Genomic DNA, 54,118 nt, shown 5'->3' with positions numbered 1-54,118 from the left:
TTGCGGGCAATCCAGCCGCTGACCACCGGCTCCGACGTCTTCCACATGTTGAAGGCCGGGTCGAGGGTGCGGGCGACGCCTTCGACAACGACCATGGTCTTCTGCAGCAGCACCAGTTCGGATCGCGTCGCCATGTCGAACAGGTCGGTCACCTCGAACAGCAGCGTCAACAGCTTGGCCATCGAGATGGTCTCGGCCGGCTGGCCGTGGATCGGTTCGCCGATCGCCCGGATCGCCTGGGCGAAAGCCGCGACATTGTGCTGGCGCGGCACGTACCCGGCCTCGAAATGCACTTCGGCGACGCGCTGGTAATCGCGCGTGATGAAGCCGTAGAGTATTTCGGCGAGGAACCGGCGCTCCTTCCTGCCGAGCCGGCCGGCAATGCCGAGATCGACGGCGACGATGGTGCCGTCGGCTTCGATAAACAGGTTGCCCGGATGCATGTCGGCGTGGAAGAAACCGTCACGCAGCGTGTGGCGCAGAAACGACTGAACGAGGTTGGCAGCAATCGCCTTCAGGTCGTGGCCGGCGGCGGCTAGGCCGGCAATGTCGTTCATCTTGATACCGTCGACCCATTCCATGGTCAGCACGTCACGACCGGTGCGCTCCCAGTCGACCGACGGCACACGGAAGCCGGGATCGTCCTTGGTATTCTCGCCGAGCTCCGAAAAAGCCGCCGCCTCCAGCCTCAGGTCCATTTCGATTTTGGTCGTCTGGGCCAGTGTCTCGGTCACCTCGACCGGCCGCAGCCGGCGCGACGACGGGATGTATTTTTCCTGCAGCCGGGCGGCGAGAAAATAACTCTCGAGATCGCGAAAGAAGCGGCGGCGCACGCCCGGCCGGATGACCTTCACCGCCACCCGGGTAACGACGCCGTTCTGCAGGATTTCAGCGGTATGGACCTGGGCGATCGAGGCGGCGGCGACGGCCTCGCCAAAACTGACATAGAGCTCGTCGACCTTGCGTCCGAGCGAGGCCTCTATCGCGGCGACAGCCTCGGCCTTCGGAAACGTCTGCATCTTGTCCTGCAGCATGGCAAGATCAAGCGCGATATCGTTTCCGACGACATCCGGCCGTGTCGCCAGGAACTGGCCGAGCTTGACGTAAGACGGGCCGAGCCGCACGACCGCCTTGGCCAGCCTGTCGCCACGCTCATAGGCAAGCGCGCGACGGCGGGTGAACAGCCGGGCCATGCGCCAGCCGAATTTCGGCAAGCCGAAGAGCTCGTCACCGGGCAAAGCCGCGATGACACCCTCGCGGACCAGCACCCAGCCGGCCCGTACGAGCCTGAAACCAGCGCCGATGCTGCTCATGGCTGGCTTTGCCCCGCCGATTTGCTAGACCGGCGAAGAGCACATTGAGTAAGAAAGATACGGGCCAGCCTCAAAGCTTCCAGCCCGAATGGAGCGCGGCGATGCCGCCGGAGTAGTTGCGGAATGAGACGCGCTCGAAGCCGGCGCGCGAAATCATCGTCGCGAAATTCTGCTGATTGGGAAATTTGCGGATCGATTCGACCAGATAGGAATATGGCTCGCCATCGCCGGTCACCACCTTGCCGATCCGCGGGATGGCGTTGAACGACCATGCTTCGTAGACCTTGTCGAGCAGCGGCATCTCGACCTCGGAGAATTCAAGGCAGAGAAAGCGCCCGCCGGGCTTCAGCACGCGATAGGCTTCGGCGAGCGCCACATCGATGCGCGGCACGTTGCGGATGCCGAAAGCGATGGTGTAGGCATCGAAAGTAGCGTCGGCAAAAGGCAGTTCCTCGGCATTGGCTTCGACGAAATCGGTATTTGCCGACAGGCCCTTTTTCTCGGCCCGGTCGCGGCCGACGGCGAGCATCGAGCCGTTGATGTCGAGAACCGTTGCATGAGCGTGCCTGCCGCTCGCCTCGACGATGCGGAAGGCGACGTCGCCGGTGCCGCCGGCAACGTCGAGAACGCTCCAGCCCGGCCGCTTCGGTGGATTGAGCCAGACGACCATGGCGTCCTTCCACAACCGATGCAACCCGGCCGACATCAGGTCGTTCATCAGGTCGTAGCGGTTCGCCACCTTGTGGAAAACATCATTGACCAGGGACTGCTTGTCGCCTGGTCCTACCCGCTTGAAACCATAGGAGGTTTCCATGCCGCCCGCAGCAGTGGTTCTTTCAACCGACATCGTTTTGATCCGCCATAAAATCGGCGGGACCATAGCCGATCGATGGTGCGGGCGCTATTGTTTAAGGCGCGGTGTTCGGCCGCGCTTCGAAGCAGGTTCCGGAAAAGCGTCACACGGTTCCGACAGGAACTTGCGTCATAAGAAAAAAGCCTGACGGGATAATTGAATGCCTTTGAAAGCAGAACTGCACTGCCACATCGAAGGGGCAGCGGCGCCTGAACTCGTCCTCCGCCAGGCTGAGAAATACGGCAAGGATGCCTCGCCCTACATCCAGGACGGCTCCTTCGTGTGGCACGACTTCACCTCTTTCCTCGCCGCGTACGACTTCTCGTCGGACCTGTTCCGCACTGAAGAAGACTATGCGCGGCTGGCCGATCACTACCTGACCAGCCTCGCCCGCGACGGCGCCATCTATTCCGAGGTTTTCACCTCGCCCGACCATGCCAGCAAGGCCGGGCTGTCGCCGAAGGCCTATACCGACGCGCTCGGTGAAGGCATGGCCCGCGCCAAGGCGAAGACCGGCATCGAAGGCCGCATGATCGTCACCGGCGTGCGCAATTTCGGTGTCGAATCGATCGAGCGGGCGGCACGTTTCGCCGCCCGCTGCGGACATCCGCTGGTCACCGGTTTCGGCGTCGCCGGCGACGAGCGGATAGGTGATCTGGAAGATTATGTCAGGGCCTTCGAGATCGCCCGCGAGGCCGGCCTCGGCATCACCGTGCATGCCGGCGAATTGATGGGCTGGGAGAGCGTCGAGGCGGCACTCGACCACATCCGCCCGTCTCGCATCGGCCATGGCGTGCGCGCCATCGAGAACCCCGATCTTGTGCGGCGCATCGCCGACGAAGGCGTCGTGCTCGAATGCTGCCCCGGCTCCAACATCGCGCTGAAAATCTTTGACAGTTTCGCCGACCATCCCTTTCCCGCCTTGAAGGCGGCGGGCTGCAAGGTGACGCTCAACTCCGATGACCCGCCCTATTTCTGGACCTCGCTGAAACGCGAATACGACATCGCCGCCGAGCATTTTGCGATGGACGACAAGGCGCTCACCGCCGTCACCAGGACGGCTATCGAGGCAGCCTTCGTCGACAGGAAGACCAGGGCGGCGCTGCTCGGCAGGCTCGGCGCCAAGGGCAGGTGAATGGTGAATGGCTCACCCGGCGCTTCGGTCCGTCAACCGCGAGCTTTGCCGCGCAACCAAGGACTCGCAAACCAGTTCACTATTCACTATTCACCATTCACCATTTACTTGCGCAGTTGGAGAACACCATGAAGGGCGTCACCGTCGTCGACCATCCGCTTGTCCAGCACAAGCTGACCATCATGCGCAAGAAAGAGACTTCGACGGCCGGCTTCCGGCGGCTGCTGCGCGAGATCTCGCTGCTGCTCGGCTACGAGGTCACCCGCAACCTGGAATTGACGACGACGACGATCGAGACGCCGATCGAGACGATGGAGGCGCCGACGCTGGAGGGCAAGAAACTGGTCTTCGCCTCGGTGTTGCGCGCCGGCAACGGCTTGCTCGAAGGCCTGCTCGATCTGGTGCCGGCGGCGCGTGTCGCCCATATCGGCCTCTACCGCGACCATGAGACGCTGGAAGCGGTCGAGTATTTCTTCAAGGCGCCGGGCGACCTCGCCGACCGGCTGGTGATCGTCGTCGACCCGATGCTGGCGACCGCCAATTCGGCGATCGCGGCGATCGACAAGCTGAAAGGCCGCGGTGCCACCAACATCCGCTTCCTCTGCCTGTTGGCGGCACCAGAGGGCCTCGAGCGGTTCACCCATGCGCATCCCGATGTTCCCGTCTTCACCGCCTCGATCGACCGCCAGCTCAACGAGAAGGGCTACATCATGCCCGGCCTTGGCGATGCCGGCGACCGCATGTACGGCACCAAATAGATCCGTTTACCGATTGTTTACGCAAACGGCTGGTTTCCGCAGTCGTTAAAGCGGCAAACACCATGTCGGACTAAGGATCGGCAACCACAAAGGCCGGTCCATGCTGCGCAAGCTTCTCATCCTTGGCGTGTTTGCCGGAACGTCGGCATCGCTGCCGATCGTATATCAGTCCAATTCACAGGTTATCGAGCGGCTGTTGAAATCCGCCATCGGAGCTAGGCAGGCCGACACCCAAACCGACCTGAATCTCGCCGCCGTTCGGGACAGGCCGGCGACGCCGCAGCCGCTCGGCCACAAGGTCGTCGTCACCGCGGACGCGCGCGGGCATTTCATGTCGGTCTTCAAGTTGAACGGCCGACAGATCGACGGCATGATCGATACCGGCGCGACGCTCGTCGCCATCAACAGTTCGACCGCGCGCAGGATCGGCATCTCGCTCAATCCGACGGACTTCAGCCATCAGGTCAACACCGCCAACGGTGCGATCAACGCCGCCGTGGTGACGATTGATCGCCTGCAGATCGGCAGGATCACCGTCGAGGGCGTCGAGGCCGTCGTGCTCGACGATAGGGCGCTGCACACCAACCTGATCGGCATGAGCTTTCTGCAGCGGCTCGAAAAATACCAGGTCGAAGACGGCACGCTGCTGCTGGTCCAGTAGGCCGTGATCCTGAACCGCAGGTCCACGCCAGCGAAAAGGGCACCGGTCGTCGGACAAGATCAAGGTCCAAAGAAAGATAGAGCCGATCCGATACCATCGGAATGGGCTCTATCCGCGCGGCAGGATCCGCCGGATGACGGTTTTCTCCGTGGCCGGTTTGGAAGGGCCGATCATATAGGCCGAAAGCACGACGGCCGCGGCCGCTTCGGCATCCCCGGTATTGCGGGCATGGACTAGCGCCAGCGCTTCGCCGGCCCGCACTTCGGCGCCGATCGGCAACAGTCTGGTGATGCCGACGGCGTGATCGATCCTGTCGTCGGGCCGCGTCCGCCCGCCGCCAAGCCCGACCACGGCAAGCCCGATCTCGCGCGTCGCGATGCCGGAGACAAAGCCGTTCGCGCTCGCCTTGACCGCGAATTCCGTTGCCGCTTTCGGCAGATATTTTTCCGGATTGTCGACAAAGTCGGCGGGACCACCCAGTGCCGCCACCATGCGCGCGAAGATGGAAGCAGCGCGGCCGCCGGCCAGCGTCTCGGCGGCGCGGCGCAGGCCGTCCTGGTTGGACGACACCAGGCCTGCCGATTGCAGCATCTCGGCGGCCAGCGCCAGCGTCAAGTCCTCCAGCCGCCGGTCGCGAAAGCGGCCGGTGAGAAAATCGACGGCGTTGCGCACCTCGACCGCATTGCCGGCGGCGGAGGCCAGCGGCTCGTTCATGCCGGTGACCAGCGCCGATGCCTTCAGGCCGGCGCCATTGGCGACCTCGACCAGGCTGTTGGCCAGCGCGGTTGCGTCGCGCGATTTCTCCATGAAGGCGCCGTTGCCGACCTTGACGTCGAGCACCAGCGAACCAAGGCCGGCCGCCAGCTTCTTCGACAGGATCGAGGCGGTGATCAGCGGCACCGATTCGACCGTTCCCGTCACATCGCGGATCGCGTAGAGCCTGGCGTCGGCGGGTGCGAGGTCTGCGGTCTGGCCGATGATGGCGCAGCCGGTTTCGAGCACGGTCTTGCGGAAGCGCGCAACATCCGGCTGGCTGACATAGCCGGGGATCGCATCCATCTTGTCCAGCGTGCCGCCGGTATGGCCCAGACCCCTGCCGGAAATCATCGGCACATAGGCGCCGCAGGCAGCGACGATCGGTGCCAGCATCAAGGAGACATTGTCGCCGACGCCGCCCGTCGAATGCTTGTCGGTGACCGGGCCGGGCAGATCCGACCAGTCGAGCACATCGCCGGAATCGCGCATCGCCATAGTCAGCGCAACCGCCTCGTCGCGGCTCATGCCGTTGAAGAATACCGCCATGGCGAGGGCGCCGACCTGCGCGTCGGTAACGGTGCCGGCGGTCAGGCCCTCGATGAAGAACGCGATCTCCTCAGCCGACAGCTTCTGCCCGTCGCGCTTGCGGCGGATGATTTCCTGGGGAAGCATCAGGCGTCGACCCTGTGCTCCGGAAGCCCGTCTTGAAAAACACGCTGCAGGATGGTCGCCAGCCGCGCACCGCCGACCGGCGCCATGTCCTTGGTCTCCTGGTGCGACAGCTCGGCTCCGGTCATGCCAGCGGCAAGGTTGGTCACGACCGAACAGGCGGCGACGCGCAGCCCGAGGAAGCGCGCGAGAATGACCTCCGGCACCGTCGACATGCCGACCGCGTTGGCGCCCATGACGCGCGCCATGCGGATCTCGGCGGGCGTCTCGAAGCATGGGCCGGAGAACCACATATAGACGCCCTTGTGCAGCATGGTACCGGTCGCCTTCGCCGCCCGCTCGATGGCGGAGCGGAGATCGGCGTCATAGGCTTCGGTCAGGCCGACAAAACGGCGGTCGCTCGGTTCGCCGATCAGCGGGTTGGACCCCGAGAAATTGATGTGGTCGGTGATCAGCATCACCGAGCCCGGCCCCATCCCGGGATCGACCGAACCGGCGGCGTTGGTGAGGATCAGCCTGGAGATGCCGAGGCCGGCGAGCACTTCCAGCGCCGGCCGCATCGCCGCTGCGTTGCCGTGCTCGTAATAGTGTGCGCGGCCGGACAGCATCAGCACCGGCGTGCCGGCAAAGAGCCCCGCCACCACCTCGCCGGCATGGCCGCTGACGCCGCTTCGGGGAAACCCCGGCAAGTCGGCGTAGGAGATGCGCACCGCATCCTCGACCTGGTCGACGAGCCCGCCAAGCCCTGACCCCAGCACCAAGGCGGTGGTCGGCGCCAGCCCATCCAGCCTTTCGACGAGGTGATCGAGCGCTTCCTTCATTTCAGCACATCGCCTTCAAACCCGTATGGCAACAACTCGCCCATGGTCACGGTCTCGACCACGCCGCTGTCATCGCAGAGATAGAACTTCGTCTCCGGCCGGCAGAATTCGGCCAGCCGCTGCCGGCAGCCGCCGCAGGGCGAGCATTTTGCCACGCGTTCGGCGATCACGGCGATTTCCGTGATCTTGCCGCCGCCACCCATGACGTAGTGGCCGAGCGCGGTGGTTTCGGCGCACCAGCCCTCAGGATAGGACGCGATCTCGACATTGGCGCCGGTGAAGACACGGCCGTCCTCGGTGCGCAGCGCCGCGCCGACCGGAAATTTCGAATAGGGCGCATAGGCCTTGGCCATGGCGGCTTTCGCCGCTTCGAACAGATCATGAGCCATGATAGATCAGCGTTCCTTGACATAAGGCACGCCGCCGGCGCGCGGCGGGATTGCCTTGCCGATGAAGCCGGCAAGCAGGATGACGGTCAGCACATAGGGCAGCGCCTGCATGAATTGCACCGGCACCTTGCCGATCAGCGGCAGCGGCGTGCCTTGCAGGCGGATCGACGCGGCGTCGAGGAAGCCGAACAGCAGGCAGGCGAACATGGCGTTGACCGGTTTCCATTTGGCGAAGATCAGCGCGGCCAGCGCGATATAGCCCTTGCCGGCGGTCATGTCCTTCACGAAGCCGCCATTCTGCACCATCGACAGATAGGCGCCGGCAATGCCGGTGAGCACGCCGGTGCAAATCAGCGCCCGGTAGCGCAGCCAGGCGACCGAGATGCCGGCGGTGTCGACGGCCGCCGGGTTCTCGCCGACAGCGCGCAGGCGGAGCCCGAAGCGGGTGCGAAACAGCACCCACCAGGTGAACGGCACGGCCAGGAAGGCGAGATAGACCAGCACGGAGTGGCCGGAGATGAGTTCCGAATAGATCGGCCCGAGAATCGGAACGCCCCTGAGCGCATCCGCGCCCGGCCAGATGATTGCTTCGAAGCGCTCGCCGGCAGCCAGCGCCGGTGTGCGCCCGCCTTGCTGGAACCAGGCCTGGCCGAGCATGATCGTCGATCCGGCGGCAATGAAATTGATCGCGACGCCGGAAACGATCTGGTTGCCGCGATGGGTGATCGAGGCAAAGCCGTGGATCAGCGCGAAGGCAACCGAGATGAGGATGGCCATGCCGAGGCCGATATAGGCCGAGTGGAAGACCGAGGCGGCGGCCGCACCGGCGAAGGCGCCGACAAGCATCTTGCCCTCGAGCCCGATGTCGAAGACGCCGGCCCGCTCCGAATAGAGGCCGGCGAGGCAGGCGAGCAGCAAGGGGACCGAAAGGCGGATGGTCGAGTCCAGGACTTGTACGATGGCGTTGAAGAAATCCATCTCAGGCGCCCTTCCCTTTGACCGCTTCCATGCCGACCGATTTCGGGCTGAGCGAGGCGAACAACGCCTGGACATAGGGCCGGAACATATGCTCGAGCGCGCCGGCGAACAGGATGACGAGGCCCTGGATGATGACGATCATGTCGCGGCTGATCGCCGGCATCTCGAAGGCGAGCTCGGCGCCGCCCTGGTAGAGCATGCCGAACAGGATCGCCGCCAGCACGATGCCGACCGGGTGCAAGCGACCCATCAGCGCCACCGCGATGCCGACGAAACCGGCGCCCGAAACGAATTCGAGCGCAACATTGTGCTGGTCGCCCATCGTCGGGTTGAGCGCCATCATGCCGGCCAGCGCGCCCGAGATCATCATCGCAATGATGATGATGCGTATCTCCGAAATCCCGGCATAACGCGCCGCTTTCGGGCTGTGGCCATAGGTGCGCATCTCATAGCCGAGCCTCGTGCGCCAGATCAGCACCCACACCAGAAAGGCCATGGCTAGCGCCAGCAGGGAACTGACGTTGAATGGCGCCGAACGGATTTTGGCGCCGAACAATTCGATGACCCAGTTGAGCTTCGGCAATTGCGCGCCTTCGAGGAAGGTGCGCGTCTGCGGCGCCATCGAGCCGGGCGGCTTCAGCATCCCCACCAGCGCATAGACCATGACGCTGGCGGCGATGAAGTTGAACATGATGGTGGTTATGACGATGTGCGAGCCGCGCCTGGCCTGCAGATAGGCCGGGATCAGCGCCCACAGCGCGCCCATCGCCGCGGCGGCGATAATGGCGATCGGGAAGGTCAGCCACCAGGGCAGCACGCTGTCGAAGGCCAGGCAAACGATGCCGATACCGAGACCGGCGATATAGCCCTGGCCCTCGCCACCGATGTTGAACAGGCCGCAATGCGCCGCAACCGCCACCGAAAGCCCGCTGAAGATGAAGGTGGTGGCATAGAAAAGCGTGAACGCGATGCCTTGGCCGCGACCGAAGGCGCCCTCGACCAGGATGACAGCCGCGCGCAACGGGTTCTCACCGACCAATATGACGACGAAGCCGGCAACGACGAAGGCGACGAACAGATTGATCAGCGGGATCAGCACGTAGTCGGCCCAGGCCGGCAGCTTGGCATAGGGAGTGCTCACTCGGCGGCCTCAGCTATTTTTCTGGATTGATACTGCGCCAAAGTCTCCCCGGTATCTCCAATCTTCCAAGAAAATCTGCCATTGTCGCTACGGCCCAGGATAATAGCGGACGCAGCACTGGGACTTCGGAACGCAACGTCTCTCGTGAAAATCAAGATATCCCTGCGACTTGGGTGGGGAACCAATGAACCGTCCCCAATCAGCGAATTTCGTAGTGCGTTGTAACCACTCAAATGCCTTGCGAGAGAATCCATCGCATTAGCTCTCGCATACGAATCCCGAAGAACTAGATACTCACCACCACTCATAAGCGCCGTAGCATCGACTCCCGTCTTCGGATCAACCAGTCGAAGCTGTGTGATGTCGTTGGCCGTGTTGGCCCCGCTATTTTTGATTCCAGAATTGTCTACCAAAAAATCTTCTAAGGTTGGCTTGGCCACTATCGCCGACGGGCGCCCCTTGAGAAAATCGTAGCCAAGCACCGGAAGCACGAGCTCTATCTGAGAAATAAAGAATTCCATATCAGCAATGTCAGACTCTGGAAGGCTCCCAGAAGGCGGTGTGTTGCTGTTCAGTAAAATGGACCTCCCGGATTCGCCAGATATAGAGCTCAATCTATTTTCTAGATACCTGGCGTGGGCTTTAGTCAGATTTGCGTCTTTGCTTGTAAATATGCAAAATCTCTCGAAGAAATCCTCTTCCTTTGACGCTGCGTGCTGCTCAATCCGCCTTCCGACATCGTCACTTTCCCCGATATATACAGACCGTTTTTCCGAAGACGTAGCCACTTCACCCAACAAGAAATAAATGCCTGTCTTTTGAGACTCAGGCCGCTTTCGAATGCGTCCTATCTCACTGCGTGGCGCAAGGAGCGCATGCCCAGTCCAATTCATTATTTCAGCAGTTACTATTCCGGACGGAGAGCCGTCGACCAGGAACATCCTCACGGTTCGCCCAACGGTGCTCATTCCGCCGCCTCGCGCTGCTCGACGCCGGCCATCAGCAGGCCGAGCTCGCCCTCGGTCGCGTCGGGGCCGCGTTCGCCGACGATGCGGCCGGCAAACATCACCAGGATGCGGTCGGACAGCGAGCGGATCTCGTCGAGTTCGACCGAAACCACCAGCACCGCCTTGCCCTGGTCGCGCATGGCGATGAGGCGCTTGTGGATGAATTCGATGGCGCCGACATCGACGCCGCGCGTCGGCTGGCCGACGATCAACACGCCGGGATCTTGTTCCATTTCCCGCGCCAGCACGATCTTCTGCTGGTTGCCGCCGGAGAAATTGGCGGTCTTGAGGCGGCAGTCCGCCGGGCGGATGTCATATTTGACGATCTTGTCCCGGGCATCGTCACGGATGGCGTCGATGTCGAGAAACGGCCCCTTCAGATAGCGCTCATCGTCCTGGTAGCCGAGGATCGAATTCTCGTTCTCCTCGAAGGCCAGCACCAGCCCGACGTGATGGCGGTCCTCCGGCACATGGGCAAGGCCGCGCTCGCGCAGCTCGCCAGGGTCGGCGGCGCCGGTGAGGTCGATCGGCTTGCCGTCGAGCATGACCGAGCCCGAAACGGCATGCCTGATGCCGGAAATCGCCTCGAGCAATTCGGACTGCCCGTTGCCGGCGACGCCCGCAATGCCGACGATCTCGCCGGCATGGACGTCGAAGGAGACGTCGTCGACCATGGTGACGCCGCGGGAATCCTTGACCGTCAGGTTCTTGACCGCGAGCTTGACGCCGCCGGCCTTCGCCTCGCCCTTCTCGACGCGCAGCAGCACGCGCCGGCCGACCATCAGCTCCGCCAGTTCCTCGACCGTGGTCTTCCTGGTTTCGCGTGTCGCCACCATCGTGCCCTGGCGCATCACCGAGACGGTGTCGGTGATCGCCATGATCTCGCGCAGCTTGTGGGTGATCAGCACGATCGTCTTGCCCTGCTCCTTCAGCTGCCTGAGGATGCGGAACAGATGGTCGGCCTCGGCCGGCGTCAGCACACCCGTCGGCTCGTCGAGGATCAGGATTTCGGCGCCGCGATAGAGCGCCTTGAGGATTTCGACGCGTTGCTGCAGGCCGACCGGCAACTCCTCGATGACGGCGTCGGGATCGACTTCGAGCCCGTATTCGCGCTCGAGCCGTTCCAGCTCGGAACGCGCCTTGGCGATGCTCTTCTTCAGCAGTGCATCGCTTTCGGCGCCGAGAATGACGTTTTCCAGGACCGAGAAATTGTCGACCAGCATGAAATGCTGATGCACCATGCCGATGCCGAGCGCGATCGCATCATTCGGTGTCTTGATCGATGCCGGCTGGCCGCCGACACGGATTTCGCCGGAATCGGCCTGGTAGAAACCATAGAGGATCGACATCAGCGTCGACTTGCCGGCGCCGTTCTCACCGACGATGCCATGGATGGTGCCGCGCATAATCTCCAGATTGATGTCGCGGTTGGCGCGCACGGCGCCAAAGCTCTTGTCGATGCCGATCAGCTCGATTGCGGCTTGCGCCATGCAGCCTGTTCCCACTGTTATTTTTTTACCGCTTGGTCAAACGCCTAGCATGACGCCCAGTCTGTGCCAATTGGGTCTATGCCAATTGGCCGGAGCAGGGTTCACTCTCGACAAATCCCGCCATGCTTGTCAATTTCCAACGTGGCCGCAGCCTGCACAATCGCCTGATCGAGGATTTGATGACCATGCCCGCCGACATGCCCGACCACCGGCTGACGACGCTGGAAATCCGCGCCGCCGAGCAGGAGAAGACCATCGAGGAACTGTCAGGCCAGATCGCCGAGCAGTGGAAAGTGATCGAGCGCATGCAGCGCAAGCTTGATGCGCTGGCCGAGCGCTTCCTGGCGCTGGAGGAACAGGCCGCACCCGACGTGCCGGTGACCAAGCCGCCGCACTGGTGAGCGGCTGACAACGCAAAACCGCCGGGCTTTCACCCGGCGGCTCGTCAGTCTGCAATGTCGATCAGTCAATACGGGCAGGCATTGTCCGACATGTAGTCGTGCACCTTGATGGTGCCGGCGATGATGTCGGCCTTGGCCTTTTCGACCGCTGCCTTCATCGCGTCGTCGACAAGCGCCTTGTTGTTGTCGTCCATGGCGTAGTCGACGCCGCCTTCCTTGAGGCCGAGATCGTTGACGCCCGCCGTGAACTTGCCGTTCTTGGCATCCATGAAGGTGTTGTAGACGGCAACGTCGACGCGCTTGACCATGGAGGTCAACACCTTGCCGGGCTGCAGGCCGTTCTGGTTGGAATCGACGCCGATGCCGAGCTTGCCGGCGTCGGCCGCTGCCTGCAGCACGCCGACACCGGTGCCGCCTGCCGCTGCGTAGATTACGTCGGCGCCCTGGTCGATCTGCGTCTTGGCGATCTCGCCGCCCTTGGCCGGATCGTTCCAGGCTGCCGGCGTATCGCCGGTCATGTTCTGGATGACGTCGGTGGCGCCGGCCGCCTTGGCGCCGCCGACATAGCCGCAACCGAACCTGCGGATCAGCGGAATATCCATGCCGCCGACGAAGCCGACCTTCTTGGTCTTGGAAGCCATCGCCGCCATCACGCCGACGAGGTACGAGCCTTCCTGCTCCTTATAGACCAGGGAGCGGACATTGGGCTTGTCGACGACCATATCGATGATGGCGAATTTGGTGTCGGGGAACTCGGTGGCGATCTTGTCAAGCGCGTCGGCCCAGGAGAAGCCAGCCATGACGATCGGATTGCGGCCGTCCTCGGCGAAGCGGCGCAGCGCCTGCTCGCGCTGGGTGGCATTGCTGACCTCGAATTCCACATAGGGGATGCCGGTCTCGGTCTTGAACTTTTCGGCGCCGTTGAAGGATGCCTCGTTGAACGACTTGTCGAACTTGCCGCCGAGATCATAGAGGATCGCGGGTTGAATATCCGCGGCGAAGGCCGGGAGAACCATTGCAGCTGCGGCCATAAGGCCGAGAACGATACGTTTCATGTGATCCACACCCCTGTCGGTTATTTGTCCATTATGCACCGCATGCCGGCCCGGTTCTCCGGCAGGCATGCAGCGTCAGGCAGGAGTGTCTTCCTCCCGCTTCGGGTCAATCTGGCACGGCCCGAAACAAAATTCACGTGGAATTTTGACCCTTTGGAAAAGCATGGCGCCGCATCGCGGCGCCACAGCATATTCCTTGCGTCAGGGGCATAAATCAGGCGGAGACGGCGGCCGGAATGGCGCAGGAGACGCCGGTTCCCCGCAGGCCGCAATAGCCGTAGGGGTTCTTCGCCAGATATTGCTGGTGGTCTTCCTCGGCGAAGTAGAATTCCGGCGCCGATGCGATCTCGGTGGTGATCTTGCCGCGTCCGGCACCGCGCAGCGAAGCCTCGTAGGCATCGCGCGAGGCGAGCGCCGCCTGGTACTGCGCGTCGTTGAACGTATAGATCGCCGAGCGGTAGGTGGTGCCGACATCATTGCCCTGGCGCATGCCTTGCGTCGGGTCGTGGCTTTCCCAGAACAGCTTCAAAAGCTCGGCATAGGACACGATTTTGGGATCGTAGACGACGAGCACGACTTCGGCATGGCCGGTGAGCCCGGTGCAGGTTTCCTGGTAGGTCGGGTTGGGTGTGACGCCGCCGGCATATCCGGCCGCCGTGACCCAGACGCCCTCGACCTGCCAGAACAGGCGCTCGGCGCCCCAGAAGCAACCCAGCCCGAACATCGCCGTTTCCATCCCTTCGGGATAAGGGCCCTTGAGCGGCCGGTTCGAGACAAAGTGCTTCGATGCGGTCGGGATCGGCCGGTCGCGGCCGGGCAGCGCCTCGGAGGGCTTCGGCAGGTTGAGCTTCTTGTTCAGCATGTCGCTGAGAAACATAGTGCGGTTTCCTTTTCTTCTTGGTTGAGCCTCTCCGGTACGGGAACACCGGGTCAGGCTGGAAATGTCAGGTTGCGGCGAACCGCCCGCTGGGGCGCTGCCGCCTGTAACCGATGGCATAAAGAATGAACGCCAGCATTGCGAACACGGCGAAGCCGGGCTGGCTGAGCACCCAGGCGATGGCACCGTCCCACAGCAGCGGATTGACCTTGTCGCGGACGAAGCTTTCGAAGGCGCTGCGCGTATCCGGCGAAACCGCGAGCCAGCTGGTATTGAGCGGAGTCATCACCAGCGCCGAAGCCGCCACCGACCGGGTCGCATCGAGCACGGCCATGATGACCGAAATCGAAAGCGCGACCATTGCGGCAAGACGAAAGACGAAGCGGAACATCCGGACCCTTCCTCCCCAGGAGTTTATCAGAATGTCGTGTCGGACTGTTAAATAGGATCTACTTGCTTCGCCTGCAATCGCGACACGCGAAGTTGAACCCGCGACCGCCGGTCGGCGCAACCGGCGGCGTGCCGGACGGCGAGCACACCTCGGCCGCCCCTTTCGATAGGCTCCCTACGGGTGCTCCGGTAACATGGGGTGAGCATCCGTATCCGGCAAAGCGAATAGACTATCGTTATGTCTTGGCATTCGGCACCGGATCGACTAGATGAGCCCCCGCGCCTGTTGCTTTGACGGCTCAGGTGCGGGGAAAGGGTATCCGCTGGTCGACGGCGCCCACGGCCGGAATTCCGGTCCGGAATCCCAAAGGAGATGCATCTCCCCAACCCGCGCGGCGAAACCGGCCGCGTCGAAAATGCTAAAGACGGAGAGGTGGCCGAGTGGTTGAAGGCGCACGCCTGGAAAGTGTGTTTACGGGAAACCGTAACGCGGGTTCGAATCCCGCTCTCTCCGCCAGATACCCACTTAAGCGTCCGTTGTTTGGCTTTGTGAGTTGCGGCCTTTCCGTTCCTAACGTCCGCAAACGATGAAGCTCGGCCACCATGCCGCCGCCCCTTTGTTGACTTTGCTTGGGAATCGAAGTGTCCGGAAAAACCGCAGGGCAGCCCCCAGGATTCGCGTCTGCGGACCCCAATCCGCCCCGCCGGCGCCTACAGGCAATCTACCCCAACGCCCCCCAAGCGGCGCCGGCCACTTTCAGCCCCTTCGTTCGAAAGTTGGCTTCCAGTCGCGATTGCGCGCCCGCTGATGGCCTTCGTAGTCAGGAATGCATGCGAAGAAGGTCGGTCACGGCCGGCAGCCTCGCAATTTGAGCAGACAAAGAGCCCGACCAAGTCGTCATGCATCGAGCCGTGGTCATAGCCGAGCCTGTCAATCAGCGCCTGGATGTCAAGTTTCGTCGATTCGCAGCACATCGGGTGCGCACAATTGACTTAGATGGTTCGCGGGCGGACAGAGTGTCGGCGAGGGTCTTTCGAGTCATGGCGATTCTCCGTTGAAGGGGCTCGCCGCAACGGGAGGATTATATTCCTTAATGCTGATCCCCTGCATTGTCTCGTGCGGAATGGGCTCTCCGGCATTAGACAGGGATATCCGGAGTTCGCCGTCTCGGGTGGTGGCTTCGACCTTAATGGGCGTCTCCGCGGCACAAAGTTACAGGTTCGAATCCTGTCGGATGCAGCATTGCCGCGGTTCGCTTGCCGACAACTATTCCTGCTGGAATTGACAGGGCCAATCTTCAGGCCTCGTCAGGCCAGAAGGCAACTCGGTCCGGGCGTCTCCGCAAGCCATGTTGAGCTGCCACTGGGACATACCCACCGAATTGGAAAGGTCGACGCCCTCGATACGGGTCAGAAAGAAAAAGGCGCGGTCAAAGTCTATCGGCGCGGTGAACGTCGCTCCTCGGAAGTCCGCCCGTGCGAGATTGGCAAACGAGAAGCGGCTGCCGCTGATATCGGCGTCATGGAACTGCGCACGCCCCAATTCTGCCTTTGTGAAATCAACATTGGTCAGATTGGCGTCCTGGAAATTCGAGCGCTGCATTTCCGCGCTCGCAAACACAGCGCCCTGCGCGTCCATACGGCTGAAGTCGGTCCTGTAGCCCTCGATTCTGTCGAACCGGGCGCCTTTGGCGGTCGAGTCGGCCAGGGAAGCACGCACAAGAGTTGCCTTCTCAAGATTTGCCGCACGGAGATTGGTGTTCCTGAGGTCGGTCGAAGTGAAATCAACACCGAACAGGTTCGCCCCGCTCAGGTCCTGTCCATCTAGGATGAGAAGCTTCTTGTCACACTCTTGCCAATTGACGCCAAGCGTCGCGGCTGCGTCGCAATTTTGAGCGGCAGCGGCGTTCTGCCAAGCAAACACAGTGCAAACCGCTAGAACCAAGCCGGATGTGACGTAAGCTCTGGTTCGCCTCAAAGTCATTGTTGCTGGACCTCTGCTACTCGCCGACACTCACCCTTACCACATCTGCTGACACTCGAGCCATGGTGACCACATGGCTGTGCTCGCGGCGCAGTGGGTCAAGCCTGGTGTGAAGCTCCGCGTCAAACACCTTCGCGGCGAATTCTAGGCGGCCAGCTTACATTAGCCAGAGTGAACAGAACGTGATTACGGGCCAGGCCTTCACACCTTCGCCTTGCACCAGCCCGCCCACCTAGCATGCCCCGCCATCGCGAACGGCCCAGCACGGGCGAAAGACAAGCTCCTTCCTGGCGCTGCGCCGCGTGCAGTCGGAACAAATGGGATCGACGCCGGTTAACAATCGAAGGGACCGCAAACGAAGCGGTATGATGATGATTGATATTTTTAGCTTCGAACTGGCCAATGCCAGGCTGCGCGTTAAACGGGCTGAGCGCTCGCTGAAGCGTGCGAATGAACTGTTGTTGAACGATGGCTGTGTCGCCGTCAATCTCGCGTTGTGCGACCGCATACGGTCTGAGCAAAAACGCGTGATTGAGGCCCGGGAACGCATGACGAAGATCGATCGGAAGAATTGACCCATGATGCTCGCGACCCTCCACCTTGAAACTGCGAGATACGGCGACGAATATCGCGTCGCAAGGCTCGCGCTGCTGAGGCAGCAAATGATACGGCACATCAAGCGCACAGACGCCTCGGCGCAGAAAGTCGAACAATCGCTGGCAAGATTGGCCGAAGCAAACACGCTCGGGGACCGGCTCGCGCAACAGTAGGTCCGCGCGCTCTACCGTCGTTTGACGATGACCCGTCATGCTGCGTCGCCAACGACAAGGCTGCATCAACATCGCACCTGCGCTCGCTGGGCGTCGCGCCCCAAAAGCACAAGGCAGTCGTTTCGGCGAAGATCCAAGAAGTGTCGATATTTTCACCTTCCTGGGGACGCAGGCACAACGCCAAATGAAGGCCGCGATAAGCAGCATGGCAGGCATAGGGGCGCGCGAAGGCTACTGAGCGGCTTTCATCTCGCCGCACCCTTGCCTCAGATCAGCCTACAACCAATCGGCCCGCGCTTCACCAGAAGCACGGGCATTGATAGGCTCGGCACTATCGCCGCCCCGTCTACCGCGGGACCGCTGGTATTCCCGAGACTGAGCGCTCTGTTTCGGCGGAGAAAACCACGAAGGCAAAGATCAGCACGGCGACAGCGACAATCATCGAGCCGGTGGCGACGATCGGCTCGAGCGCCGGATTTCCCTGCAGCATCAGGTAAAGCGCCGGCAGCATCACGACCAAGCCAAGATTGTAGACGCCGTAGTGGATCATCGCCGTCCTGCGGGCAGCCTTCGCCGGGTTCAGCGCATAATAGCCGCCGAATATTGCACTGGTGACCCACCCCAGCAGGTTGATGTGCGCGTGAGCCGGAAACGCGCCGTGATCGCCTGAAATTGCCATCTGCAGGCCAGCTGCAATTCCCAGAATAAGAAAGACGATGGCTGTCTTGAAAAAAAGCTCCGAAACCTTAGGCATGTCATTCCCCCAAACCCGTTTTGCCGCCGCATCATGCTCTGGTTCCGGCGATCTTGCCAAGGGGACCGTCGGGCCGGCGGCACCATTTGCCGCCGGCCTGACGGCCCGTCGGCAGCCGGCCGCCGGGCCTGGCCGGTTGCGAGTCCAGCCGGCAAAAAATATGCGCTCACCCTAATTTAATTGCAATATCACCCGCCAGGCTTCCATGTCGTTCTCACTAAGGAAGTCCTGCACAATCGTGGTGCCATACGCGCCAAAGGCCTGCCCGTCAGTGTTCCAGCAAGGCCTCGCCGAACTTCTCCCACAGCTGCGCGCAATCTGTAGCTCTGAGGCTGGGGGTTCCGAGTGGGCCATATCTGATGACGGCGGCGTGAACATCATAGCCAACGATAGGTGCATTGGCGACAAAGTGGATAGCCTCGCCCAATCGGCGAGAGCCAATTGGCGCATCGGTTTTGTTGGTGATGTCGAAGACACCACGAATATCCGCTTCCTGGTTCCTGGCTGCCAAAGCAGCCGCCATTTCCCTTTCGTGCATCATCGAAATCTCTCCGATCGGTCTAAGTCTAAGAACCGCGGCTTGTGCCGGTCCGGCAGCTGACAACCGGCAAATCGAAGTGCCTTTTGCAGCATCTCGATTGGCTCTTGCTGCGAGCCACTCCGCCCGCTGCCGCGGCAAGCCGATAAGGCAACTGCCAGCGAAATCCGCAGGCACGTCCACGGTCGCATCAAACACGGCCCACGTGCCAGTCGGTTCCTGAACGGGCAAAAACCTCATAACAGCGCCTGCTAATATACTATGCCGACTGTGAGGACGAGACTTTTTCCTGCATCCACTAAACGAATGAGAGATGGTGTCGAAGTGCCGGGCGACGCTCGTCGAAAACAATCGTCTGCGACATCGCCAGGATCGGAGATGGGCCTGAGCCGGCCGCATTTTGGGAGTCGCCGCAAGGGACAAGCACAAGACGCAGCACACAAACGCGGCCAAATGTTTACCCAGAATCGCGATTTCGTTGCGGATAGATGGTCTCGCCGCGCTTCAGCATCGCCACGAACGCCGCGATCTTCTTCTTGCGCCCGGCTTCGGTCTTCATGTTGTGGATGCGGAAGGCGAGCGCGAAGCGGTTTTGCCCGCTGAGCTTTGCCAGCATCTCTTTTGCCCTGGGCTCGGCGTCTATTGCCGCCTGGAGGTCGTCGGGGATCTTCATCTCCTTGCCGCTCTTGTAGGCGCGCGCCCAGCGGCCGTCGGCCTTGGCCGCATCGACCTGCCTCAGCCCGTGCTCGGTCATCCGGCCCTCCTCGATCAGCCGGGCGACATTGTCGACATTGATCTGGCTCCAGGTGCTCTTCTTGCCGCGCGGGGTGTAGCGCTGCAGATAGCTTTTGCCGTCGAACGCCTTGCGCACCGCGTCGATCCAGCCCCAGCACAACGCCACGTCGATGGCTTGCTTCGGCGTGATCGACGGCAGCCCCGAATCGAGCTTATGGATCTTGATCCAGACTTCGTCCTCGCTGTCGTGATGCTCGCCAAGCCAGGCATGGAAGCTTTCGGCATCCCTGAACTCGCGCACCTTGGCGGGGTCGACCTTCACGGGCGCCATCAGCCGATCCGCCGGTGACCCAGACGCGTAACGACGCCGAACCGCGCCCTCATATCAGCTCCAAGTCCGATATCCGCAGGCCTGTTGATTCCCGCCGGCACGCATTCAGCCCGCACGATTGGGCGTGCCGAGGACATGGGATTTCCGGCGGCAGCATGACGCCGTCGAATGTCTGCATGAACATCGCCGCCGCAAAGAACGCGTCTCTTCGGTGGCGTCGCTGTGCCAGCCGAGCCGCTTGCCGGACTCGATCTCGTAGACAATGACCGGGGACGGGGTGGTGCCGTGCCCGCCGTAAACCGCGAAAGCGCCGGCCCATTTGACCGACGGATCGTCCACTGCCCAAATCGGCGAACGTTCGAGCCTGTCGGATGCGACGACTGCTGTCATGGCTTCGTTCCTCTCAGCGAATTGCGAACACGAATCTAGATGATTTTTCTAGTCTGCGTCAGCAAAACTGGCTGGCAACCATTCCCTCGTCCATTGCGCGTGACGATTTGTTGGTCCGCGATCCGACCTATTCTATTCTCGGGCCGGATCACTGGGCCGATTCCTCAATGCAACCAAGCCTTTACCCTTTAGCCATTTTTGAGTTGCCCCTGCGTTGCGTTCGTGGTCCGGTACAACCAGGGCGCTCAATGCGGCATTCGGCAACGGTCGCCTCACCGACCGTCAAGGCAACACACCGTCGAGCCAACACAGGAGATAGCAATGGGCATTTTCGACAGTATCAAAGGTGCGATTTTCGGAAACGCGGTTGCGGCCGAAGCGCCGCCGGCGCAACCGTCTCCCGCGCCTGCTTCGAGCACGGCCACCCAGCCGACGGCGCCTACCCGGTCCGCCCCGGCTGCAACCCCGGCTCCGGCCGCGCCGGCCGCGCTGTCCTCTGCCCCGGACATCGCTGCCATTCTCGACAAGGCCGTGGCCGCGAAGGGGCAGAAGCTCAACTGGAAGAATTCGATCGTCGACCTGATGAAGGCCCTGAATATCGACAGCAGCCTTGGCGCCCGCAAGGAGCTTGCCCACGAGCTGAACTACACCGGCGATATGAACGACACTGTAACGATGAATCTGTGGCTGCACGACGCACTGATGAAAAAGCTGGCCGAGAATGGCGGCAAGCTTCCGAGCGATCTGGCCGCCTAGAGTCACAAGACAAGCAATTCCAGGAAAACCTGTGAACGTTCCGGCCGGAGTTGCGTCACAAAAAAGACAGACCGGTTCGGCGTTTGCGGGAAACGACGAACCGTTCCAGTCCTGCCCGCACCGTGGTTCTTGCTGCGCTGGCTTTCGGGCGCAACCGAGCAGACCACACCGCCAAGCATCAGACTGCCAGTAAATAAAATTGAGACCGATCCCGGCCGCCGGGATTGGGCCTATGGCGAAGTCGCATGGCACAAAAGCGCTGCCGCCTCCCGCCCGGACTGCCTCCCGCAAAACCGACGATTTCGGTCGCTGCCCACGCGCTGGTAGGACCACCATTTTGCTGGCGAAACGCGACGTTCGGCGTATCATTCCCCCCGGAGAGAGTTCATGGTGGGAGGAAGCCAATGAACGTGGTGCAGAGGGTGACTGTCGCCGACTTGACGGCCCAAGAGCTTGTTTCATCTGCGCTTTCACGGTTCGGTGCCGGCGACACCATATCGACGAGGGCGATGCTGGACATCGTTCGCAGGACGGCCCCGGCCTGCGGCAACAGTGACGACGATCTGGTCGAGCTTATCGTCATGACGGCCGTTGGTAGGACCATGGGCGTCGTGTTCGACCATCGGTCCCAATAAAACAATCTGGAACGAACATCAGGCTGCGCCCAGGAGCAGTGGCGGGCGGTTGGCAGCGCCGCCAAAGAGGCCAGCCTATTTGTGCGCGAAGGCCGGCCTGACGCCAAGCCCCTGCTTTGAGCAAAACCGCCGCGCATGCCGGGTCATGCCCGAGGGCAGGGGACTGGGCGACACGCTCGAAGGAACTCGCTGAAATCTTGCCCGTTATGCTCTCGTCGAGATGAGGAGAGCTGCCATGGCCGACGACAAAACCAACACCGACAGTCGCGACCGCTCACGAGTGGCGGGCGGCGAAGACTACGAGGTACGTCACTTCGCCGAGGAAGCGGGCATCACCCCGGATCAGGCACGCACGCTGATCAAGCGTCACGGCACCGACCGCAAGGTGCTGAACGAAATCGCCGAAAGCATAAGAGCGTCGTAATGGCTGACAAGAAAACCGCAATGGCCGACCGCAAGACGCGTGATCCGGACGAAAAGGAGGCTCTGCGTCTGGCCGAAACCACCGACGTTTCGCCGAAGCAGGCGAAGGATCTGATGCGCAAGCACGGCAAGGACAGCCCGAAGGTCGAGAAGGAAGCCAAGAACTTCAAGGCCGAGGGCTGAGCCGCCGAGCCGGTTGGACGCGGCACAGGGTTGTGGCCGCAATCCTGCAGCTTATCGGTTTTCTAACAAATTCGGCCTATCCCTTCCGCTATCGCGGCTCAGGGATGCCATATGCGCGGGATATCTGGTGAGGCGAAGCGGTCGATAGGCGATGTACGGCATGTGAGGTTGGTATTTTGCCTGCTGGCGGCGGTCGTGATGGCGGCGGCGCTCCTCGCCTTTGCCACTTCCCTCCTGCAGGATCCTGATAGCTGGTGGCACATCAAGGTCGGCATGGATATGCTGGCAAGCCGCACATTCCCCACCGTCGACGTCTATTCCTACACTTTTGCCGGCCAGCCATGGATCGCCAAGGAATGGTTCAGTCAGCTTCTCCTTGCAATTGCCTTTGAAACCGGCGGCTGGAACGGCGTGGTGCTGCTGGCGACTGCAGTAATCGCGCTCACGATCTTCTTGACGTCGTGGTATCTCAGCGCGTGGTTGAAGCCGACGCTGGCGATAGGACTGACGCTGGTTCTCGCGCTCTTGATCGGGCCAATCTATGTCGCCCGGCCGCACATCTTTACCTTGCCCATCATCGTCGTCTGGACCGCCGGTCTTTTCCAGGCCGCACGCAACGAGAAAGCGCCGCCTTTGTGGCTGCTGACGCTGCTTTGCCTGTGGGCCAATCTCCATGCCACCTTCACCTTCGGTTTCGTCATCGCCGCCTTCGCCGGCCTCGATCTCGTCATGCGCACGCGCTTGTCGAACCCCCGGCTGCTGGCCAAGTGGACCGCTTTCGGGCTGCTTTGCCCGCTGGTCAGCCTGTTCAATCCCTATGGCGTCAAGGCCATACTCGCCACGTTCACGGTGGCCTATGGCAATGAGGCGGTGCCTTACATTGCGGAGTGGCAACCCTTCGACGCCTCGCGGCACACCCTCCAGGAGGTGGCCCTGCTGGTGGCGTTTTTCGGGCTGCTCGTGTCGAGATTGCGCATTGGCTGGGCCAAGGCGCTGTTCCTTGTCTTCACGCTGCACGCCTATCTCACCCACATACGGTTCATGTACTTGTTCTTTCTTCTTGTCCCGGTGGTCCTTGCCGTGGAGGTCGCGCAACAATATCCAGCGCTTTCAGCCGAGAAATGGGCGGTGGAAAAGCGCGACGGACTTGAACAATTTTTCGCACGGCAATTTTCCAGGATTTGCGCTGGACTTGCCGTGTTGCTGGTTTTGGCGGCTGCCGCCTTCACGACCTATCCGGTCGCGCCGAGCCAGAAGACCTCGGCGAGGGACGCACTGGCCTTCGCCCAAACCCATAATCTGTCGGGCAATCTGCTGAACTCCTACGATTTCGGCGGTACGCTGATTTTCCATGGCATCAGGACGTTTATCGACGGCCGCGCGGATCAGCTCTTCCTGAATGGCTTTACGGAAACGGATGAGCAGACTGGGCACAGCCGGGGCAAGCCGATCCTGAAAGCCCAACTCGAGAAATATACGATAGGCTGGGCATTGTTGACCGCCGACGACCGCCGCATTCCGTTCTTCGACGAACTGGGCTGGAAGCGGGCCTATGCGGACGATTACGCGGTGATCTACACCCGCGCGGACTGAGCCCCGGCAGCTTCGCGCGCCGGTGTGCACATCCCTCCTGAAGCTGTGGCCAGCGCCGAGGCGGCGAAATCCTTATGGGATTTTGATTTCTTTGCTCCGCGTCCCGTCTCGAACCTTTATGGCACTTTGATCCATATTCGTCGAAGCGGTCTATCCGGCCGTCGATATGATGCGGCGACCGGTTTTGGTAGTTTTGTTAGAGTAAACAACAAATACAACATAAGGAAAATGCGCGGTGGACATAGTTGTTGTCGCGATTGGAATCACGTTCTTTGCTCTATGCTTCGGCTACATCAAAGCTTGCGACAAGCTGTAAGTTTAGGGGATCGCAACATGCTTTTCGACTATATCCTCGGCGGCGCCGTGACCTTGTTTCTTCTCGCCTACCTGACATACGCCCTCGTTCGCCCGGAACGCTTCTGATCTCCGCTGGCAAGGAGCCAACCCCATGACAATCAACGGATGGCTGCAGATCCTCGTCTATTGCGGGATCGTCGTTCTGCTGGCCAAGCCGCTCGGCGGTTACATGTATCGCGTTTTCAGCGGCGAGCGCACATTCCTGTCGTCAATTCTGGCCCCGCTCGAGCGCGGGCTCTACCGCATATCAGGGACCAGCGAGCGCGAGGAGCAGCACTGGACCTCTTATGCGGCGGCCCTGCTGTTCTTTAACCTGGCCGGCTTCCTGGTGCTCTATTTGCTGCAACGGCTGCAAGGCGGCCTGCCCTACAATCCGGCCGGCATGACCGCCGTCGAACCTGGGCTGGCCTTCAACACCGCCGCCAGCTTCATGACCAACACCAACTGGCAGAACTACGGCGGCGAAAGCACGATGTCCTATCTGGTGCAGATGGCCGGCTTGACCGTGCAGAATTTCCTGTCGGCGGCGACCGGCATCGCCATTGCGGTCGCATTGATCCGCGGCTTTGCCAGGGCCTCAGGCAAATCGATCGGCAATTTCTGGGTCGATATGACTCGCGGCACGCTCTATCTGCTTTTGCCGTTCTGCATCGTCCTGACTCTGGTCTATGTCTATCTCGGCATGCCGCAGACGCTCGCTGCCTACGTCAACGCGACGACGCTCGAAGGCGCGCAACAGACTATTGCGGTCGGGCCGGTCGCTTCCCAGGTTGCCATCAAGATGCTCGGCACCAATGGCGGCGGTTTCTTCAACGCCAATGCAGCGCATCCCTTCGAAAATCCCGACGCAATCTCCAACCTGATCCAGATGGTGACGATCTTCGCCCTCGGCGCGGCGTTGACCAATGTCTTCGGCCGCATGGTAGGCAACCAGCGCCAGGGCTGGGCAATTCTGTCGGCTATGGGCGTGCTGTTCATCGCCGGCGTTGCCGTCTGCTACTGGGCGGAAGCCGCAGGCAATCCGCTGATCCATGCGCTGGGCGTCGGCGGCGGCAACATGGAGGGCAAGGAGAGCCGTTTCGGCATCGCTCTGTCGGCGCTCTTTGCCGTCATCACCACCGCCGCGTCCTGCGGCGCGGTCAACGCCATGCACGACAGCTTCACCGCACTCGGCGGCATGATCCCCATCATCAACATGCAGCTCGGCGAGGTCATTGTCGGCGGCGTCGGCGCCGGCTTCTACGGTATCCTGATGTTCATCGTCATTGCCGTTTTCGTCGCCGGGCTGATGGTCGGACGCACGCCCGAATATCTCGGTAAGAAGATTGAGGCCAACGAGGTCAAGATGGCGATGCTGGCCGTGCTCTGCCTGCCGCTTGCAATGCTGATCTTCACCGCTATCGCGGTGGTGCTGCCGACCGGCGTTGCTTCCATCGCCAATGCCGGCCCGCACGGCTTCTCCGAGGTTCTCTATGCCTACACCTCGGCCGCGGCGAACAATGGCTCCGCCTTTGGCGGCCTCAGCGGCAACACGCCCTGGTACACCGTAACGCTCGGCATCGGCATGCTGATGGGCCGGTTCCTGGTCATTATTCCGGCGTTGGCGATTGCTGGCTCGCTGGTTGCGAAGAAGACCGTCCCTGCCTCCGCCGGCACCTTCCCGACCGACGGTCCACTGTTCGTCGGGCTGCTGGTTGGTGTCATCCTGATCGTCGGTGGCCTGACCTTCTTCCCGGCCCTGGCGGTCGGACCGATCGTCGAGCACCTGGCGATGATTCACGGTCAGACATTCTGAAACGGCCATGCCCTGGTTCAAGATCATACCTCGAAAGGTCCGGCATCGCCCCGAGCCGGAGGGGGAGAAAACGCCCCCTCCTTTCCCGACGCTGTCCACATTCCTCGCTATTGCGGCAGCCTTGATCATGATCTGGCTGCTGGCTTACGGGCCGCCGCACCTTCGTTCGGCACACGATCGACCGGTCAACAACATCGACACTGGAGCTACCAAATGAGCCCGTCGAAATCCGTGAGCATCATGGATACCCGCATTCTGTGGCCCGCTATCGGCGGTTCCTTCAGAAAACTGAACCCGCGCACCTTGATGCGAAACCCGGTGATGTTTGTCGTCGCCGTCGTCTCGGCGCTCACCACCGTGCTGTTCGTCAAGGATCTCGTTACCAGCGGCGGCGATCTTGGCTTCACGCTGCAGATCATCATTTGGCTGTGGTTCACCGTGCTCTTCGCCAATTTCGCCGAAGCGGTGGCCGAAGGCCGCGGCAAGGCGCAGGCAGACTCGCTGCGCCGGGCGCGAACCGAGACGCAGGCCAAGCTGTTGAACGATGGCGACCGCAGCAAGTTCAAACTGGTGCCCGGCACCAGCCTGAAGGTCGGCGACATCGTGCTTGTCGAAGCCGGCGACATCATCCCCTCGGACGGCGAGGTGGTCGAAGGCATGGCGTCGGTCAACGAGGCGGCCATCACCGGCGAATCCGCACCGGTTATCCGCGAATCCGGCGGCGACCGTTCGGCGGTGACCGGCGGCACGCAGGTCTTGTCCGACTGGATCCGCGTGCGCATCACCGCGGCTGCCGGCCATACGTTCCTCGACCGCATGATCTCGTTGGTCGAGGGCGCCGAGCGCCAGAAGACACCCAACGAGATCGCGCTCAATATCCTGCTCGTCGGCATGACGCTGATCTTCGTGCTGGCCACGGCGACGATCCCGAGCTTCGCCTCGTATTCGGGCGGTTATATCTCGGTGACGGTGCTGGTCGCCCTGTTCGTTACCCTGATCCCGACCACAATTGGCGCCCTGCTGTCGGCGATCGGCATTGCCGGCATGGACCGCCTGGTGCGCTTCAACGTGCTGGCCATGTCGGGCCGCGCCGTCGAGGCGGCCGGCGATGTCGACACGCTGCTGCTCGACAAGACCGGAACCATCACGCTGGGCAACCGCCAGGCGACGGCATTTCGTCCGGTCAAGGGCGTCACCGAACAGGAACTGGCGGACGCGGCCCAGCTTGCCTCGCTTGCCGACGAAACGCCGGAAGGCCGCTCGATCGTCGTCCTGGCGAAGGAAAAATACGCCATCCGCGCCCGCGACATGGCAAGCCTGCACGCGACTTTCGTGCCCTTCACCGCGCAAACCCGCATGAGCGGCGTCGATCTGGAAGGCTCCTCGGTCCGCAAGGGCGCAGTCGATGCGGTACTTGCCCACGTCAACCTCTCGACAGTTGCCACAGGCCGTACGCGCAACGACACCGTCCGCGACCTTCAGGCGATCGCCGACGAGATCGCCAAATCGGGTGGCACTCCACTCGCGGTCGAGCGCGACGGGCGCCTCCTCGGCGTCGTCCATCTGAAGGACATCGTCAAGGGCGGCATCGCAGAACGCTTTGCCGAATTGCGCCGCATGGGCATCCGCACGGTGATGATCACCGGCGATAATCCGATGACCGCGGCGGCGATCGCGGCGGAAGCCGGCGTCGACGACTTCCTTGCCCAGGCGACGCCCGAGGACAAGTTGAAGCTGATCCGCGACGAGCAGGCCAAAGGCAAACTGGTCGCGATGTGCGGCGATGGCACCAACGATGCGCCGGCCCTTGCGCAGGCCGATGTCGGCGTTGCCATGAACACCGGCACGGTCGCGGCGCGCGAGGCCGGCAACATGGTCGATCTCGACAGCGATCCGACCAAGCTGATCGAGATCGTCGAAATCGGCAAGGCGCTGCTGATGACGCGTGGCTCGCTGACCACCTTCTCCATCGCCAACGACGTAGCCAAGTATTTTGCCATCATCCCGGCAATATTCGCCGTCTTCTACATCGCCCCGGGCCAGACCGCCGGGCCGCTGCAAGCGCTCAACGTCATGCATCTGGCCACGCCGCAGAGCGCTATCCTCTCGGCCATCATCTTCAACGCGCTGATCATCATTGCGCTGATCCCGCTGTCGCTGAGGGGCGTCAAATACCGCGCAGTCGGCGCCGGTGCGCTGCTCAGCCGCAATCTCACTGTCTATGGCCTCGGCGGCGTCGTCGTCCCCTTCGTCGGCATCAAGGTGATCGACATGGCCATCACCGCTCTCGGTCTCGCATAAGGAACCATGTCGATGCTCAATCAAATCAGACCCGCGATCGTCATGATCGTCTTCTTCACGATTCTGACGGGTTTGATCTATCCGATCGGCATGACCGGCATTGCGCAGGCGCTGTTTTCGCGCCAGGCCAATGGCAGCCTGATCGAGAAGGACGGCAAGCTCGTCGGTTCCGAGCTGATCGGCCAGGCTTTCACCAGCGACCGCTACTTCCATGGCCGTCTCTCGGCTGCCGGCGACGGCTACAATGCCGCCGCCTCGGGCGGCTCGAATCTCGGCCCGACCAATCCCAAGCTGATCGACCGCATCAAGGTTGACGCCGAAAGGCTGAGGACGGAAAACCCGAACCAGCCGGTACCGATAGATCTGGTCACCACGTCCGGCAGCGGCCTCGATCCGCATATCAGCCCCGACGCGGCCTATTTTCAGGTCGCCAGGGTGGCCAAGGCCAGGGGCGTCGATGAATCCAGGATCAAATCGCTTGTCGACAGCCATGTCGAAGATCGCGAATTGGGATTCATCGGCGAGCCGGTGGTCAATGTGCTGGCCCTCAACCTTGCGCTGGACGATGCGATGAAACAGTAAAGGACCGGCGCCGGGATCGACACCGAAGCCGGCGCCGTTCATGATTGACGCTTATGCCAGACGACAGCCGCACCGCCGAAACCAGGCCCTCTCCCGACGCGCTACTCGAGCATGCCCAGCGAGAGGAGCGCGGTCGCCTGAGGATATTTCTCGGCGCCGCCCCCGGTGTCGGCAAGACCTACGAGATGCTGATGTCGGGCCGCGCCAGGTTGGCCGACGGGATCGACGTAGTAATCGGTATCGTCGAGACGCACGGCCGCAATGAAACCCAGACGCTGGTCGAAGGCTACGAGGTCATTCCTCGCCTTGAGATCGATTACAAAGGGCGGATCCTCGAGGAGATGGATCTCGACGCCATCCTCGCCCGGCACCCGGCGCTGGTTCTGGTCGACGAACTTGCCCATACCAACGCGCCGGGCAGCCGTCACCCCAAGCGCTACCTCGACGTCCAGGAAATCCTGACGCACGGCATCGATGTCTACACGACGCTGAATATCCAGCACGTCGAGAGTCTGAACGATGTCGTGACGCAGATCACCCGCGTCAGGGTGCGGGAAACTGTCCCAGACTCCATAATCGACCAGGCAGACGATATCGAGATCATCGACCTGACCCCCGACGATCTGATCAAGCGGCTTGAGGAAGGCAAGGTCTACATCCCCAGCACCGCCCAGCGCGCCATCGAGAACTATTTCTCGCCGGGCAATCTGACGGCGCTTCGGGAATTGGCGCTCCGCCGCACTGCCCAGCGGGTCGACGAGCAGTTGCTGACCCACATGCAGGCCCACGCGATACCCGGGCCCTGGGCAGCGGGGGAAAGGGTTCTCGTCTGCGTCGATGCGCGTCCGGGCGGGGCGGCCCGTGTACGTTATGCGCGAAGGTTGGCCGATCGGCTCCGCGCCCCTTGGACGGCGCTTCATGTCGATACCCCTCGTTCAGCTGCCATGCCTGAGGAAAACAAGGATCGGCTGGCGACGCAGCTGCGCCTTGCCGAGCAGCTCGGTGCCGAGGTGACGACCATTCCGGGTCAGAACGTCGCGCAAGACATCGTTCGGCATGCGACGGCGAACAACTTCACCCACATCGTGATCGGCAGGCCGACCCGATCGCGCTGGCGGGAATTGATCGAAGGCTCGCTTACTTACGATCTCATCCGCAATGCCGGCGACATCAGCGTCCATGTCATTTCGGGAAACGAACGCAACGCCGAGGCGACGTCGAGGACCGTCAAGGCGGCGGACGAGCAGTGGCAGTTCGAGATCTGGCCCTATCTCAGGGCCACGGCCTATGTTGTTGGCTCGCTCGCCTTCGCCGTCCTTCTCGACCAGTTTCTCGACGTCCGCAACCTGGCGATCATCTTTCTCATTGGGGTCCTGACGTCGGCGGTGACCGGCGGTCTCTGGCCGGCTTTGTATGCCTGCCTCATCAGCGCCATTGCCTTCAACTATTTCTTCCTGGAACCACGCTACACGCTGACGATCGAGGATCCGGAGAGCATCGTTGCGCTGGCCGTCTTCCTGGTTGTTGCGGTCATTGCCAGCAATCTAACAGCGCGCGTGCAGCGTCAGGCGGTCGCTGCGCGCTCGCGGGCACGCGCCACGGAAGATATTTATCTCTTCTCAAAGAAGCTCGCCGGCGCTGGCACGCTCGACGACGTTCTCTGGGCGACTGCCTTCCAGATCGCCTCGATGCTGAAGCTGCGCGTGGTGCTGCTTCTGCCGGAGGACGGCACAATTGCGGTCAAAGCCGGTTACCCACCCGACGACACGCTGGCCGAGGCCGACATTGCAGCAGCCCGCTGGGCCTGGGAGCATAATCGCGCCGCCGGGCGCGGCGCCGACACGCTGCCCGGAGCAAAACGCCTCTATCTGCCCTTGCGGACCGGACGCACGGCGGTGGGCGTTGTCGGCCTCGACAACGATAAGCAAGGTCCGCTGCTGACACCCGAGCAGCAGCGTCTGCTCGATGCGCTCGCCGACCAGGCGGCGGTCGCCATCGAGCGCATCCAGCTCGTCGCCGACGTTGACCGGGCCAAGCTTGCGGCCGAGGCAGACCGTCTGCGCTCGGCCTTGCTCACCTCCATTTCCCACGATTTGAAAACGCCGCTTGCCGCCATCATGGGCGCGGCCGGAACACTCAGGGACTTCGAGGCCGCGCTTCCCGAGCAGGACCGGACGGAACTGCTGTCGACCGTGCTCGATGAGGCGGAGAGGCTTAACCGCTTTATTGCCAATCTGCTCGACATGACCAAGATCGAATCCGGCACGATGGAGCCGAACTACGCCTTTCACTATCTCGGCGACATTGTCGGGTCAGCTCTGCATCGGGCCCGCAAAATCGTCCGCGAGCATAAGACCGAGATCGACATTCCATCGGATCTGCCGATGTTGCGGGTCGACCCCGTTCTGTTCGAACAGGTGCTGTTCAACCTCCTCGACAATGCTGCAAAATACGCGCCACCAGGTTCGACGATCCGCCTGCAGGCCTGGGCCGATAACGGCTTCATCATCCTGCAGATCATGGACGAGGGACCAGGCATTCCGCCAGCGGACCTGGAGCGCGTTTTCGACACTTTCTACCGTGTGCGCAAGGGTGACCAGGTGCGTGCCGGCACCGGGCTCGGCCTGTCGATTTGCCGCGGCTTCATCGAAGCGATGGGCGGGACGCTCTCGGCGGCAAACAGGTCCGACCGCTCGGGGGCGGTTTTCAAGATCAAGATGCAACTGGTACCGGCGGAGCTGCCCAATCTCGGCGAACCCGAGGCGGGCCATCAAAATATGGACGATCTGCCATGACGAGCCTCGACGTTCGGATATTGGTGGTCGACGACGAACCGCCGATCCGGAAACTACTTCGCGTCGGGCTTGGCAGCCAAGGCTATGCGATCAGCGAGGCGCCGAACGCCAGGGCGGCGATTGAACTCATCGAGACGGAAAAGCCAGACCTTGTGCTGCTCGATCTCGGCCTGCCCGGCATGAGCGGGCATGAGCTGCTCCGCAAATGGCGGGATGATGGCCTGGACATTCCCGTGGTTATTCTTTCCAGCCGCACTGATGAGGCCGGCATCGTCTCGGCCCTCGAACTCGGCGCCGACGATTATGTAACCAAGCCATTCGGTATGAACGAGCTTGTCGCACGCATCCGCGTCGCGCTTCGCCACAAGTTCCAGCAGCAGGGTGAGAGACCGGTGTTCCAGACCGGCGACCTCTCCGTCGATCTGGTGAAGCGCATCGTCAAGGTCGAGGACAAGGAGATAAAGCTCTCGCCGAAGGAATACGACATCCTCCGCATCCTCGTACAGCATGCCGGTAAGGTTCTCACCCACCAATTCCTGCTGAAGCAGGTCTGGGGCGATTCCACCGACGTTCAATATCTCAGAGTCTACGTCCGGCAGATCAGGCAAAAGATCGAAAAAACGCCCGACCAGCCCCGCTATATCACCACCGAGACCGGCGTTGGATACCGGCTGCGCGAAGTCGATTGACGCGACGAGCATCCGAAGCCGAAATGCCTCTTCCAATCCGCTTCAAATCAGCGGCGGCCATGGTGTCGCCGGACAAAAGCCCTATATTACGGAAAGATCGGTTTTGTGCGGGAATGAACCAATGCCACGGCTTCGTCTATTGACGTTTTTGGGGTCGGCAATGCTGACTGCGGCGATGCTGCCGGGCGTAAATCCTGCTGCATCGGCACAGGTCGTCAGTCCCGCCGACCGCAACGTGTTGATCCAGCAGGACCAGTTGCAGATGTTGGAGAACAGGCTGCGGCGCCAGCAATACCAGCAGCAGCAACAGCAGTACCGTGCCCAGGATCGCCAAATCCCAACCCCGCAACGGCAGGAGGTGCCGCAGATGAGGCCAACTTGCCAGTTGCTGCCGTCGGGGAGCGGCTTCGTCAGCACCTGCCGCTGACGACCGGCCCTTTCATTTATTTAGCCGACTTATATATTGTGGAAACCGCTCCGCTTGCGCCCCATTGAAAGCGGCCGACTTTGCAACGCTGCCCTTGCCGTTTGGGCACCGCCTCGACTGGATTATCGAATGGCAGCCAGCAAGAAGAAGGTCGTACGCAAGGCAAGGAAGGGCGACCGGATTCGCCAGGTCGCGGCGATTCCGTTTCGGCTGAACGAGCATGGCGACGTCGAGGTGATGCTGGTTACATCGCGAACGACAAGGCGCTTTATTGTGCCGAAGGGCTGGCCAATGAAGGGCAAGAGCGGCCGCAAGGCGGCCACCATCGAAGCACAGGAAGAAGCCGGCGTTCTGGGCAAGACACTGAAACAGCCGGCCGGCACCTATTGCTACTGGAAGCGGCTGGCGAACCGCTTCGTCCGTGTCGACGTCGTCGTCTATTTGCTGGAGGTATCCGAGGAACTTGCCGACTGGGAAGAATCCAAGAGGCGTCAGCGTGCGTGGCTGGCGCCGGCCGACGCGGCGGTGCTCATCGACGAGCCGGATCTCTCGACGCTGGTGAGGAACGTCAGGATTCCCAAGCTGGAGTATAGTTCCAAAAAAAAGAATCCGGCTTTCGGAAAAGATCACGCTCAATAAAGGATCGAGGCTATCACGACTGGATCGGGATGGAATTGGCCACAGCGCCTGCCGCCGTCACTTGAATCGAAATTTCACTTGCCGCCGTCGCCCTCGGGCAAAGACCGCACCGGCGTGCCGGTATAGGCCCACAGCCATTCGCGCGGCAGCGGCCCCTTGTTGCGATCGCTTTCCTGCGACTGTTCCCACGCATGTGCGAGGATGCCGACCGAGCGCGACAGCACGAAAAGGCCGCGCGTCAGCGGCGGCGGGAAGCCGAGCTCGCCGTAGATGACGGCCGTGGCGCCGTCGATATTGAGCGGGATTTTTTTGCCCTTGCGCCGCGCTACCTCGGCCTCGATCGCCTCGGCGATGTCGGCGAAGCGCCCGCTGACGATGCCGCGCGCGGCAAAGTCGCGGGTTAGCTCGATGAGGCGGGGCGCCCGCGGGTCGACCGGATGGAAACGATGGCCGAGCCCGGGCACATAGCCGTTTTCCCCGGCAAGGAAACGATCGAGCCGCGCCGACACGGCGTCCGCAAGCGGCATGCCGGCGTCCAGTTCGGCAGCGATGTCTCCGTAGAAGGAAAGCGCCTGTTCGCCGGCGCCCCCATGCACATCGCCAAGCACGTTGACGGCTGATGCCATGGCACTGTTGATGGCGACGCCGCAGGTGATCGCCATACGGGCGATGGCGATCGACGGCGCCTGCGGCCCATGGTCGACGGCAGCACCCAGCGCGATGCCAAGCAGCGCCGCCTGCTCCTCGCTCGGCAGTTCGCCGCGCAGCATCAGCCAGATCATTGCCGGAAAACTGACGCGGCCGATCAGATCCTGGATCTCATAGCCGCGCAGCCGGATGACGCCGGGTCGCATCTCGATGATGCCGGTCTGCCACCATTCCTCGCCGCGTGCGCGACCAGTCTTGTTTTGCGTTCCGCTCATGCCTTCGCTCTTTTCCTGGCACGCGGCGGCAGGCCGGCAAAAACCTCGTCCATATGCTCGCCCAGCCCCGGCGGCGGCCTGCTCGGCAAAGGTGCCTCGCCATCGACCATGAAGCCGCCGCGCACCACGGTCAGCGGCTGGTCCATCCCGGACACAGCCGGGAAGCGCGCCGTCATGCCGCGCTCGATCACCTGTCGCTCCTGCAGTATCTGCGGGATTGTCAGCACCCGGCCTGCCGGCACGCCGGCGCGATTGAACGTCTCCTCCCAGGCGGCGGCCGAGTCGCTCGCCAAGGCATCCTCGATCAGCGCTTTCAATGCGATGCGGTTCTGCTTGCGCGTTTCTCGCTCGGCAAAGCGGACATCCGACGCCAACTCCGGCCGACCGATCAACCGGCACAGTGTGACGAACTGCTCCTGCTTGTTGGCTGCGATGTTGAGCAAGCCGTCGCCGGTGCGAAACGCGCCAGAGGGTGCGGCCGTCATGTTTTCATTGCCCATCGGCTGCGGCTCGACGTCCGCCGTCAGATAGTTCGACACCGGCCAGCCGAGCGCAGAAAGCGTGCATTCGAGCATCGAGACGTCGAGGAACGCGCCCTCGCCCGTCGTCTTCTGCTTGACCAATGCGGCGGCAATGGCGAAGGCCCCGACCAGCCCGCCAAGCGTATCGGCGACCGGATAACCGACACGCAGCGGCGCCGTTTCCGGTGTACCGGTGATGCTCATAATCCCGGAAAGACCCTGGATGATCTGGTCGTAGGCTGGATTGTCGCGCATCGGCCCGGTCTGGCCGAAGCCCGATATCGCACAATAGACAAGGCTTGGCCGGACCTCTTTCAGCCTGGCATGGCCAAGCTCCAGCCGGTCCATTACGCCGGGGCGGAAATTCTCGACCAGCGCGTCGGCCGAAGCGACCAGATCGAGGAAGCGTTCGCGGTCGGCCTGCTGCTTGAGATCGAGCGCCACCGAGCGTTTTCCGGCATTCTGCGCCAGGAACGAAGCGCCCATGCCCGCCCGGTTGAGCTCCGGAGAGGCGCCGAGCTGGCGCGCCAGATCGCCGCCTTGCGGCGTCTCGACCTTGATGACGTCGGCCCCGAGCAACGCCAGCTGGTAGGCGCAATAGGGGCCGGCCAGCACATTGGTCAGGTCAAGAATGCGGATGCCGCAAAGCAGGTCTGTCATAACGTCACGAACAGCTCAGGCATCGCCCGGCACGTGCTCCGGTCCACGCATGCGTCTGTGCTCGATGTAGGCCCAGATATGCGGTCCCACCAGCCCGATGAAGGCCAGCGTCAGCAGCGTCAGCGACAGCGGATGCTTGTAGAACACCGTCCAATCGCCGTTGGAGATGGTCATCGCGCGGCGGAATTGCGTTTCGGCAAGCGGCCCGAGAATCATGCCGATGATAACCGGCGCGGTCGGAAAATCGAAACGCCGCATCAGGAAACCGGCGGCACCGAGCAGATAGAGGATGACGAGGTCGATCGGCGATTGCGAGATGCCGTAGGTGCCGACCGTGGCGAACACCAGGATGCCGGCATAGAGCTGCGGCGCCGGGATCTTCAGCAATCGCACCCAAAGCCCGATCAGCGGCAGGTTAAGGACGACGAGGATGACGTTGGCGATGAACAGGCTGGCGATCAGCCCCCACACCAGGTCGGCCTGCGTCGTCAGCAGCAGCGGCCCCGGATTGATGCCGTAGCTCTGGAATGCCGACAGCATGATTGCGGCCGTCGCCGAGGTCGGCAGGCCGAGCGTCAGCATCGGCACCAGCACGCCGGCCGCGGATGCATTGTTGGCCGCTTCCGGTCCGGCAACGCCCTCGATGGCACCGACGGTGCCGAACTCGTCCTTGTGTCTGGAGAGTTTCTTCTCGATGGCATAGGAGAGGAAGGTCGGGATTTCGGCACCGCCGGCCGGCATGGCGCCGATCGGGAAGCCGATCAGGGAGCCGCGCAGCCATGGCCTCCACGAGCGCGACCATTCAGCCGCGGTCATGTAAAGCGACCCTTTCAACGGCACGATGTCGTCCTTGCCGGCATAGCGGCGCGAGGCCATGTAAAGCGTCTCGCCAACGGCGAACAGGCCAACGGCGACGACGATGACGTCGACGCCGTCGAGCAATTCGCTCATGCCGAAGGTGAAGCGCGGCTGCCCCGTCTGCAGGTCGACGCCTATCATGCCGACGACGAAGCCGGCGAACAGGCTGGTCAGGCCGCGTACCGACGACGAGCCGAGCACCGCCGAAACCGTGATGAAGGCCAGCACCATCAGCGAGAAATATTCGGCCGGGCCGAAGGCCAGCGCAAATTTGACGACGATCGGCGCCAGAAAGGCAACGCCGATCGTGCCCAGCGTGCCGGCGACGAAGGAACCAATCGCCGAGGTCGCCAGGGCCGCACCGCCACGGCCGGAGCGGGCCATCCTGTTGCCCTCGAGCGCGGTGACGATGGTGGCGCTTTCGCCAGGCGTGTTGAGCAGGATCGATGTCGTCGAGCCGCCATACATGGCGCCGTAATAGATACCGGCAAACAGGATGAAGGATGCCTCCGGCGCCACCTGATAGGTGATCGGCAACAGCAGCGCTATGGTCAGTGCCGGTCCGAGGCCGGGCAGCACGCCGATCGCAGTCCCAAGCGTGGTGCCGACCAGGCACCATATGAGATTGATCGGCGAGAAGGCGACCGAAAATCCGTGCGCGAGATGGCCGAGCGTTTCCATGGCGTCAGCCCCTCAGCATGGTGACGAGCGAATCGACGATCGCGTTCAGCTGGTTTTCGATGAAGCCGGCGCCGATATTGACGCCGAGCGCCCTGGCAAAGCCGAAATAGGCGGCCAGCGCCAGGATCAGCCCGAGCAGCACGTCACGCACCGGACGCCGGCTGCCGAAACCGTGGCAGATGAGAACGAACATGATGACAGATGCCGCGGTAAAGCCGAGCGGCTGGATCAGCACGAGGTTGGCGATCAGTCCGAGGGCGACGATGCCCATCGCCTTCCAGTCGGTCGGCGTCGCCTTTTCGTCCTCCGGCTGCCAGCCGCCCCGCAAGGCGGCAATGATGAGCAGCAGCGACAGGATCACCATGCCGGTCATGGTGATGTAGGGAAAGACGGTCGGACCGACCTTGGAATAGAGCGGCGACACCGGGATTGCTAGCGTCTGCCAGGCAACCGCACCCGCACAGGCGAGGAGCCCGACGCCAATCAGCAGTTCGGGCACTGCAAGGCGCGGCGGCGCCGGCTGGTCGCTGGTGCTCATCATCGTCCTCCCAATGTCGGTCCCTTGGGGCCGGTTCTCCTTGGACCGGTCTCACTCGGCCGATCTTGGCGTAGTTTCACCTCCGGCGTGGCGTATGTCCATGCGGCTGGCGAAAGTCGGCAAGGGTTGGCGTAGGCTGCCACCCCTTGCCGAGAGCATCACGCCAGACCGAGGTCCTTGAGGATCGTCCCGATGCGGGCCGTGTCTTCTGCGACGAATTTCGCATAATCGTCACCGGTGAGCAGGATCTGCGTCCAGTTGCGGTTCTTGCATTCGGTGGCCCAGGCGTCGCTCTTGGCCATGGTCTCGATCAGCTTGATCATTGCTGCCTTGTCGGCGTCCGAGACGCCGGGCGGTGCGAAGACGCCACGCCAGTTGAACAGCTCGACATCGATGCCTGCTTCCTTCATCGTCGGCGCATCGATCCCCTCCTGGCGTTTGTCCGCGGAGATGGCCAGCAGCCGCAGCGCACCCGCCTTGACCTGTTCGGCGAACTCGCCATAGCCGGAGATGCCGGCCGCGACCTGGTTGCCGAGCAGCGCCGAAAGCGCCTCGCCGCCGCCGGCGAACGGCACATAGGAAAGATTGGTGGCCGGAACACCAACGGTCTTGGCGATGAGGCCGAACAATATATGGTCCGAGCCGCCGGCCGAACCGCCAGCAACCGGAACCTGCGTCGGGTCAGCCTTGAGAGCAGCGACAAAGTCCGCGGCCGTCTTGAACGGCGAGGCGGCCGGCACCACAAGCGCCTCGAACTCGCCGGTGAGGCGGGCGATCGGCGTGACCTCGGTAAGGTCGTTGGCCGCCTTGTTGGCGATGATGGCGCCTACCATGACCATGCCGGCCACCATCAGCGCATTGCCCTTGCCCTTCCACTGGTTGACGAATTGCGGCAGGCCGACAGTACCGCCGGCGCCGCCGACATTGGTAATCTGCGAGCCGGAAATCAGTTTTTCACTGCGCAGCACCTGGTCCATGGCGCGCGCCGTCTGGTCCCAGCCGCCGCCCGGCGCCGCGGGCACGAAAATCTGCAGCTGCGGCGCGTCCTGCGCGAAGGCGGGGATAAAATGCGATGCCGCGAGTCCGGCAGCACCTGCTGCCGCGGTGCTCATCAAGAATCGGCGTCTGTTCAGCATGGGATTCCTCCAAATCGGGACACCTCCTCCGGTGCCTGCCAGAAACGTGGCCTGATTTCAGACCCGCTCGATAAAATTCATGCAGAGTTTGCGTCCTCCTGTCAAAGACAGAACACGCCGCATGCGGCACAATCGGCCTGTGCGATCTTCAGGCAGGCGAACTTGACGCCGGACCACGTGGCAGGCAGAGGCCAGACGGCGCCCGTCAGGGCTGCCGCTCCAGCAGGATGGTCGGTTTGCCTTGGTAGACGGTTCGCAGCACTTCGCCATAACCACATTTTGCCGCGACGTTTAGCGATCCGGTGTTCTCCGGATCGATGATGCAGACGGTCTTGGCGGCGCCGAACGTTTCGTCGCCCCAGGCAAGCACCCGTGCGACGACTTCGCTGGCCAACCCGTGGCCATGCGCGCCCGAAGCCAGAGCCCAGCCGGTCTCCGGAATGCCCTCGATCGACGGCGTCATGTCGCGTTTCAGATCGTGAAAGCCGGCCTCGCCGATGAAGCAGCCGGTCGCCTTATCCTCGATCGCCCAGAAGCCGTAGCCCAGAAGCGACCACAGGCCGGCGTGGCGTAGGAAGCGCATCCAGCTTTCCTCCCGCGTGCGCGGCTTGCCGCCGATAAAGCGGGTGACGACGGGATCGGCCCACATAGCGACATAGGCGTCGAAATCGTCAAGCCGGTGCGGCCGCAGGACCGTGCGCGGGGTCTCAAGCACTGGGGCGACAATTGTATGCGGACTGGCCATGGTCATGTCTCGGTTGTGTTGCCGGTGCCTGATGCATGTCTTCCAAAAGGGGGACAGCGACACGCACGAGACGGGAATCCAAATCCGTTCTGAAAAACAAGAGCCAAGGCTGTGTAGATCATCTTCCAGGCTGATGTGAATCCTGCCAGGCGGTGTTAGTTTTTCTCCGGTATTGGTTCAGGCGCGTTGGGTTTCGGCGCTGCCGTCCGACGGAGGGAATACAGCATGGACACCACCGACCTTGTGCTTGCCATCTTCCATCATCTGCTGGTGTTTTCGTTGGCAGGCATCATCGGCGCCGAATTCGTCCTGATCCGCAGCGACTTGTCCGCCGCGACGCTGAAGCGGCTCGTCGGCATCGACCGCCACTACGGCATCATTGCCATGCTGATCATCGTCGTTGGCATCGGCCGCGTCGTCTATGGTCTGAAAGGCTGGGAATTCTACGTCTACAATTGGGTGTTCTGGGCAAAGATGGCCGCTTTCGCCATTGTCGGCCTGTTGTCGATTATCCCGACCATCCGTTTCCTGTCCTGGAACAGGCAGGCGAGCGTCAGTCCCGGCTTCCAGGTTCCTGCGGCGGAGCTAGCGTCCGTTCGCACCTATGTCCGCACCGAAGCATCGATCTTCCTATTGATCCCGGTGTTCGCGGCGGCGATGGCGCGCGGCTACGGCTACTAGAATAGGTTGGAGGAAGGGCATTGCACGGCCCAACCTTCCCACTCATTTGCGCAGAGAAACGTGCAGTTTGCCGTTTGAGCGCGATTGTCATTTGTCGGGTTGCGCTAGTTATTGCTCCATCTACAGTCGTTTTGGAGGAACCCGCGCAGCGGTTGGCAATCATATCCTGGGAGGAAACACGATGCGAAAACTCATCGCCGCGCTGGCTGTCGCTGCGGCCGCCATGCTTTATCCGTCGGCGGCTGGCGCGCAGACCTACCCCGAACGCACCATCACCATTGTCGTGCCGTTTTCGGCCGGTGGCCCGACCGACACCGTCGCGCGTCTTGTCGCGGAAGCTATGTCGAAAGACCTCGGCCAGCAGGTCATCGTCGAGAATGTCGGCGGCGCCGGCGGCACGCTCGGCGCCGGCCGCGTCGCAAATGCCGAGCCTGACGGCTACACGCTGCTCCTTCATCACATAGGCATGGCGACAAGTGCCACGCTCTATAGAAAGCTCGCCTACGACACGCTGAACGGCTTCGAATATGTCGGCCTCGTCACCGAGGTGCCGATGACCATCGTCGGCCGCAAGGATCTCGAGCCGACCGATCTGAAGGGGCTGGTCGACTATGCCAAGGCCAACAAGGACAGCATCACCGTTGCCAATGCCGGGATCGGTGCCGCCTCGCATCTGTGCGGCATGCTGTTCATGAGCGCCATCGGCACGCCGCTGGTCACCGTACCCTACAAGGGCACCGGCCCGGCCATGACCGATCTTCTCGGCGGCCAGGTCGATATCATGTGCGACCAGACGACCAATACCACCAAGCAGATTCAGGGCGGCACTATCAAGGCCTATGCCGTAACCTCGCCACAACGCCTCGATGTGCTGCCGGACGTGCCGACGACGATAGAAGCCGGCCTTCCCCAGGTGCAGGTCGGCATCTGGCACGGAATCTATGCCCCCAAGGGCACACCGGCCGAGATCACCGAACGCCTTTCGAAATCGCTGCAGGTGGCGCTGAAGGACCAGAATGTCGTCGCCCGATTTGCCGAACTCGGCACCAAGCCGTCGCCGGAGGCCGATGCTACGCCGGCCGCGCTCAAAGCCAAGCTGGAAAGTGAGATCGCGCGCTGGAAGCCGATCATCGAAGCGGCCGGCCAGTACGCCGACTAAAGGTTCTAACGGGGCGCCATCAGCGCCCCGTTTTTTTACACCGGCATCGGCACGCCCATGAGGCGAGCCGGGAGGACGCAATGAAACCTTTCGCAATCGACAGGACCAACGGCATATGCGCCGCGCTGTTGGTCTTTATTGGCGCCTTTTTCGCGCTGCAGTCGCTGGGCCTCGAAATCGGCACCGCCTTTCGCATGGGGCCGGGCTATTTCCCGCTCGTGCTGGCGATCGTGCTGATCCTGCTTGGCGCCGCCATCCTTGTCCAAGCGGTGCGTTTCGAGAGCGAGCCGATCGGTTACATTGCGTGGCGCGGCATGCTGTTTATCCTGCCTGCTCCGATCTTCTTCGGCCTGACGGTGCGCGGCCTCGGCTTCATCCCGTCGATCTTCCTGACGGCGCTGATCGCATCGTTCGGTAGCGGCCGCATGAGGCCGCTGACCGCACTCGTGCTGTCGACCGGCCTGACGCTGTTCGCATTCATCGTCTTCAGCTACGCACTCGGCCTGCCGTTCCGGCGTTTCGGCCCGTGGTTGCCACTGTCGTTGTGAGGAGATGAAATGGAACTCCTCAACAATCTCGCACTCGGCTTTTCGACAGCCACATCTTTGGCAAATCTCGGTTTCTGCCTGATCGGCGTCCTTCTCGGCACGCTAATTGGCGTCCTGCCCGGCATCGGTGCCACCGCAACCATCGCCATGCTGTTGCCGATCACCTTCCAGATCGGCGACCCGGTTTCCTCTCTCATCATGCTCGCCGGTATCTATTACGGCGCGCAGTATGGCGGCTCGACCACCGCCATTCTCATCAACATGCCCGGCGAATCCTCGTCGGCCGTCACCGCAATCGACGGCTATCAGATGGCCAGGAACGGCCGCGCCGGAGCAGCTCTGGCGACCGCCGCAATAGGCTCGTTCTTTGCCGGCACGGTGTCGACCTTCCTCGTTGCCATCTTCGCCCCACCGCTGACGGCGATAGCGCTGAGATTCGGCGCTGCCGAGTATTTTTCGCTGATGATCGTCGGCCTGGTCTCGTCCGTCGCGCTCGCCCACGGCTCGGTCGTCAAGGCACTGGCCATGGTCGTGCTCGGCCTGCTGCTGGGACTTGTCGGCACCGATATTTACACCGGTACGCCCCGCTTCACGCTCGGCATCCGCGAATACGCCGACGGGCTGAATTTCGTCGCGGTGGCGGTCGGCGTCTTCGGCGTCGCCGAGATATTGCGCAACCTCGAAAACGAGCATGAGCGTTCCGTGCTGATCCGAAGTATCTCCGGCCTTATGCCGAGTAAAGAAGATTTTCGGCGCATGGCGGCTCCCATCGTGCGCGGAACGATCATCGGTTCGGCGCTCGGTATCCTGCCCGGAGGCGGCGCGATCCTTGCCGCCTTTGCGTCCTACACCATCGAAAAGCGCGTCTCGAAAAACCCGGGGGAATTCGGCAAGGGCGCCATCGAAGGCGTCGCCGGACCGGAATCGGCCAACAATGCCGGCGCCCAAACCTCCTTCATCCCAATGCTGACGCTCGGTATTCCGGCCAACCCGGTAATGGCGTTGATGATCGGCGCGATGATCATCCAGGGCATCGTGCCCGGCCCCAATGTCGCCATCGAACAGCCCGCGCTGTTTTGGGGGATCATCACCTCGATGTGGATCGGCAATCTGATGTTGATTGTCTTGAACCTGCCGCTGATCGGGCTTTGGGTGAAACTCCTTACCATCCCCTACTACGTGCTCTTCCCGATCATCATGGCGTTCTGCTCGATCGGCGTTTACAGCGTCAACACCAATGTCTACGACCTCTATGCCGTCGCCTTCTTCGGCTTGCTTGGCTACATCCTGACCAAGCTGCGCTGCGAACCTGCGCCGCTGCTGCTCGGCTTCGTGCTCGGCCCGCTGCTTGAGGAAAACCTGCGCCGCGCCATGATCCTCTCGCGCGGCGACCCAAGCACCTTCGTGACGCGGCCGATCAGCGCCAGCCTGCTCCTCATCGCGCTCGCCGTGCTCGTCATCGTCTTTCTCCCCGCGGTCAAGAAGAAGCGCGAAGAGGTGTTCGTCGGGGAGAGTTCCTGAACATGGATGTCGCCGCATAACAGGAACTTTAGATTCCAGCTTAGCTGGCAGTGGTTGCCGCTGCTTGGTCCTGAGCTGCTTCCACTGGCCCGAGCGGCGCGATCTCGACGAGTGGTGCAGGCACGCTGGTCGTCTTTTCCTTGGCCTTGCAGATATCGGCGATGACGCAGGCCGGGCAATCCGGCTTGCGTGCCTTGCAGACATAGCGGCCGTGCAGGATCAGCCAATGATGCGCATGCCGGATATATTCATCCGGAATGATCTTCAGGAAACCTTGCTCTACCTGTTCCGGCGTCTTGCCCGGCGCCAGGCCGAGCCTGTTACCGATGCGGAAGATGTGCGTGTCGACTGCCATCGTGTGCTGGCCGAAGGCGACGTTGAGCACGACATTTGCGGTCTTGCGGCCGACACCCGGCAGCTCGACCAGTTGATCGCGATCCTCAGGCACCTCGCCGCCGTGGTCACGGATCAGCGCCTCGGACAGCGCGATGACGTTCTTGGCCTTGTTGCGCCATAGCCCGATGGTGCGGATATGGTCGCCGAGCTTGGCCTCGCCCAGCGCCAGCATCTTTTGCGGCGTGTCGGCAATTTTGAACAGCGCCCGCGTCGCCTTGTTGACGCCGGCGTCCGTCGCCTGAGCCGAAAGCACCACTGCCACCAGCAGCGTGAAGGGGTTGATATGTTCGAGTTCGCCTCTCGGCTCCGGCCGCTGAACGGAAAAACGGCGAAAAATCTCATGCACCTCGGCCGGGCTGTAAAGCGCCCGCGATCTCGCCGGCCGCGGACGCGGCTTGGCGTTCGAGCCATCGCGGCGGCCGGGCAGCAGGTCTTTTTTGGGCGCGGAAGAGTTTTTGGGCTTGGGGCTTGTCATTGCCTTCCTATAATATTCCCCAATGAGCGACACAAACGCCTCATTTCAGGCCGACGAGCCATTCTTCCAGGCGCTGCTGACACCGCACCGGTCGCTGGGCAAGACCGGCTTTGCCATCCTGATGGGCGCACTGCTGTTCGGGTGGCTGGTGACCGGAGCGTTTTTTCTGTCGCGCGGCGCCTGGCCGGTGTTCGGCTTCTTCGGCCTCGACGTGATCGCCGTCTATATCGCCTTCCGTGCCAATTATCGCGCCGCCCGGGCTCGCGAGGAGGTGTCGGTGTCGCGCACCAGCCTCGATATCCGCAAGACTGCCCCGTCGGGCAAATCGGAATCACACCGCTTCAATCCGTTCTGGGCACGCTTTTCGATCGCCCGCCACGCCGAGATCGGCATCACCAGAATGGCGGTCGAGGCGCAAGGAAAAACCGTCTCGATCGGCGCCTTTCTCAACCCCGACGACCGCGAGAGTTTTGCCACCGCATTTTCGCGCGCTCTGGCGACCGCCAAGGCGCGCTGAGCCAGCGTTTCAGAACCGATAGCGCAACAGCCTGCCGATCTTGCGCAATGCCGGAATGTATTTCCAAAGGCGAACAAACAGTTTCGCGAGCCAGCGCATGCGAGCGGCATGTTCCGGCTTATAGGCAGGGATGTCCTCGATGAACCGCAGCTTCGGAACGGCTCGCTCCAATTCATGCGGGTTCTCAATGCTCCAATGGACTTCGGCGCCGGTGGCGCGGAAGGAGGAATTGAGGCGAATGATCTTCAGGCCCAGGCGACTATAGGCATCGAAAACCAGTTCGCCGCTCGAAAGATGTCCCACCAAACGAGAAAACAGTTGCTGCCCCTCCTTGGCGGCCAGGTAGGGAGTCAGGCCTTCCGCCACGACTATGGCCGGGCGATCCCGAGGTACTTCGTCCAGCCATCCAGGTTCGGTGAGCGACGAAGCGATCAGGTGGTAGCGATCCCGCACGGGATAGAGCCTGCGCCTGAGGTCGATGACTTCGGGATAGTCGACGTCGAACCAGTCCACGCCGGCTGGCGGGTCGATACGGAATATGCGCGTGTCGAGCCCACACCCCAGATGCAGCACGATGGCGTCAGGATTTCGGGCGAGAAAGTCCTGAACGCAGACGTCCAGCGTCTTTGCCCTGATTGCTAGACCGATGCCGAGATTGTTGTCGACCTTGAGCCGTGAGAAATCATAATCGATGTTGCGCACCGCCTCGTCGGCAAAGTAGTCCCGGAGCAGCGAATTGGGCAGCCGGCTCTCCAGCGCCTTGCCGTAAAGTGTCAAAAGCAAAGTCTCCTTTGCCCCGGTCAGGTTTACTTTTTCACCAGCCACGACCGTCCTCCCCATTCAAAGCCAGCTCTATCTGGGTACATGCTGCGGGAAAGCAAGTTTCGGGTGGTGATCGCCGCCGCGAAGGACGATATTCGCACGCAAGGAGATACTGCCATGAACGCCCAAATGCCTCTCAAAACGACAGCAATCCTTCAGAAAGACATCACGCCTGAAGGCGGTGACTACGAAATCGTCCGTCGTGCCATCGAAAAGATCAGCCTCGACTATCGCGACCAGCCTTCGCTGGAAGTGCTGGCCGAGGAGGTCGGCGAGACGCCGACCGGGCTGCAGAAGCTGTTCACCCGCTGGGCCGGCCTATCGCCCAAGGCTTTTCTGCAGGCCGTCACCCTCGATCATGCGCGCAAACTGCTGGATGCCGGCATGCCGCTGCTTGAAACCTCGTTCGAGCTCGGCATGTCCGGTCCAGGCCGGCTGCATGATCTGTTCGTCACCCACGAAGCGATGTCGCCGGGCGATTACAAGACGCGCGGCGCCGGGCTCACCATCCGCTACGGCTACCATATCTCGCCTTTCGGCATCGCCCTGATCATGGTGACTGACCGCGGCCTCGCCGGCCTCGCCTTCAACGACCCGGGCGGCGAGCGTGCGGCCTTTGCCGACATGTCCAGCCGCTGGCCGAACGCTAGCTATGTCGAGGACATGGCTGCAACGGCGCCCTATGCCGCGCGTATTTTCGATCCGACGCTGTGGCGCGCCGACCAGCCGCTGCGCGTCGTCATGATCGGCACCGACTTCCAGGTCCGCGTCTGGGAAGCCTTGCTGCGTATTCCGATGGGCCAGGCCTGCACCTATTCCTCGATCGCCGCGCGCATCGGCGCACCGAGCGCCAGCCGGGCTGTCGGTGCCGCGGTCGGCGCCAATCCGATGTCCTTCGTCGTGCCGTGCCACCGGGCTCTCGGCAAGTCCGGTGCGCTCACCGGCTACCATTGGGGCCTGACCCGCAAACGCGCCATCCTCGGCTGGGAGGCGGGACAGGTCTCTTCGTGAATAGCCAAAGAATGGAACGATAGGAGCGATGCAAGGACCGCCGGGGTGACAAGCAGCGATCTTACGGAGTAGCTTCCCGCGCAATTAGAGTGACATGCGTTAGCGGGAGGCACTTCTTGATCGTCGTCATCGGCTCCATCAATCTCGACCTCATCGCCAGTGTCGACCGCTTGCCCGGTCCCGGCGAGACGGTGCGCGGCTCCGGTTTCGCTACTGCCCCCGGCGGCAAGGGCGCCAACCAGGCGCTGGCCGCCGCCCGCGCCGGGGCCAAGGTGCGCATGGTCGGCGCAGTCGGCAAGGACAGCTTCGCCGGCGAGGCTCTGGCGCTGCTGCGCGACGGCAAGATCGACCTGTCCGGCGTCGGCGAGACCTTTGCCTCTACCGGTACTGCGCTGATCATGGTCGGCGCCGACGGCGAGAACGTGATCGCTGTCGTGCCGGGCGCCAATGATTCGGTCGTGCCGGGTGACCTTTCCAAGGCCTTCCTGAAAAACGGCGACGTCGCGCTGCTGCAACTGGAGATCCCGCTGCAGACCGTCGAGGCAGCACTCGACGCGGCAAGGACGGCCGGCGCGATCACAGTGCTCAACACCGCACCTTTCCACAGCGACGCTGCCGGCTTCCTCGGCAAGGCCGATTATCTCGTCGCCAACGAAACCGAGTTCGACCTCTATGGCGAGGCGCTGTCGTTGAGTGGCCGCGACCGCTCGGCGCGGATGCGCGACTATGCCTCGAGAACCGGCCGCACCATCGTCGTCACGCTTGGCCCGGACGGCGTTCTGGCGGCAACGCCGGACGATCTTCTGATGGTTCCGGCGCTGAAGATCACCCCGCTCGATACGGTCGGCGCCGGCGACACGTTCTGCGGCTATTTTGCAGCCGGGCTGGCAGCCGGCCTGCCGCTCGACCAGGCGCTTGCCCGCGCTGCCGCCGCCGGTTCGCTGGCCTGCCTGAAAGCCGGTGCACAGCCGGCCATCCCGCTGGCCAGGGATGTCGATGTCGCCCTGCAGAAATCCGCAGGCTAAAGCGGTATGACAGCCGTGCGCCCGACCACGAAGCATGCGGTACCATCCGCCGGCGACATCTGCCGCCTGTCTGCCGTGGAGCTTACCGAGAAGATCAGGCACCGGCAGCTTTCGGTGCGCGAAGTGGTCGCGGCATTCCTCGACAGGATCGAGGCGGTGAACCCGCTGGTCAACGCTATCGTTTCATTGCGCGAACATGCCGACATCCTGCACGAGGCCGACAACGCTGACGCCCATCTGGCGCGAGGAGGAGATACCGGATCGCTGTTCGGCCTGCCGATCGCGATTAAGGATCTTGCGCTGACAAAAGGCTTGAGAACCACCTTCGGCTCGCCGATCTTCGCCGATTTCGTGCCTGAGGAAGACGACTTCTTCGTCGAGCGCGTCCGCAAGGCCGGTGCCATCATCATCGGCAAGACCAACGTTCCCGAATTCGGGCTCGGCTCCAACACCTACAACACCGTGTTCGGACAGACGCTCAACGCATTCGACCCGGCGCTGACCGCCGGCGGCTCGAGCGGCGGTGCGGCGGTCGCGCTGGCGCTCGACATGGTTCCCGTTGCCGATGGCAGCGATTTTGGCGGCTCGCTGCGCAATCCCGCTGCCTACAACAATGTCTATGGCTTCCGCCCGTCGCAGGGATTGGTGCCGGCTGGCCCTGACCTTGATGTGTTTCATGCGCAGATGGGCGTCGAAGGGCCTATGGGGCGTAACGTGCGCGACATGGCGCTGCTGCTCGACGTGCAGGCCGGCTATCATCCTCGCGCGCCGCTGTCGCATGATAAGCCAGGCTCGTTTCTCCAAGGGGTGGAAACGCCGGCGGCCGGAGGGCGTATCGCCTGGCTCGGCGATCTCGACGGTCATCTGGCGGTTGAAGCAGGCATTCTACAGCTTTGCGAGGCAGCACTCGGCCGGTTCGCGGATGTGTCCTTCGAGGCCGAGCCGCTGACGCCGGAATTCGACTTCGAAGCGCTGTGGCAGGCCTTTGTAACGCTTCGGCAGGCGAGCAGCGGTTGTGCGCTCAAGGTGCACTACGATGATCCCTCGAAACGGCGTCTGCTGAAGCCGGAGGCAGTGTGGGAGGTGGAACATGCGCTGCGCCTCACCGCGCCGCAAATCCATGCCGCAACGGTGAGGCGCTCGTCCTGGCATCGAATGCTGCTATCGCTCTTCGAGCGTTTCGACCTGATTGCGCTGCCAGCCGCACAGGTCTTTCCCTTCGATGTCGCCACCCTCTGGCCAAGGGAAGTGGCCGGGCGTGCCATGGACAGCTATCACCGCTGGATGCAGGTCTCAGCGCTCGCCACGCTGGGCGGCTGCCCGGCGATCAATGTGCCGGCGGGCTTCGACTCCAGGGGCAGGCCAATGGGCATGCAATTGATCGGGCGGCCGCGCGGTGACCTCTCCGTGCTGAGGGCGGCTGCCGCCTATGAGGCAACGCTGCCATGGCAGGCCGGCGCCTGCTGAAATCAGCTCCGCATTGTCGGCGCTTGGCCGGCTTGCACGCAACTCATCGCCATGCATTGATCGCGACAGCACGCCGCACGAGCGGCATTCTGCGGAGGGAAAAATGTCGCTGGAACTCTACGCCACCTACGTCGTCGCCTGCATCGTCATCGTCCTGGTGCCTGGACCGACGGTCACGCTGATCATCGCCAACAGCATACGCCATGGCTCCCGCGCCGGCCTCGCCAACGTCGCCGGCACCCAGGCCGGACTGGCCATCATGATCGCCATCGTCGGCATCGGATTGACTTCGCTGATCGCCGGCATGGGCCACTGGTTCGAATGGGTCCGGCTGATTGGCGCTGCCTACCTGATCTGGATGGGCGTGCAGATGTTTCGCTCGAAAGGCAAGCTGAACGCCGACGGATCGGCAAAAAGGCCGCGCGGCGGCTTCTTTTTGCAGGGCCTGCTGGTGGCGATCAGCAATCCGAAGACGCTGGTGTTCTTCGGCGCCTTCTTTCCGCAGTTCATCGCGCCTGAAGGCAATTACGCGTTACAGATCGGCGTCATGGGTCTCACCGCGATGATCTTCGCCGCCGTCTCGGATTCGACCTACGCGCTGGCCGCCGGCCGCGCCGGGCGCCTGCTGTCGGCCGGCCGCGTCAAGCTGCTGTCGCGAATCAGCGGCAGCTTCCTGGTCGGCGGCGGCCTGTGGCTGGCATTTTCCAAGGCGAAGTAACGGCACCTTTCCCTTCTCCCCTTGTGGAGAAGGTGGCCGAGCGAAGCTCGGTTGGATGAGGGGTGTTCCAGCTTGGCAATGACGGCACTCCGCCCAACCCATCAAGGGGGAAGGAAAGGCAGCCCTAAAGCCGCCCCAGCCGTTCCAGCAACAGCGCGAAGAACGCATCGTGGTCGATGTCACGCATCACCATGGCGTTCTTCGGCCGCTTGGTCACGCCCCACCAGTCGATCACGGTCATGCCCATGGTAAGTTCTGATGCGGTTTCCACAGTGACATTGCAGTTGCGGCCCTTGAACAGCTTCGGCTTCAACAGGTAGGCGATGACGCAAGGATCGTGTAGCGGGCCGCCATCTGTGCCGTATTTCTCCTCGTCAAAGCGTTCGAAGAATTCCAGCATGTCCGCGGTGGCCGTGCCGACCCGGGTGCCGAGCTTGCGGAAGGCCTTCGTGCGCTTGGCGGTGGTCAGCGCCTTGTGGGTGACGTCGAGCGGCATCATGACGATCGGAATGCCGGATTTGAACACGACATCGGCGGCATGCGGGTCGACATAGATGTTGAATTCCGCGGTCGGCGTGACATTGCCGCCCTCGAAGAAGCCGCCGCCCATCAGCACGATCTCCTTGATGCGCGGCGCGATCTTGGGCTCGCGGATCAGCGCCAGCGCAACATTGGTGAGCGGCCCGAGCGCGCACAGCGTGATCGTGCCGCTCTCCTCCCTCATCAGCGTCTCGACGATGAAATCGACCGCATACTCGTCCTGCAGCTTCATCTTTGGTTCGGGCAGTTGCGGTCCGTTGAGGCCGGTCTTGCCATGCACTTCCTCGGCGGTGACGAGTTCGCGCGCCAGTGGCCGGATGGCGCCTGCATAGACCTTGACGTCCGTCCGGCCGGCCAGTTCGCAGATCTTGCGGGCGTTTTTTTCGGTAAGTTTCAGCGGCACGTTGCCGGCCACCGCGGTGATGCCGACGATCTCCAGCTCGGCGCTGCCGAGCGCCAGCAATATGGCGACGGCATCGTCCTGGCCGGGGTCAGTGTCGATGATGATCCTGCGGGATTGGGGCATTTCAATTCCTTGTTTTGGCAAGTCTTTTTGGGCGGGATGTGTGACGGCTTGAAGTCTGCCGGGCGGCGGACCATATCAAGACCATCGGGAAAAATGCCATCCGGGTTTTTCCACTTTATGTCGCTCTTGAGAGGACACTGTAACATGAGCCGAATGACGCCTTTTTCCAGCCCGCTTCTCCTCGGTTTCGATTCCATGGAAAAGACGCTGGAGCGCTTGGCAAAGTCCGGTGACAGCTATCCTCCCTACAACATCGAGCGCCTCAGCGGTGCCGACGGCAAAACCGAAAGGCTGCGTATCACGCTCGCCGTCGCCGGTTTCGCGGAAAGCGATCTCGATGTCACAACGGAGGAGAACCAGTTGGTCGTGCGCGGCCGTCAGAACGACGACACCGAGCGCGAATTTCTCCACCGCGGCATCGCCGCGCGCCAGTTCCAGCGCTGTTTCGTGCTGGCCGACGGCATGCGGGTGATTGCGGCGGAATTGAAGAACGGCCTTCTGTCGATCGATCTCGATCGGCCGGAGTCCGAACGGCTGGTACGAAAAATAAACATATCGGTGAAAGACTGATTTTTGCCGATAGCTCTCATGCGGGATGGCCTTGAGCGGCGTCTCGCGGCAAGGAGGCTTGAAATGACCAGAACTAACGAAAATATCATCATGACCAGCGGCGAGTTCGCCCATCTCGGCGAAGGTTCGGTCGCCTATCTCAGGAAAGTGTCGAGCGACGATCTGCGCGGCCGTTTCCCGGGCCTCGGCGAAATCGCGCCGGGTCTGGAACTGTGGGCCCTGTTTGCCGCCAATGGCCAGCCGATCCTGCTTTCGGACGCTCGCGACCGGGCACTGGCTGGCGCGCTGGAAAACGATCTGACCCCGGTCGCTATCCACTAACGTCGTTATCCACTGACAACGGCGCCATCAACTGACACATATGGCGCAGCGATCTGGTTGGAAACGGACAGGGCCGCACACGGCGGCCCTTCAACGGATTTAATCAAAACCTCAGGCGGCGTGCGAGGCCTGCGTGTCCGACAGCAGTGCGTGGATGGCCACGGCGTCGCGCGTGCCTCTGATCTTGGCAACCGTGTCGGCATCGCGCAGCACCCGCGCGATGCGCGACAGCGCCTTGAGGTGGTCGGCGCCGGCACCTTCGGGAGCCAAAAGCAGAAACACCAGGTCGACCGGCTGATCATCGAGGGCCTCGAAGTCCACCGGTGTCTCCAGCCGGGCAAAGACGCCGGCGATCCGCTTCACCCCGGCCAGCTTGCCGTGCGGAATGGCGATGCCGTTGCCGACGCCGGTCGAGCCAAGCCGCTCGCGTTGCAGGATGATGTCGAACACCTCTCGCTCCGGAATGCCGGAAATCGCCGCCGCCCGTTCGGACAGCAATTGCAGCAGCTGCTTTTTGGAGTTCGCCTTCAACGCCGGCATGATTGCCGGAACGCTGACGAGATCGCTCAGATCCATGCTTGAAATCCCTTGTTCGCCTGCCGTCGCCAGTCCCCACGCTCGCGTGCGGCTGGTTTTTACCCCTGCGCGACCTTGGCCGTGGACGGGTCGATCCAGCCGATATTCCCGTCCGGCCGGCGATAGACGATATTGAGATGGTCGTTTCCGGCATTGCGGAAGACCAGGACCGGGCTGTCCTTGGTGTCGAGTTCGATCACCGCCGACGCCACCGACATGGTCCGCAGCGTCATGGTCGATTCGGCGACGATGGCCGGCGCGAAATTCTCCGGTATGTCCTCCTCGTCGTCGGCAAGCGGCGCCATCACCGTATAGGCGACGTCGGTGAGCTCGCCGTTGCTATTGCCTGAATTGTGCGACTTCAGCCGGCGCTTGTAGCGCCTGAGGCGCGTTTCCAGACGATCTGCCGCGGTATCGAAGGCAAGCGTTGGATCCTGGGCATCGCCGGTCGCCTGCAGCGAAGCACCGGAGTCCAGCCGGATCATGCAATCGGCCGTGTAGCGCGACCCCGATTTGACGACTACGATTTGCCCTGAAAAGCCCCGATCGAAATATTTCCCGATCACTTCCCCGACACGGTCGTTGATGCGCGTACGGAACGCATCGCCGATATCCATGTGTTTTCCCGATATGCGCAGTGTCATCTGAAAACTGACCTTCCTTGCTCAGGCTTCAAACTGTCCCGAGTTTATACTCGTGGTCCGCGCGCACAAGCTTTTGCGGCGTCACTTGCGCCGATTTTAGATCCGAACTTTCCGGTTGATCACAAGCCGCCTTCTTGGCCGTCCCGTGGCCTACGTCGTGACGGACCATCTCTCGTGCGGGCATCGGCGAACTCAAATCCACTCGCTAGCCCGTCTCATGCGGGCGGGCTTCTAGCCACTTCGTTGCCGCTTGTCAATGAACTGCGAAAGCTGTGGAAATTCCGCCGGAGCTCAACGGCCGGCGCTGGCCAAAGCGCGTTTTTCGCGCCGCCGCTGCACCGAAGAGGGTATGTTCATGCCTTCCCGGTATTTGGCCACCGTGCGTCTGGCAATGTCGACGCCGCTTTCCCGCAGCATGTCGACGATAGCATCGTCGGAAAGCACATCGACAGCTTTCTCCTCGTCGATCAGCTGCTTTATGCGGTCGCGAACCGCTTCCGACGAATGCGCATCGCCGCCACCAGACGAAGCGATCGAGGCGGTGAAGAAATAGCGCAGTTCGAACACACCGCGCGGCGTCAGCATGTATTTGTTTGCCGTGACCCGGCTGACCGTTGATTCGTGCATGCCGATGGCGTCCGCCACCGTACGCAGGTTGAGCGGCTTCAGGTGCCGCACGCCATGGACGAGAAAAGCGTCCTGCTGGCGCACGATCTCGGAGGCCACCTTGAGAATGGTCTTCGCCCGCTGGTCGAGGCTGCGCGTGAGCCAGTTGGCGTTCTGCAGGCATTCGGCGAGGAAATCCTTTTCCGCCTGGTTTTTCGCATGTGGCGTGACCTGGGCGAAATAGATGTGATCGACCAGCACGCGCGGCAGCGTCTCGGCATTGAGCTCGACCGTCCAGCTGCCGTCATTGGCTGCGCGCACCTCGACGTCGGCCACGATTGCGTCGCTGGCACCGCGCGAAAACGCCATTCCCGGCCGCGGGTCGAGCGCCCGGATCTCGGCCAGCATGTCGAGTAGATCCTCCTCGTCGACGCCGCAAATCCGCTTCAGCGTCTGGAAATCGCGCCGTGCCAGGAGTTCGAGATTGACGATCAGCGCCTTCATCGCCGGATCGAGCCGGTCGCGCACGGCAAGCTGCAGCAACAGGCATTCGGCGAGGTCG

Annotated in this window: 60 protein-coding genes and 1 tRNA gene (2 of these 61 cut by a window edge); 32 read left to right on the top strand and 29 right to left on the bottom strand. The window is 62.3% G+C overall.

Annotation, left to right across the window (positions count from 1 at the left end; all coding sequences use genetic code 11):
• Both ubiB and ubiE read right to left on the bottom strand, forming a co-directional pair.
• A protein-coding gene (gene ubiB, locus NMG46_RS06475; RefSeq protein WP_254816870.1) for a 2-polyprenylphenol 6-hydroxylase crosses the window boundary here: on the bottom strand, positions 1 to 1,313 show its 5' portion. The gene continues 262 nt to the left of window position 1, outside the view; only the first 1,313 of its 1,575 coding nucleotides appear in the window; its start codon is at positions 1,311 to 1,313; its stop codon lies beyond the left edge, outside the window.
• A 70-nt stretch (positions 1,314 to 1,383) separates the two neighbouring features.
• Entirely contained in the window at positions 1,384 to 2,160 is a 777-nt protein-coding gene (gene ubiE, locus NMG46_RS06470; protein WP_254816869.1) for a bifunctional demethylmenaquinone methyltransferase/2-methoxy-6-polyprenyl-1,4-benzoquinol methylase UbiE, read from the bottom strand.
• 166 nt (positions 2,161 to 2,326) lie between these two features.
• Between ubiE and NMG46_RS06465 the strand changes: the two genes are divergently transcribed.
• The 3 genes from NMG46_RS06465 (at position 2,327) to NMG46_RS06455 (ending at position 4,720) form a co-directional block, all read left to right on the top strand.
• Positions 2,327 to 3,301, top strand: coding sequence for an adenosine deaminase (locus tag NMG46_RS06465; RefSeq protein WP_254816868.1), 975 nt, complete (start codon positions 2,327 to 2,329; stop codon positions 3,299 to 3,301).
• Between the two features lie 128 nt (positions 3,302 to 3,429).
• The gene (upp, locus tag NMG46_RS06460) at positions 3,430 to 4,059 is read left to right on the top strand and encodes a uracil phosphoribosyltransferase (RefSeq protein ID WP_254816867.1); all 630 of its coding nucleotides are present in this window, start codon (positions 3,430 to 3,432) and stop codon (positions 4,057 to 4,059) included.
• A gap of 100 nt (positions 4,060 to 4,159) precedes the next feature.
• Positions 4,160 to 4,720: a TIGR02281 family clan AA aspartic protease gene (locus NMG46_RS06455; protein WP_254816866.1), complete on the top strand. Its 561-nt coding sequence runs from the start codon at positions 4,160 to 4,162 to the stop codon at positions 4,718 to 4,720.
• A gap of 108 nt (positions 4,721 to 4,828) precedes the next feature.
• Here the strand turns inward: NMG46_RS06455 and deoA are convergent, their stop codons facing one another.
• The 7 genes from deoA to NMG46_RS06420 are packed head-to-tail and all read right to left on the bottom strand — an operon-like array spanning position 4,829 to position 11,971.
• Entirely contained in the window at positions 4,829 to 6,148 is a 1,320-nt protein-coding gene (gene deoA / locus NMG46_RS06450; protein ID WP_254816865.1) for a thymidine phosphorylase, read from the bottom strand.
• Positions 6,148 to 6,966 carry a purine-nucleoside phosphorylase gene (locus NMG46_RS06445; protein WP_254816864.1) on the bottom strand — a complete coding sequence of 273 codons (819 nt, stop codon included), beginning with the start codon at positions 6,964 to 6,966 and terminating at the stop codon, positions 6,148 to 6,150. Before NMG46_RS06445 ends, deoA begins: the two co-directional genes overlap by 1 nt.
• Complete coding sequence (gene cdd, locus NMG46_RS06440) at positions 6,963 to 7,355, bottom strand: cytidine deaminase (protein ID WP_023675315.1); 393 nt, start codon at positions 7,353 to 7,355, stop codon at positions 6,963 to 6,965. The genes NMG46_RS06445 and cdd overlap by 4 nt, the downstream gene beginning before the upstream one ends.
• Positions 7,356 to 7,361: 6 nt before the next feature.
• Complete coding sequence (locus NMG46_RS06435; RefSeq protein WP_254816863.1) at positions 7,362 to 8,333, bottom strand: ABC transporter permease; 972 nt, start codon at positions 8,331 to 8,333, stop codon at positions 7,362 to 7,364.
• Position 8,334: 1 nt separating this feature from the next.
• Positions 8,335 to 9,474: an ABC transporter permease gene (locus NMG46_RS06430; protein WP_254816862.1), complete on the bottom strand. Its 1,140-nt coding sequence runs from the start codon at positions 9,472 to 9,474 to the stop codon at positions 8,335 to 8,337.
• Entirely contained in the window at positions 9,471 to 10,415 is a 945-nt protein-coding gene (locus NMG46_RS06425) for a GIY-YIG nuclease family protein (protein WP_254816861.1), read from the bottom strand. The genes NMG46_RS06430 and NMG46_RS06425 overlap by 4 nt, the downstream gene beginning before the upstream one ends.
• 23 nt (positions 10,416 to 10,438) lie before the next feature.
• On the bottom strand, positions 10,439 to 11,971 hold the full coding sequence (locus NMG46_RS06420; protein ID WP_254816860.1) for an ABC transporter ATP-binding protein: 1,533 nt from the start codon (positions 11,969 to 11,971) through the stop codon (positions 10,439 to 10,441).
• 179 nt (positions 11,972 to 12,150) lie between these two features.
• Between NMG46_RS06420 and NMG46_RS06415 the strand changes: the two genes are divergently transcribed.
• A complete protein-coding gene (locus NMG46_RS06415; protein ID WP_254817071.1) occupies positions 12,151 to 12,372 on the top strand; it encodes a SlyX family protein in 222 nt (73 codons plus the stop codon).
• A 65-nt stretch (positions 12,373 to 12,437) separates the two neighbouring features.
• Here the strand turns inward: NMG46_RS06415 and NMG46_RS06410 are convergent, their stop codons facing one another.
• The 3 genes from NMG46_RS06410 to NMG46_RS06400 form a co-directional block, all read right to left on the bottom strand.
• Positions 12,438 to 13,427: a BMP family protein gene (locus NMG46_RS06410; protein WP_254816859.1), complete on the bottom strand. Its 990-nt coding sequence runs from the start codon at positions 13,425 to 13,427 to the stop codon at positions 12,438 to 12,440.
• A gap of 214 nt (positions 13,428 to 13,641) precedes the next feature.
• Positions 13,642 to 14,304 carry a peptide-methionine (S)-S-oxide reductase MsrA gene (gene msrA / locus NMG46_RS06405; protein ID WP_254816858.1) on the bottom strand — a complete coding sequence of 221 codons (663 nt, stop codon included), beginning with the start codon at positions 14,302 to 14,304 and terminating at the stop codon, positions 13,642 to 13,644.
• A gap of 67 nt (positions 14,305 to 14,371) precedes the next feature.
• On the bottom strand, positions 14,372 to 14,695 hold the full coding sequence (locus tag NMG46_RS06400; RefSeq protein ID WP_254816857.1) for a hypothetical protein: 324 nt from the start codon (positions 14,693 to 14,695) through the stop codon (positions 14,372 to 14,374).
• Between the two features lie 426 nt (positions 14,696 to 15,121).
• On the opposite strand from NMG46_RS06400, the gene NMG46_RS06395 reads away from it, so the two are divergent.
• A tRNA-Ser gene (locus tag NMG46_RS06395) sits at positions 15,122 to 15,211 on the top strand.
• A gap of 750 nt (positions 15,212 to 15,961) precedes the next feature.
• Here NMG46_RS06395 and NMG46_RS06390 read toward each other — a convergent pair.
• A complete protein-coding gene (locus NMG46_RS06390) occupies positions 15,962 to 16,678 on the bottom strand; it encodes a pentapeptide repeat-containing protein (RefSeq protein WP_254816856.1) in 717 nt (238 codons plus the stop codon).
• A gap of 365 nt (positions 16,679 to 17,043) precedes the next feature.
• On the opposite strand from NMG46_RS06390, the gene NMG46_RS06385 reads away from it, so the two are divergent.
• The 3 genes from NMG46_RS06385 to NMG46_RS06375 are packed head-to-tail and all read left to right on the top strand — an operon-like array spanning position 17,044 to position 17,686.
• Positions 17,044 to 17,253, top strand: coding sequence for a hypothetical protein (locus NMG46_RS06385; RefSeq protein WP_254816855.1), 210 nt, complete (start codon positions 17,044 to 17,046; stop codon positions 17,251 to 17,253).
• A gap of 3 nt (positions 17,254 to 17,256) precedes the next feature.
• Positions 17,257 to 17,448 (top strand): hypothetical protein, encoded by a 192-nt coding sequence (locus NMG46_RS06380; protein ID WP_254816854.1) that lies wholly within the window; start codon positions 17,257 to 17,259, stop codon positions 17,446 to 17,448.
• 37 nt (positions 17,449 to 17,485) lie between these two features.
• Complete coding sequence (locus NMG46_RS06375; RefSeq protein ID WP_254816853.1) at positions 17,486 to 17,686, top strand: hypothetical protein; 201 nt, start codon at positions 17,486 to 17,488, stop codon at positions 17,684 to 17,686.
• A gap of 108 nt (positions 17,687 to 17,794) precedes the next feature.
• On the opposite strand, the gene NMG46_RS06370 is transcribed toward NMG46_RS06375, so the two are convergent.
• The 4 genes from NMG46_RS06370 to NMG46_RS06355 all read right to left on the bottom strand — a co-directional run bounded on the left by NMG46_RS06370 (position 17,795) and on the right by NMG46_RS06355 (position 20,196).
• Positions 17,795 to 18,202, bottom strand: coding sequence for a hypothetical protein (locus NMG46_RS06370; RefSeq protein WP_254816852.1), 408 nt, complete (start codon positions 18,200 to 18,202; stop codon positions 17,795 to 17,797).
• A 268-nt stretch (positions 18,203 to 18,470) separates the two neighbouring features.
• Positions 18,471 to 18,743, bottom strand: coding sequence for a hypothetical protein (locus NMG46_RS06365; RefSeq protein ID WP_254816851.1), 273 nt, complete (start codon positions 18,741 to 18,743; stop codon positions 18,471 to 18,473).
• Between the two features lie 454 nt (positions 18,744 to 19,197).
• Positions 19,198 to 19,806: a YdeI family protein gene (locus tag NMG46_RS06360; protein WP_254816850.1), complete on the bottom strand. Its 609-nt coding sequence runs from the start codon at positions 19,804 to 19,806 to the stop codon at positions 19,198 to 19,200.
• A gap of 105 nt (positions 19,807 to 19,911) precedes the next feature.
• The gene (locus tag NMG46_RS06355) at positions 19,912 to 20,196 is read right to left on the bottom strand and encodes a hypothetical protein (protein ID WP_254816849.1); all 285 of its coding nucleotides are present in this window, start codon (positions 20,194 to 20,196) and stop codon (positions 19,912 to 19,914) included.
• A 321-nt stretch (positions 20,197 to 20,517) separates the two neighbouring features.
• Here NMG46_RS06355 and NMG46_RS06350 point away from each other — a divergent pair, with 321 nt between their 5' ends.
• The 13 genes from NMG46_RS06350 to NMG46_RS06290 all read left to right on the top strand — a co-directional run bounded on the left by NMG46_RS06350 (position 20,518) and on the right by NMG46_RS06290 (position 33,371).
• A complete protein-coding gene (locus NMG46_RS06350; RefSeq protein ID WP_254816848.1) occupies positions 20,518 to 20,952 on the top strand; it encodes a DUF3597 domain-containing protein in 435 nt (144 codons plus the stop codon).
• 404 nt (positions 20,953 to 21,356) lie between these two features.
• Positions 21,357 to 21,587 carry a hypothetical protein gene (locus tag NMG46_RS06345; RefSeq protein WP_254816847.1) on the top strand — a complete coding sequence of 77 codons (231 nt, stop codon included), beginning with the start codon at positions 21,357 to 21,359 and terminating at the stop codon, positions 21,585 to 21,587.
• Positions 21,588 to 21,822: 235 nt separating this feature from the next.
• Positions 21,823 to 22,011 (top strand): DUF3606 domain-containing protein, encoded by a 189-nt coding sequence (locus tag NMG46_RS06340; protein ID WP_254816846.1) that lies wholly within the window; start codon positions 21,823 to 21,825, stop codon positions 22,009 to 22,011.
• Entirely contained in the window at positions 22,011 to 22,193 is a 183-nt protein-coding gene (locus NMG46_RS06335; protein WP_254816845.1) for a hypothetical protein, read from the top strand. The genes NMG46_RS06340 and NMG46_RS06335 overlap by 1 nt, the downstream gene beginning before the upstream one ends.
• A gap of 111 nt (positions 22,194 to 22,304) precedes the next feature.
• Positions 22,305 to 23,786 carry a hypothetical protein gene (locus tag NMG46_RS06330; RefSeq protein WP_254816844.1) on the top strand — a complete coding sequence of 494 codons (1,482 nt, stop codon included), beginning with the start codon at positions 22,305 to 22,307 and terminating at the stop codon, positions 23,784 to 23,786.
• 333 nt (positions 23,787 to 24,119) lie between these two features.
• On the top strand, positions 24,120 to 24,209 hold the full coding sequence (locus NMG46_RS06325) for a K(+)-transporting ATPase subunit F (RefSeq protein WP_023675300.1): 90 nt from the start codon (positions 24,120 to 24,122) through the stop codon (positions 24,207 to 24,209).
• 25 nt (positions 24,210 to 24,234) lie between these two features.
• Positions 24,235 to 25,938, top strand: a complete 1,704-nt coding sequence (kdpA, locus tag NMG46_RS06320; RefSeq protein WP_254816843.1) for a potassium-transporting ATPase subunit KdpA — start codon at positions 24,235 to 24,237, stop codon at positions 25,936 to 25,938.
• Between the two features lie 213 nt (positions 25,939 to 26,151).
• Positions 26,152 to 28,239, top strand: coding sequence for a potassium-transporting ATPase subunit KdpB (gene kdpB, locus NMG46_RS06315; protein ID WP_254816842.1), 2,088 nt, complete (start codon positions 26,152 to 26,154; stop codon positions 28,237 to 28,239).
• Between the two features lie 12 nt (positions 28,240 to 28,251).
• Positions 28,252 to 28,821: a potassium-transporting ATPase subunit KdpC gene (gene kdpC, locus NMG46_RS06310; protein ID WP_254816841.1), complete on the top strand. Its 570-nt coding sequence runs from the start codon at positions 28,252 to 28,254 to the stop codon at positions 28,819 to 28,821.
• A 53-nt stretch (positions 28,822 to 28,874) separates the two neighbouring features.
• Positions 28,875 to 31,616, top strand: a complete 2,742-nt coding sequence (locus tag NMG46_RS06305; RefSeq protein ID WP_254816840.1) for a sensor histidine kinase KdpD — start codon at positions 28,875 to 28,877, stop codon at positions 31,614 to 31,616.
• Positions 31,613 to 32,305: a response regulator transcription factor gene (locus NMG46_RS06300; RefSeq protein WP_254816839.1), complete on the top strand. Its 693-nt coding sequence runs from the start codon at positions 31,613 to 31,615 to the stop codon at positions 32,303 to 32,305. The genes NMG46_RS06305 and NMG46_RS06300 overlap by 4 nt, the downstream gene beginning before the upstream one ends.
• On the top strand, positions 32,277 to 32,732 hold the full coding sequence (locus tag NMG46_RS06295) for a hypothetical protein (RefSeq protein WP_254816838.1): 456 nt from the start codon (positions 32,277 to 32,279) through the stop codon (positions 32,730 to 32,732). The genes NMG46_RS06300 and NMG46_RS06295 overlap by 29 nt, the downstream gene beginning before the upstream one ends.
• A gap of 129 nt (positions 32,733 to 32,861) precedes the next feature.
• Positions 32,862 to 33,371, top strand: coding sequence for an NUDIX hydrolase (locus tag NMG46_RS06290; protein ID WP_254816837.1), 510 nt, complete (start codon positions 32,862 to 32,864; stop codon positions 33,369 to 33,371).
• 74 nt (positions 33,372 to 33,445) lie between these two features.
• On the opposite strand, the gene NMG46_RS06285 is transcribed toward NMG46_RS06290, so the two are convergent.
• From NMG46_RS06285 to NMG46_RS06260, 6 genes are all read right to left on the bottom strand, one after another.
• Positions 33,446 to 34,294 (bottom strand): citryl-CoA lyase, encoded by an 849-nt coding sequence (locus NMG46_RS06285; RefSeq protein ID WP_254816836.1) that lies wholly within the window; start codon positions 34,292 to 34,294, stop codon positions 33,446 to 33,448.
• On the bottom strand, positions 34,291 to 35,475 hold the full coding sequence (locus NMG46_RS06280) for a CaiB/BaiF CoA-transferase family protein (protein ID WP_254816835.1): 1,185 nt from the start codon (positions 35,473 to 35,475) through the stop codon (positions 34,291 to 34,293). Before NMG46_RS06280 ends, NMG46_RS06285 begins: the two co-directional genes overlap by 4 nt.
• Before the next feature lie 15 nt (positions 35,476 to 35,490).
• Positions 35,491 to 37,014 carry a tripartite tricarboxylate transporter permease gene (locus tag NMG46_RS06275; RefSeq protein WP_254816834.1) on the bottom strand — a complete coding sequence of 508 codons (1,524 nt, stop codon included), beginning with the start codon at positions 37,012 to 37,014 and terminating at the stop codon, positions 35,491 to 35,493.
• Positions 37,015 to 37,018: 4 nt separating this feature from the next.
• The gene (locus NMG46_RS06270) at positions 37,019 to 37,552 is read right to left on the bottom strand and encodes a tripartite tricarboxylate transporter TctB family protein (protein ID WP_254816833.1); all 534 of its coding nucleotides are present in this window, start codon (positions 37,550 to 37,552) and stop codon (positions 37,019 to 37,021) included.
• 158 nt (positions 37,553 to 37,710) lie between these two features.
• Positions 37,711 to 38,688, bottom strand: coding sequence for a tripartite tricarboxylate transporter substrate binding protein (locus NMG46_RS06265; protein WP_254816832.1), 978 nt, complete (start codon positions 38,686 to 38,688; stop codon positions 37,711 to 37,713).
• A gap of 205 nt (positions 38,689 to 38,893) precedes the next feature.
• Positions 38,894 to 39,433 carry a GNAT family N-acetyltransferase gene (locus tag NMG46_RS06260; RefSeq protein WP_254816831.1) on the bottom strand — a complete coding sequence of 180 codons (540 nt, stop codon included), beginning with the start codon at positions 39,431 to 39,433 and terminating at the stop codon, positions 38,894 to 38,896.
• 225 nt (positions 39,434 to 39,658) lie between these two features.
• Here NMG46_RS06260 and NMG46_RS06255 point away from each other — a divergent pair, with 225 nt between their 5' ends.
• The 4 genes from NMG46_RS06255 to NMG46_RS06240 all read left to right on the top strand — a co-directional run bounded on the left by NMG46_RS06255 (position 39,659) and on the right by NMG46_RS06240 (position 43,342).
• Complete coding sequence (locus NMG46_RS06255) at positions 39,659 to 40,114, top strand: DUF2214 family protein (RefSeq protein WP_254816830.1); 456 nt, start codon at positions 39,659 to 39,661, stop codon at positions 40,112 to 40,114.
• A 181-nt stretch (positions 40,115 to 40,295) separates the two neighbouring features.
• Positions 40,296 to 41,273, top strand: coding sequence for a tripartite tricarboxylate transporter substrate-binding protein (locus NMG46_RS06250; RefSeq protein ID WP_254816829.1), 978 nt, complete (start codon positions 40,296 to 40,298; stop codon positions 41,271 to 41,273).
• 80 nt (positions 41,274 to 41,353) lie between these two features.
• Positions 41,354 to 41,821, top strand: a complete 468-nt coding sequence (locus tag NMG46_RS06245; RefSeq protein ID WP_254816828.1) for a tripartite tricarboxylate transporter TctB family protein — start codon at positions 41,354 to 41,356, stop codon at positions 41,819 to 41,821.
• A gap of 9 nt (positions 41,822 to 41,830) precedes the next feature.
• Positions 41,831 to 43,342 carry a tripartite tricarboxylate transporter permease gene (locus NMG46_RS06240; protein WP_254816827.1) on the top strand — a complete coding sequence of 504 codons (1,512 nt, stop codon included), beginning with the start codon at positions 41,831 to 41,833 and terminating at the stop codon, positions 43,340 to 43,342.
• A 40-nt stretch (positions 43,343 to 43,382) separates the two neighbouring features.
• On the opposite strand, the gene nth is transcribed toward NMG46_RS06240, so the two are convergent.
• Positions 43,383 to 44,213: an endonuclease III gene (gene nth / locus NMG46_RS06235; protein WP_254816826.1), complete on the bottom strand. Its 831-nt coding sequence runs from the start codon at positions 44,211 to 44,213 to the stop codon at positions 43,383 to 43,385.
• A 22-nt stretch (positions 44,214 to 44,235) separates the two neighbouring features.
• On the opposite strand from nth, the gene NMG46_RS06230 reads away from it, so the two are divergent.
• Positions 44,236 to 44,730, top strand: coding sequence for a DUF2244 domain-containing protein (locus NMG46_RS06230; protein ID WP_254816825.1), 495 nt, complete (start codon positions 44,236 to 44,238; stop codon positions 44,728 to 44,730).
• Between the two features lie 9 nt (positions 44,731 to 44,739).
• Here NMG46_RS06230 and NMG46_RS06225 read toward each other — a convergent pair whose 3' ends face one another.
• On the bottom strand, positions 44,740 to 45,555 hold the full coding sequence (locus NMG46_RS06225) for a class I SAM-dependent methyltransferase (protein ID WP_254816824.1): 816 nt from the start codon (positions 45,553 to 45,555) through the stop codon (positions 44,740 to 44,742).
• A gap of 114 nt (positions 45,556 to 45,669) precedes the next feature.
• Between NMG46_RS06225 and NMG46_RS06220 the strand changes: the two genes are divergently transcribed.
• From NMG46_RS06220 to NMG46_RS06205, 4 genes are all read left to right on the top strand, one after another.
• Positions 45,670 to 46,563 carry a methylated-DNA--[protein]-cysteine S-methyltransferase gene (locus tag NMG46_RS06220; protein ID WP_254816823.1) on the top strand — a complete coding sequence of 298 codons (894 nt, stop codon included), beginning with the start codon at positions 45,670 to 45,672 and terminating at the stop codon, positions 46,561 to 46,563.
• 116 nt (positions 46,564 to 46,679) lie between these two features.
• Complete coding sequence (locus NMG46_RS06215) at positions 46,680 to 47,588, top strand: ribokinase (protein WP_254816822.1); 909 nt, start codon at positions 46,680 to 46,682, stop codon at positions 47,586 to 47,588.
• A 6-nt stretch (positions 47,589 to 47,594) separates the two neighbouring features.
• Positions 47,595 to 49,055, top strand: coding sequence for an amidase (locus NMG46_RS06210; protein ID WP_254816821.1), 1,461 nt, complete (start codon positions 47,595 to 47,597; stop codon positions 49,053 to 49,055).
• A gap of 103 nt (positions 49,056 to 49,158) precedes the next feature.
• Positions 49,159 to 49,773 carry a LysE family translocator gene (locus NMG46_RS06205; RefSeq protein WP_254816820.1) on the top strand — a complete coding sequence of 205 codons (615 nt, stop codon included), beginning with the start codon at positions 49,159 to 49,161 and terminating at the stop codon, positions 49,771 to 49,773.
• Between the two features lie 124 nt (positions 49,774 to 49,897).
• Here the strand turns inward: NMG46_RS06205 and NMG46_RS06200 are convergent, their stop codons facing one another.
• Complete coding sequence (locus tag NMG46_RS06200) at positions 49,898 to 50,839, bottom strand: nucleoside hydrolase (RefSeq protein WP_254816819.1); 942 nt, start codon at positions 50,837 to 50,839, stop codon at positions 49,898 to 49,900.
• A 144-nt stretch (positions 50,840 to 50,983) separates the two neighbouring features.
• Here NMG46_RS06200 and NMG46_RS06195 point away from each other — a divergent pair, with 144 nt between their 5' ends.
• Together NMG46_RS06195 and NMG46_RS06190 are read left to right on the top strand one after the other, a co-directional pair.
• A complete protein-coding gene (locus tag NMG46_RS06195) occupies positions 50,984 to 51,409 on the top strand; it encodes an Hsp20 family protein (protein ID WP_023675270.1) in 426 nt (141 codons plus the stop codon).
• A 63-nt stretch (positions 51,410 to 51,472) separates the two neighbouring features.
• The gene (locus NMG46_RS06190) at positions 51,473 to 51,730 is read left to right on the top strand and encodes a DUF1150 family protein (protein WP_023675269.1); all 258 of its coding nucleotides are present in this window, start codon (positions 51,473 to 51,475) and stop codon (positions 51,728 to 51,730) included.
• A 111-nt stretch (positions 51,731 to 51,841) separates the two neighbouring features.
• Here NMG46_RS06190 and ptsN read toward each other — a convergent pair whose 3' ends face one another.
• The 3 genes from ptsN to rpoN form a co-directional block, all read right to left on the bottom strand.
• Positions 51,842 to 52,306, bottom strand: a complete 465-nt coding sequence (ptsN, locus tag NMG46_RS06185) for a PTS IIA-like nitrogen regulatory protein PtsN (protein ID WP_254816818.1) — start codon at positions 52,304 to 52,306, stop codon at positions 51,842 to 51,844.
• Between the two features lie 59 nt (positions 52,307 to 52,365).
• A complete protein-coding gene (raiA, locus tag NMG46_RS06180) occupies positions 52,366 to 52,950 on the bottom strand; it encodes a ribosome-associated translation inhibitor RaiA (protein ID WP_023675267.1) in 585 nt (194 codons plus the stop codon).
• 291 nt (positions 52,951 to 53,241) lie between these two features.
• On the bottom strand, positions 53,242 to 54,118 hold the 3' portion of the coding sequence (gene rpoN, locus NMG46_RS06175) for an RNA polymerase factor sigma-54 (RefSeq protein WP_254816817.1). Its footprint extends 650 nt past the window's final position; 877 of the gene's 1,527 nt are visible here — the last part of the coding sequence; its start codon lies off the right edge, out of view; the stop codon is at positions 53,242 to 53,244.

This window comes from Mesorhizobium sp. LMG 17147 (genome assembly GCF_024297145.1).
Taxonomy (GTDB): domain Bacteria; phylum Pseudomonadota; class Alphaproteobacteria; order Rhizobiales; family Rhizobiaceae; genus Mesorhizobium.
The sequence above is the reverse complement of the archived record's forward strand: the minus strand, read 5'-3'. Positions and strand labels throughout refer to the sequence as shown.

Bases quoted from the DNA above. Each gene is read 5' to 3' on its own strand.
- NMG46_RS06245 (WP_254816828.1), top strand. From the start codon at position 41,354: ATGAAACCTTTCGCAATCGACAGGACCAACGGCATATGCGCCGCGCTG.
- NMG46_RS06300 (WP_254816839.1), top strand. From the start codon at position 31,613: ATGACGAGCCTCGACGTTCGGATATTGGTGGTCGACGACGAACCGCCG.
- NMG46_RS06410 (WP_254816859.1), bottom strand. From the start codon at position 13,427: ATGAAACGTATCGTTCTCGGCCTTATGGCCGCAGCTGCAATGGTTCTC.
- kdpC (WP_254816841.1), top strand. From the start codon at position 28,252: ATGCTCAATCAAATCAGACCCGCGATCGTCATGATCGTCTTCTTCACG.
- NMG46_RS06340 (WP_254816846.1), top strand. From the start codon at position 21,823: ATGGCCGACGACAAAACCAACACCGACAGTCGCGACCGCTCACGAGTG.
- msrA (WP_254816858.1), bottom strand. From the start codon at position 14,304: ATGTTTCTCAGCGACATGCTGAACAAGAAGCTCAACCTGCCGAAGCCC.
- upp (WP_254816867.1), top strand. From the start codon at position 3,430: ATGAAGGGCGTCACCGTCGTCGACCATCCGCTTGTCCAGCACAAGCTG.
- NMG46_RS06255 (WP_254816830.1), top strand. From the start codon at position 39,659: ATGGACACCACCGACCTTGTGCTTGCCATCTTCCATCATCTGCTGGTG.
- NMG46_RS06335 (WP_254816845.1), top strand. From the start codon at position 22,011: ATGGCTGACAAGAAAACCGCAATGGCCGACCGCAAGACGCGTGATCCG.
- NMG46_RS06385 (WP_254816855.1), top strand. From the start codon at position 17,044: ATGATGATGATTGATATTTTTAGCTTCGAACTGGCCAATGCCAGGCTG.
- NMG46_RS06195 (WP_023675270.1), top strand. From the start codon at position 50,984: ATGAGCCGAATGACGCCTTTTTCCAGCCCGCTTCTCCTCGGTTTCGAT.
- NMG46_RS06325 (WP_023675300.1), top strand. From the start codon at position 24,120: ATGCTTTTCGACTATATCCTCGGCGGCGCCGTGACCTTGTTTCTTCTC.
- NMG46_RS06380 (WP_254816854.1), top strand. From the start codon at position 17,257: ATGATGCTCGCGACCCTCCACCTTGAAACTGCGAGATACGGCGACGAA.
- nth (WP_254816826.1), bottom strand. From the start codon at position 44,213: ATGACAAGCCCCAAGCCCAAAAACTCTTCCGCGCCCAAAAAAGACCTG.
- NMG46_RS06265 (WP_254816832.1), bottom strand. From the start codon at position 38,688: ATGCTGAACAGACGCCGATTCTTGATGAGCACCGCGGCAGCAGGTGCT.
- NMG46_RS06425 (WP_254816861.1), bottom strand. From the start codon at position 10,415: ATGTTCCTGGTCGACGGCTCTCCGTCCGGAATAGTAACTGCTGAAATA.
- NMG46_RS06415 (WP_254817071.1), top strand. From the start codon at position 12,151: ATGACCATGCCCGCCGACATGCCCGACCACCGGCTGACGACGCTGGAA.
- NMG46_RS06360 (WP_254816850.1), bottom strand. From the start codon at position 19,806: ATGGCGCCCGTGAAGGTCGACCCCGCCAAGGTGCGCGAGTTCAGGGAT.
- NMG46_RS06285 (WP_254816836.1), bottom strand. From the start codon at position 34,294: ATGAGCGGAACGCAAAACAAGACTGGTCGCGCACGCGGCGAGGAATGG.
- NMG46_RS06275 (WP_254816834.1), bottom strand. From the start codon at position 37,014: ATGGAAACGCTCGGCCATCTCGCGCACGGATTTTCGGTCGCCTTCTCG.
- ptsN (WP_254816818.1), bottom strand. From the start codon at position 52,306: ATGGATCTGAGCGATCTCGTCAGCGTTCCGGCAATCATGCCGGCGTTG.
- NMG46_RS06220 (WP_254816823.1), top strand. From the start codon at position 45,670: ATGAACGCCCAAATGCCTCTCAAAACGACAGCAATCCTTCAGAAAGAC.
- NMG46_RS06400 (WP_254816857.1), bottom strand. From the start codon at position 14,695: ATGTTCCGCTTCGTCTTTCGTCTTGCCGCAATGGTCGCGCTTTCGATT.
- NMG46_RS06250 (WP_254816829.1), top strand. From the start codon at position 40,296: ATGCGAAAACTCATCGCCGCGCTGGCTGTCGCTGCGGCCGCCATGCTT.
- NMG46_RS06370 (WP_254816852.1), bottom strand. From the start codon at position 18,202: ATGCCTAAGGTTTCGGAGCTTTTTTTCAAGACAGCCATCGTCTTTCTT.
- kdpB (WP_254816842.1), top strand. From the start codon at position 26,152: ATGAGCCCGTCGAAATCCGTGAGCATCATGGATACCCGCATTCTGTGG.
- NMG46_RS06240 (WP_254816827.1), top strand. From the start codon at position 41,831: ATGGAACTCCTCAACAATCTCGCACTCGGCTTTTCGACAGCCACATCT.
- NMG46_RS06375 (WP_254816853.1), top strand. From the start codon at position 17,486: ATGCTGCGTCGCCAACGACAAGGCTGCATCAACATCGCACCTGCGCTC.
- NMG46_RS06270 (WP_254816833.1), bottom strand. From the start codon at position 37,552: ATGAGCACCAGCGACCAGCCGGCGCCGCCGCGCCTTGCAGTGCCCGAA.
- NMG46_RS06290 (WP_254816837.1), top strand. From the start codon at position 32,862: ATGGCAGCCAGCAAGAAGAAGGTCGTACGCAAGGCAAGGAAGGGCGAC.
- ubiE (WP_254816869.1), bottom strand. From the start codon at position 2,160: ATGTCGGTTGAAAGAACCACTGCTGCGGGCGGCATGGAAACCTCCTAT.
- NMG46_RS06330 (WP_254816844.1), top strand. From the start codon at position 22,305: ATGCGCGGGATATCTGGTGAGGCGAAGCGGTCGATAGGCGATGTACGG.
- NMG46_RS06420 (WP_254816860.1), bottom strand. From the start codon at position 11,971: ATGGCGCAAGCCGCAATCGAGCTGATCGGCATCGACAAGAGCTTTGGC.
- NMG46_RS06200 (WP_254816819.1), bottom strand. From the start codon at position 50,839: ATGCCCCAATCCCGCAGGATCATCATCGACACTGACCCCGGCCAGGAC.
- NMG46_RS06435 (WP_254816863.1), bottom strand. From the start codon at position 8,333: ATGGATTTCTTCAACGCCATCGTACAAGTCCTGGACTCGACCATCCGC.
- raiA (WP_023675267.1), bottom strand. From the start codon at position 52,950: ATGACACTGCGCATATCGGGAAAACACATGGATATCGGCGATGCGTTC.
- kdpA (WP_254816843.1), top strand. From the start codon at position 24,235: ATGACAATCAACGGATGGCTGCAGATCCTCGTCTATTGCGGGATCGTC.
- NMG46_RS06365 (WP_254816851.1), bottom strand. From the start codon at position 18,743: ATGATGCACGAAAGGGAAATGGCGGCTGCTTTGGCAGCCAGGAACCAG.
- NMG46_RS06190 (WP_023675269.1), top strand. From the start codon at position 51,473: ATGACCAGAACTAACGAAAATATCATCATGACCAGCGGCGAGTTCGCC.
- NMG46_RS06355 (WP_254816849.1), bottom strand. From the start codon at position 20,196: ATGACAGCAGTCGTCGCATCCGACAGGCTCGAACGTTCGCCGATTTGG.
- NMG46_RS06455 (WP_254816866.1), top strand. From the start codon at position 4,160: ATGCTGCGCAAGCTTCTCATCCTTGGCGTGTTTGCCGGAACGTCGGCA.
- NMG46_RS06465 (WP_254816868.1), top strand. From the start codon at position 2,327: ATGCCTTTGAAAGCAGAACTGCACTGCCACATCGAAGGGGCAGCGGCG.
- NMG46_RS06280 (WP_254816835.1), bottom strand. From the start codon at position 35,475: ATGACAGACCTGCTTTGCGGCATCCGCATTCTTGACCTGACCAATGTG.
- NMG46_RS06210 (WP_254816821.1), top strand. From the start codon at position 47,595: ATGACAGCCGTGCGCCCGACCACGAAGCATGCGGTACCATCCGCCGGC.
- NMG46_RS06260 (WP_254816831.1), bottom strand. From the start codon at position 39,433: ATGGCCAGTCCGCATACAATTGTCGCCCCAGTGCTTGAGACCCCGCGC.
- NMG46_RS06205 (WP_254816820.1), top strand. From the start codon at position 49,159: ATGTCGCTGGAACTCTACGCCACCTACGTCGTCGCCTGCATCGTCATC.
- cdd (WP_023675315.1), bottom strand. From the start codon at position 7,355: ATGGCTCATGATCTGTTCGAAGCGGCGAAAGCCGCCATGGCCAAGGCC.
- NMG46_RS06305 (WP_254816840.1), top strand. From the start codon at position 28,875: ATGCCAGACGACAGCCGCACCGCCGAAACCAGGCCCTCTCCCGACGCG.
- NMG46_RS06230 (WP_254816825.1), top strand. From the start codon at position 44,236: ATGAGCGACACAAACGCCTCATTTCAGGCCGACGAGCCATTCTTCCAG.
- NMG46_RS06350 (WP_254816848.1), top strand. From the start codon at position 20,518: ATGGGCATTTTCGACAGTATCAAAGGTGCGATTTTCGGAAACGCGGTT.
- NMG46_RS06445 (WP_254816864.1), bottom strand. From the start codon at position 6,966: ATGAAGGAAGCGCTCGATCACCTCGTCGAAAGGCTGGATGGGCTGGCG.
- NMG46_RS06390 (WP_254816856.1), bottom strand. From the start codon at position 16,678: ATGACTTTGAGGCGAACCAGAGCTTACGTCACATCCGGCTTGGTTCTA.
- NMG46_RS06345 (WP_254816847.1), top strand. From the start codon at position 21,357: ATGAACGTGGTGCAGAGGGTGACTGTCGCCGACTTGACGGCCCAAGAG.
- deoA (WP_254816865.1), bottom strand. From the start codon at position 6,148: ATGCTTCCCCAGGAAATCATCCGCCGCAAGCGCGACGGGCAGAAGCTG.